The sequence below is a fragment of the Comamonas sp. MYb396 genome (genome assembly GCF_037479555.1).
Lineage (GTDB): Bacteria > Pseudomonadota > Gammaproteobacteria > Burkholderiales > Burkholderiaceae_C > Comamonas.
Genome location: NZ_JBBGYU010000007.1, coordinates 257,512 through 299,370, shown reverse-complemented (window position 1 = coordinate 299,370; position 41,859 = coordinate 257,512). Strand labels below are relative to the sequence as shown.

The window sequence follows — 41,859 nt, the reverse complement described above, 5'->3', positions numbered from 1 at the left end:
GCGCTTGGCTCTTTAAGCATTCCCCCATTATGAAGAAAACCCGCCGTTTTTATGGGCGGGTTTGTCAGCAGTCTGAGCGGTGCCTGGGCACCGCTTTGTCATTCAAGCCCTGCAGGCTGTCAGCGCACGCTGGGCAGCAGCGACATCGAGCGCAGGGTGCCGACCGCGCCCGCGCCGACCGAGGCACCAAAACGCTTGGCAAAGCGCTCGGCCACGTTGTCGCGGCGGGTGTAATCCACCACCTCTTCGGCACCCACGACATCGCGGGCCACCTGGTCGAGGCTGCCCAGGCCATCGGCCAGGCCCAGCTTTACGGCTTCCTGGCCCGTCCAGAACAAGCCGCTGAACGTGTCCTCGGTTTCCTTCAAGCGGTCACCCCGGCCCTGGCGCACCACCTGGATGAACTGCTGGTGGATCTGGCTCAGCATCTGCTGCGCATAGGCCTTTTGCTTGTCGTTCATGGGGCTGAATGGATCGAGCATGCCCTTGTTGGCGCCAGCGGTGAGCAAGCGGCGCTCCACACCCAGCTTATCCATCGTACCGGTAAAACCAAAGCCATCCATCAGCACGCCAATGCTGCCCACGATGCTGGCCTTGTCGACATAGATGCTGTCAGCCGCAGAGGCAATGTAATACGCGGCAGAGGCGCAGGACTCCTCGACCACCGCATACATCGGCTTCTTGTACTGGGCCTTGAGGCGCACGATCTCGTCATTGATCATGCCCGCCTGCACGGGGCTGCCGCCGGGCGAGTTGATCAGCAGCACCACGGCCTTGGCGCCGTCATCTTCAAAAGCGGTGCGCAGGGCTGCAATCACAAATTCGGCACTGGCGTCCGCGCCGGAGGCGATCTCCCCCTTGAGCTCGACAACAGCCGTGTGCTCGGTCGAGGTCTTGGCGGCCGATCCGTCCGAACCAAACAGGTAGCTAACAAACGCAACCACCAGACCCAGCCAGACCAGGCGAAAGAAAATCTTCCAGCGGCGCGCTGCGCGCTGCTCCTTGAGCGTGTCAAAGGCCAGGCGCTCCAGCACCGAGCGCTCCCAGCCCGGGCTGGGTGCTGCGGCAGCGGCAGGCGCCGCAGCGGCCGTCTGCCCCCACAGGTCGGGCGCCGGCGGCGGATTGTGCTGAGGGTTGTTGTCCATGGGGTTCATCTTAAAAATCAAGAGGTTGGAGACGGTTATCCGTGTGCCAATAGACCACGCCATCACTCTCACTCAGCGCAACCTTGACCAAACCGCCACGACAGGGACCGCCGGCACAGGCTCCAGTATCGGGCACATAGGCGGCGCCGTGGGTGGCGCAGAGCAACCAATTACCTGTGTCGTCGAAAAAACGCCCCGGCTGGTAGTCCATCTCCATCGCCACATGGGTGCAGCGGTTCAGATAGGCGTGGACTCCCGCGTGGTAGCGGATGGCAAAGGCCTGGCAGGTCTGCCCGGCATAGACCACATCAAAGGCCACAGCGCGCCCACCGTGCAGCAGCGCATCGCTCTGGCACAAGGCAATCATCTGCGCCGGTACTTCCGCCATCACCGCACCTGTTCACCGAGGTTCATCTGACTGTACATACAGACAGTAATTGCACCATAGCTAGGCATGATCCGCCATCCACTGTTGCAGTTCAGCAACGGTATGGGCCACATACAAGGGCTTGAAGGCCTCAAAACCCGCATGGTGGTGGGCGCCATAGCTCACCCCCACGCTGGCGCAGCCGGCATTGACGGCCATTTGCAGGTCATGCGTGGTGTCACCCACCATCAATACGCGTTCGGGGGCCACATCCAGCTCGGCCATCAGCTCCTGCAGCATCAGCGGATGGGGCTTGCCAGCCGTCTCGTCGGAGGTGCGCGTCGCATGGAAGCGCCCCTTGAGCAAGGTCGTATCCAGCACCCGGTCCAGTCCCCGGCGGTTCTTGCCGGTGGCAATGGCCAGCAGGTGGCCGCTGGCGGTCAGCTGGTCCAGCAGCTCCAGCACGCCGTCAAACAAGGTCACCTGCTCCTGGCGCTTGAGGAAGTGCAGGCGGTAGCGGTTGGTCAGCGCCACCATCTGGTCTTCCGGCACATCGGGCGCGGCATGGCGCAGCGCGCTTTGCAGACTCATGCCGATCACATACTTGGCATCCGCCAGGCTGGGCACCGTGCCACCCACATCCCGCACCGCATCCTGGATCGACAGCGCAATGGCCGCGGTCGAGTCAAACAAGGTGCCATCCCAGTCAAAGGCAATCAGGTCAAATTGGCGGGCCATCGGGTGCTCTTTCTCTAGCTGTCACAAAATTCATCAATCGGCCGCCGAGGCCGCCGCCACAAAGTCCGCCAGCTCCGGCGGCAGCTCGGCGCCCAGTTGCACGCGCTCTGCCGTCTGCGGGTGGTTGAACTGCAGGCGCCAGGCGTGCAGGAACATGCGCTTGAGGCCGTGCTTGGCCAGGCGCTTGTTCAGATCGAAGTCGCCATATTTCTCATCGCCGGCAATCGCATGGCCGCTGCTGGCCAGGTGCACGCGGATCTGGTGGGTGCGGCCGGTCTTGATCGTCACCTCCAGCAGGCTCATCGCTGGCACGCCCAGCAGGTGCCGGGCCGCAAACACCTGTTGCACCTTGACCAGCGAGACCGAGCGCATGCCCTCGGGGTCGTCGGCCGTCGTGGCGCGCACGCGGCGCTCGCCATCGGGCAGCAGGTATTTGCGCAGGGGGGTGTCGATCACCTTCTTGTTGGCCGGCCATTCGCCGATGACCAGCGCCAGATAGGTCTTGCCCGTCTCCCGCTCGCGGAACTGGTCCTGCAGATGGGTCAGCGCCGAGCGCTTCTTGGCCACCAGCAAGATGCCCGAGGTTTCGCGGTCGAGCCGGTGCACCAGCTCCAGAAAGCGGGCATCGGGGTGGGCGCGGCGCAGCTGCTCGATCACGCCAAAGCTGACGCCCGAGCCGCCATGCACGGCCACGCCAGCGGGTTTGTTGATCGCCAACATGACATCGTCATCGAGCAACAAGGGAAACTCCCTAGCTGGCACCGCGCGCTCGGCTTCTTCAGGTTTTGCTGCGACGCGCACCGGCGGAATCCGCACCACATCGCCGGGCTGGACGCGAGTGTCCGCTGTCGCGCGGCCCTTGTTGATACGGACTTCACCCTGGCGGATGATGCGGTAGACATGGGTCTTGGGTACGCCCTTGAGATGGCGCATCAGAAAATTGTCCAGGCGCTGGCCTGCGTCGTCGGGATGGACCTCGACCAGCCTTACAGCCACTGGGGGTGCTTGTGGACTACGGGGCTCGCCCGGTTTGCCCCCTATAATATGTTTCACCTGCGCGATAGAGTTATTGGTTTACCGGTGAGCAGTTTAATTCACCCACCAGTACCCGCACAGGCCGGTCGATGTCTGGCTGATCGCCTTGCCGCCCCACCTGCATACCAAAAGATTGCGCAGGGGACGCCAAGTGAATCAGGCGGACAGACACATTGAAACAACGAAAAACAGATTTTTGGCGACAGCTGTCGCAAAGGCCTGCAACCAGGCCCCGCCCAGCTGATCGTCTTCACACCAAACATGTTGATTTTGTGGGCTTGGATGGCAACTCTCTGGCACAGCAGCAGCTGTGCGCCAGTGCGTCTTGCTGTGCCCGCTGTGCGCATGTTCTCAGGGCAAATATCCCAGCCGGAGGCAGCCCAGCGCTGGCTGGCTGCTTATTTACATGCCCTCTCCCGCGTGCCTAGATCCCCTGTGCTGACATAAGTATTACCAGCAAACATGACACGCTCTGTGAATTCTTTCGTTTCTCTGCGTCTGTCCCGGCATCTGTGGCTCCAGTAAGAGCCTGTTTATTGTTGGGATTGGAGACAGGTGCCTGACTGACAAAGGCAGCCTGTCCCGCATTACGAAGGACGCGCATCATGAAACGGATGCTGATCAACGCCACGCAAGCTGAAGAGCGCCGCCTCGCCATTGTTGATGGCCAAAAGCTGCTGGACTACGAAATTGAAATCGAAGGCCGCGAACAACGCAAAGGCAATATCTACAAAGCCGTTGTTACCCGGGTCGAGCCCTCGCTGGAAGCCTGTTTTGTCGACTACGGCGAAGACCGCCACGGCTTTCTGCCCTTCAAGGAAATCTCCAAACAGTATTTCGCCGAAGGCGTCTCCCCCAGCCAGGCCCGCATCAATGATGTGATCAAGGAAGGCCAGGAGCTGATCGTCCAGGTCGAGAAGGAAGAGCGTGGCAACAAGGGCGCGGCCCTGACCACCTTCATCTCGCTGGCAGGCCGCTATGTGGTGCTGATGCCCAACAACCCCCGGGGTGGTGGTGTCTCGCGCCGCATCGAAGGCGACGAGCGCGCCGAGCTCAAGGAGGCCATGGACCAGCTCGAGTACCCCAAGGGCATGTCCATCATCGCGCGCACGGCCGGCATTGGCCGCAGCGCGCCTGAGCTGCAATGGGACCTGAACTACCTGCTCAAGCTCTGGGGCGCCATCGACGGCGCTGCCAAGTCGGGCAAGGGCGCCTTCCTGATCTACCAGGAATCGAGCCTGGTGATCCGCGCGATCCGCGACTATTTCCACAATGACATCGGCGACATCCTGATCGACACCGATGACATTTATGAACAAGCCCAGCAGTTCATGGCCCATGTGATGCCTGAGCATGCTGCCCGCGTCAAGCGCTACCGCGATGATGCGCCGCTGTTCAGCCGCTTCCAGATCGAGCACCAGATCGAGTCGGCCTACTCGCGCACCGTGACGCTGCCATCGGGCGGCGCCATCGTGATCGACCACACCGAAGCGCTGGTCTCCATCGACGTGAACTCGGCCCGTGCCATCAAGGGCGGCGACATCGAGGAAACCGCCACCCGCACCAACCTGGAAGCCGCTGACGAAGTGGCCCGCCAGATGCGCCTGCGCGACCTGGGCGGCCTGATCGTGATCGACTTCATCGACATGGAAGAGTCGAAGAACCGCCGCGATGTGGAAAGCCGCCTGCGTGACGCGCTGCGCCAGGACCGCGCCCGCGTGCAGTTCGGCACCATCAGCAAGTTCGGCCTGATGGAGATGAGCCGCCAGCGCCTCAAGCCGGCGCTGAGCGAGGGCGCCCACATCAACTGCCCACGCTGCGGCGGCTCCGGCCACATCCGCGATGCGGAAAGCTCGGCGCTGCAGATCCTGCGCATCATCCAGGAAGAGTCGATGAAGGACAACACGGCAGCGGTGAACTGCCAGGTGCCTGTCGAAGTTGCCTCCTTCCTGCTCAACGAAAAGCGCACCGAAATCCAGAAGATCGAGCTCAAGCAGCGCGTGTCTGTCACCATGGTGCCCAACAAGGCGCTGGAGACCCCGCACTACAAGCTCGAGCGCATGAAGCACGACGACCCGCGTCTGGACTCGATGGAGGCGAGCTACAAGCTGGCCGACCCCGAAGAGGAAAGCCTGGGCTTTACCCGCCGCTCGCAAGAGCCGACCAACAAGCAGACCCCCGTCATCAAGGGCGTGCTGCCCGATGCACCGGCACCGATTGCCGAGCCACGCCCAGCGCCCGCTGCCCGTACGGCCAGCCCGCACAACGGCAAGCCCGCTGGCACCCCCGCCGCAGCGCCTGCTGCCGCACCGGTGGCTGCCCCGCAAAAGGGCTTCTTCGCCTGGCTCAAGCGCTTCTTCGGCATGGCCCCTGAACCCGCACCAGCGCCCGTGCCTGCACCTGCAGCAGCACCTGCTGGCGAGGCCCGCCGTGAAAACCGCGATGGCCGCAACGCCAACAACCGTGGCGGCCGAGGTGACCGTGCAGAGCGCGGCGACCGGGGTGAGCGCAAGGATGGCAACCGCCCAGCCCGTGGCGAGCGCGCCGAAGGCGAACGCGCTGAGCGCAATGGCCGTGGCAACAACGGCGCAGCCGACGGCAGCCGCAGCCCCCGTGGTGGCGACCAGGAAGGCCGCAACCGCCGTGGTGAGCGCGGTGACCGCCAGGAGCGCAACCGCCGTGACGACGCCCCGCTGAACCCGCAAGCCGGCGACAACGCCGCCGCCAATGGCGAGCGCCAGGAACGCGCCCCCCGCCCCGAGCGCGCCCCCCGCGAGCCGCGTGAAGGCCGCCGTGACCGTGGTGCTGAACGTGGTGAGCGCCAGGACCGCCGCAACATCGGTGACGAGGCGGCCCAGCCCCTCAACGCCGTGGCACCGGCACCGATCAACGCCGATGCGGTGATCGCCTCCCTGCCATCGCTGGACCTGGAGACCGGCAACCAGCCTGCCCCAGCCGCTGATGCAGACGGTGCAACGCCTGAGCGCCGTGAGCGCCGCTCGCGTGACCGCTATGGCCGTGACCGCCGCAACCGTGGTGAGCGCGAGCGCAATGGCCGTGACGAGCAAGCCGAAGGCGACAACGCCGCCGCTGACTCGGGCTTTGGCGCCGATGCCGCCCCTGCCGCCTCCACCGTGCCGCAAGATGGCGACGAGGCACCCCGCCGCAGCTACTTCAACGCAGCGCCTGCTGCCGCACCCGTAGAAGCCGCAGCGCCCGCCGTGGCTGATGTGGCCGATGCTGCAGCAGCTCCCGCCCCAGTGGCGCAAGCCGAGGCAGCGTTTGCCGCGCCGGAAGCAGCACCCGTGGCCGTTGTCGCCGCTGTGGCCCCTGTCGTGCCTGCAGCGCCTGTCGCAGCAGCACCGGTGGTTGCCGCCCCTGCGCCTGTCGCTGCCGAGCCTGCCAAGGCCGGCCTGCCAGCGATCGCCAGCTACGCGCTGCCACTGGATGCCCTGCACCAGATCGCCAGTACCGCAGGTCTGCAATGGATCAACTCCGATGCCGACAAGATCGCAGCAGTGCAAGCGGCCATTGCCGCCGAGCCCAAGCCCGTGCATGTGCCGCGTGAGCGCCAGCCCGTGGTGCAGATCGACCAGGGCCCGCTGATCCTTGTCGAAACGCGCAAGGATCTGACCGACCTGGTGCTGCCTTTTGAGCGCGAATCCGCTTAAAAACTGCTGACCCCGCAACCCTCAGGCCGGAGCGATCCGGCCTGTTTCATTGATGGAGCCCCTGATGCTGTTTCTGCTCTCGCCTGCCAAGTCCCTGGACTATGAAACCCCGCTGCCCGCCGGCCTGGCCAGCACACAGCCCCAGTTCATTCCCCAGTCCAAGGCCTTGATTGCAGTGCTGCGCACGCAGTCGCCCCAGCAGATCGCCAGCCTGATGGACATCAGCGACAAGCTCGCTGCGCTGAATGTGGCCCGCTATGAGGCCTGGTCGCCCAAATTCAGCAGCAAGAACGCGCGCCAGGCCATCATGGCCTTCAACGGCGATGTCTACGACGGCCTGCAGGCCCCCACCTTGAACCCCAAGCAGTTGGACTGGGCGCAGTCCCACCTGTGCATGCTCAGCGGCCTCTACGGCGTGCTGCGCCCGCTCGATCTGATGCAGCCCTACCGGCTGGAGATGGGCACGCGCCTGGCAACCGACCAGGGCAGCAACCTCTACCACTTCTGGGGCACGCAGATCGCCGACTACCTCAATGCGCAGCAGGCGAGCGAAGACAAGCCCGTCGTCGTCAACCTGGCCTCGCAGGAGTACTTCAAATCGGTCGACCGCAAGGTGCTGCGCGCCCGCGTCATCGACTGCAGCTTTGAAGACTACAAGAACGGCCAGTACAAGATCATCAGCTTCTTTGCCAAGAAGGCACGCGGCCTGATGGCGCGCTACGCGATTGAGCACCAGACCAAGACGCCGGCGGCCTTGAAGAAGTTCAGCACCGCGGGCTACGCCTTCACGCCCGAGGCATCGAGCGAAGACCATTTCGTTTTCAGGCGCAAAGTCGATTGATGCGACTTTGATGCACAATGGGCCGCGAAAGGAATCTGATGACAGCCTCGCAACCCCTCACCCCGGAACTGCGCGCCTGGATCATTGATCAGGCCAGCGCCGGCGTCAGCGCCGACCGCGTCTTCAAAGCGATGTGCGATGCCGGCTGGAACGCCGATGTCGCCGAGTCCGCGATGGAGTCGGTGCTGACCGAGCACCTCGCGCAGTTGCAGGCGAGCCAGGGGACCGCTGCTGCGGCCTCCCAGCCAGCTGCCCTATCCCGTCCCCTGCCCGAGCCCAGCCTGGGCCAATCGCCCTCCAGCATCGATGTCGGTGACCGCGAGGTCAGCGTGCTGCTGGCCCTGCAGCACCCGCGCGTCGTCGTGTTCGGCAATCTGCTGTCCGACGAGGAGTGCGACGCCATCATCGCTGCGGCCGAGCCGCGCATGCAGCGCTCGCTGACCGTCGAGACCAAGACTGGCGGCGAAGAAGTCAATGCCGACCGCACCAGCGACGGCATGTTCTTCCAGCGCGAGGAAACGCCCGCCGTCGCCGCGCTGGAGCGCCGCATCGCCAAGCTGGTCAACTGGCCGGAAAACCATGGCGAAGGCCTGCAGGTGCTGCACTACCGGCCTGGCGCCGAGTACAAGCCGCACTACGACTATTTCGACCCGACCCAGCCGGGCACACCGACGATTTTGAAGCGTGGCGGCCAGCGCCTGGCCACCTTGGTGATCTACCTGAACAACCCGCAAGCTGGCGGCGGCACCAGCTTCCCCGATGTGGGGCTGGAAGTCGCGCCACGCCGTGGCAATGCGGTGTTCTTCAGCTACCCCGCGCCCGACCCCGCAACCAAAAGCCTGCATGGCGGCTCACCGGTGATTGCCGGCGAGAAATGGATCGCCACCAAGTGGTTGCGCGAGGGCGAATTCAAGTAAACCGCAGCCGCCGCCGGGCCCCCGCGCCGGCAGCGGCCGCTTTTTGTTCCACAGCATGACCGTCTCCCCTTCGCCCGAGCAATCGCCCCTGGGCCAGCGCTCCGCGTACATCGACCAGTACGACCCCACCCTGCTCTTTCCACTGCCGCGCCAGGCCAAGCGCGACGAGATTGGCCTGCAGCCCGACAAGCTGCCCTTTTTTGGCGCCGACCTGTGGACGGCCTATGAGGTCTCCTGGCTCAACCTGCGCGGCAAGCCCCAGGTGGCGCTGGTGAGCTTCACCATCCCTTGCGAGACGCCCAACATCGTCGAGAGCAAGTCCTTCAAGCTCTACCTCAACAGCTTCAACAACAGCCGCTTTGGCTCGGTCGATGAGGTACGCGCCAAGCTGCTCGCCGATATCAGCGAAGCCGTATGGCGCGGCGCGCCCTACCAGGCCTCGGTGGGCGTGCAGATGATCGACCCCGAGGTATTCGACACCCTGCCACTGCAAGAGCTCGACGGCCTGAACCTGGACCGGCTGGACATCGACTGCGAGCACTACCAGCCCCAACCCCAGCTGCTGCGCGCCGCTTTTGACGAGGCGCCCGTCACCGAGACGCTCAGCAGCCGCCTGCTCAAGAGCAACTGCCTGGTCACCGGCCAGCCCGACTGGGGCAGCGTGCGCATCAGCTACACCGGCCCGGCGATCGACCAGGAGCGCCTGCTGCAGTACATCGTGAGCTTTCGCAACCACAACGAATTCCATGAGCAGTGTGTCGAGCGCATGTTTGTCGATATCTGGCAGCACTGCAAGCCGATCCGCCTGACGGTCTATGCCCGCTACACGCGCCGGGGGGGCCTGGACATCAACCCGCTGCGCACCAGCCAGCCGATGGCCCTGCCGGCCAATATCCGCACCGCACGCCAGTAATCAGTCCAGATCGCCGAACAGCGGCAAGGTGTAGGGGTTGGCCTTGTGCTCGGCAATGGCCGGGCGGCTTTGCGCCTGGCGCAGTGCCTGGCGCATGGCCTGCCAGTCGCCCACCAGGCCTTGCGCCAAGGCCTGCTCCAAAGGCAGCAGCCCACCCACCCGCACCCCCAAAAGCCGCAGGCGCTGGTCCAAAGGCGCGCGCTTCAAGCACTGGCCGGCCGCATGCCGGATGGCGGCGGCATCCTGGGTGTAGAGCGGCAGGCTGTGGTCGCGCGTGGCGATGCGAAAGTCCGGGTAGCGCAGCTTGATGCCAATCGTGCGTCCCACATAGCCCTTGCGCTGCAAATCGGCCGCCACCATCTGGCACAGCTCGGTAAAGATCGCGCCCAGCTCGGCCTTGTCGCGCACCGCATGCAGGTCGCGGTCAAACGTGGTCTCGCGGCTCATCGATACCGGCTCGCTCTCGGTCACCACGGGCCGGTTGTCCCGCCCCCAGCTCGATGCATGCAGCCAGGCGCCGTAGCTGCGGCCAAAGTGTTCCACCAACCAGGGCAGGTCCTTGGCGGCCAGATCGCCCAAGGTGCTGATTCCCAGCGCCTGCAGCTTGGCATCGGCCTTGGGGCCCACGCCATTGATCTTGCGGCAGGCCAGCGGCCAGATCATCGTTTGCAGATCGCTCTCGAGCACGATGGACACGCCATTGGGCTTGTTGAACTCGCTGGCCATCTTGGCCAGCTGCTTGTTGGGAGCCACCCCGACCGAGCAGGTCAGCCCCGTCGCCGCATGGATGGCCTGCTGCATCCGCAGCGCCAGGCTGCGGCCATGGTCTTCCTGGCCGCCTTCGACATGGGTAAAATCGATATAGACCTCGTCCACACCCCGGTCCTCCATCTGCGGCGCCATCGCGGTGATGATGGCCTTGAACTGGCGCGAGAAATGCCGGTAGCGTGCAAAGTCCACCGGCAGCAGAATGGCCTGCGGGCAGAGCTTGGCCGCCTTCATCATGCCCATGGCCGAGCCCACGCCAAAGGCGCGCGCCGGGTAGGTGGCCGTCGTGATCACGCCCCGGCCCACATAGTCCTTGAGCTGAGGAAAGGCCTCGGGCGGGATCTCGTCCAGGCGATCGCCATAACGGGCTTTGAGCGCCTCATCTTCTGCCCGGCGGCCCCCGCCAATGATGACGGGCAGCCCCTTGAGCTGCGGGTAGCGCAGCAGCTCGGCCGAGGCATAGAAGGCATCCATGTCCAGATGCGCAATGCGGCGGCGCGGAGGCAGAACAACAGGCGATGGCGAGGGGGCGGAGCACACCCGGCTATTGTCCCCCAGCGCGGCGCGGTTTGCAGCCGCCAGCCGCGCAAAACCGGCGGCGGAGGCTGCCGAGCCGGCTGCTGCGGGCGGTCAGTGGTCGTGGTGCAGATAGGCGGCCTGCTTGGGCAGGCGCAGGCTGAACAAAAAGGCAATCACCATCATCACCGACACATACCAGAAGAAGGCGTTTTCATGGCCGGCATTCTTCAGCGCCAGCGCCACAAACTCTGCCGAGCCGCCAAAAATCGCATTGGCCACCGCATAGGCCAGGCCCACGCCCAAGGCACGCACTTCGGGCGGGAACATCTCCGCTTTGACGATGCCCGAGATCGAGGTGTAGAAGCTCACAATCGCCAGTGCGACCAGGATCAGCAGGCCGGCCGTGACCGGCGACGAGGCCTGGTGCATGGTCGTCAGAATCGGCACCGTGCCCAGCGCGCCCAGCGCACCAAACAGCATCATGCTGGTGCGCCGGCCAATGCGGTCGGACAGCGCGCCAAACAGCGGCTGCATGCACATGTACACAAAGAGGCACACGGTCATCACGTAACTGGCCGTCTTGATCGGCAAGCCCACGCTGTTGACCAGGTACTTCTGCATATAGGTGGTGAAGGTGTAGAAGATCAGCGAGCCGCCGGCCGTATAGCCCAGCACGGTGACAAAGGCGCGCCAGTGGTGCTTGAACAGGTTGGCCAGGGTGCCGGTGTCCTTGTTCTGCATCGCCTCGGTGGACTGGGTCTCATGCAGGGTGCGGCGCAGCAGCATGGCCACAACAGCGGCCGCAGCGCCCACGACAAACGGAATGCGCCAGCCCCAGGCACGCAGCTCGGCGTCCGTCAGCACCGCTTCCAGAATCACAATCAGCAGCACGGCCAGCAGCTGGCCGCCGATCAGGGTCACATACTGGAACGAAGAGAAAAAGCCGCGCTGGCCCTTGAGGGCCACTTCGCTCATATAGGTGGCCGTGGTGCCATATTCACCGCCCACCGACAGGCCCTGGAACAAGCGGCACATCAGCAGCAAAAACGGCGCCCAGGCCCCAATCTGCGCATAGGTGGGCAGGCAGGCAATCACCAAGGAGCCAGCGCACATCATCGTCACCGAGATCAGCATCGACTTCTTGCGGCCGTACTTGTCGGCAATGCGGCCAAACAGCCAGCCGCCGATGGGACGCATCAAAAAGCCGGCGGCAAACACCCCGGCGGTGTTGAGCAGCTGTACGGTGGGATCACCCTTGGGGAAAAAGGCGGCGGCAAAGTAGATGGCCGAGAAGGCATAGACATAGAAGTCAAACCATTCGACCAGGTTGCCCGACGAGGCCGCCATGATGGAGAAGATGCGGTGGCGCTTTTCTTCAGGGCTGTAATGGGGAGGGGTGTTGGCCGAAGTCTGGGCGGCCGATGGCCCAGATCCTGGCACGGAGGGTGTTGTCATTGGAGTGGTCCCGTGTAGCAATGCAGACCATGATGCGCCGCCTGCGAGACCCTCTGATGTCAGACGGGCGCTGAATTTCCACCGCCCGCGCCCACCCCATGGGCTAGAGCTGGGTGCAGATCACCACAATGCCGACCAGCATCAGCGCAATGCCCCATTTCTCGTTGCGGCGCAACTGCTCCTTGAGCAGCCGGCGCGAGACCAGGTAGCTGAACACCACCTCGACCATGCCCAGGGTACGCACCGATGCGGCGCTTTGCAACGCATAGGCGCTGAACCAGGCGAGCGATGCTGCACTGCCCATGCAGCCCGCCAGCAGCGACACGCGCCAGGCCTTGGCAATGCGCAGCAGCACGCTGCGGTCACGCCAGAGGAACCAGGCCCCCATCGCCAAGGTCTGCATGCACTGCGCAATGAACACGCCCCAGGCGCCCGACAGCAGCGCGCTCGGCGCATTGAGCGCCAGCGCCGCACCGCGAAAGCCCACCGTCGCAATCGCAAAGCAGGCGCCGCAAATGAGGCCATACATCGCAGCCTTGCTGCGCCAGTCGAGCTTGGCGCCGATCTGGCGTGGTGGCAAGGACAGCAGCGCCACGCCAATGGTGGCAATGGCCATCGCCGCCAGCGCCCAGTAGGTGGGCAGCTCGCCCAAGAAGACCGCACCAAACAGCGCCACCTGCAGCACCTCGGTTTTGGACAGGGTCACCGCCACGGCAAAATTGCGCTGCTGCATGGCCAGCAGCAAGGCGCCAGTCGCTGCGATCTGGAAGAACGCGCCCAGCGCCAGCCAGCCAAAATAGGCGCCCGTCCAATGCGCTATCTCAGGCGCCTTGGCGGGCAAGGTGTAGAGCAGCACCAGCGCCAGCCCAGCCAGCGGCAGGCCATAGAGAAAGCGCACCAAGGTGGCGGGCCAGGTGCCCAGGTCGCGGGTCAGCGAGCGCTGCGCCGCATTGCGCGCCGTCTGCGCGATGGCGGCAAACACCACCAGCCCCATCCACCAACCACCCCATTGCATTCCCGCTCCATCAGCCATTAGCGCATCCACTTCATCACCAGGGCCCCGATGGTAGGCGATCACGGCCCCTTGTGTGCCTGCATTTGGCGATGCGAGCCTGCGGCATCAAGAGGGGCCAGCACGCGGCCTGCCCCCTTGCTCCGCTCAATAAGGCTGGGGATAGGTGCCGGGCACCAGAATGCGCTGGTCCACGTTGTTGATGTTGGTGTGGCCGCAGAAGGCCATCGACACATCCAGCTCCTTGTGGATGATCTGCAGCGCGCGCGTCACGCCCTCCTGGCCATAGGCACCCAGGCCGTACAGAAAGCTGCGGCCGATCAAGGTGCCCTGGGCGCCCAGTGCGCGGGCCTTGAGGACATCCTGGCCACTGCGGATGCCACTGTCCAGCCAGACCTCGATGTCCTTGCCAGCAGCCTGCACGATGGACGGCAGCGCATCGATGGTCGCCGGTGCGCCATCGAGCTGGCGGCCGCCGTGGTTGCTGACGATCAGCGCGTCCGCACCCGTCTCCGCCGCCAGCCGCGCATCCTCGGCCTCCATGATGCCCTTGAGGATCAGCTTGCCACCCCAGCGCTTCTTGATCCATTCCACATCACCCCAGTTCAGGCAGGGGTCGAACTGGTCGGCCGTCCACGACGACAGCGAGCTCACATCGGCGACGCCATCGACATGGCCGACGATATTGCCAAAGGTGCGGCGCTTGGTACCCAGCATGCCCATGCACCAGCGCGGCTTGGTCGCCAGGTTGATGAGGTTCTTGATCGTCGGCTTGGGCGGTGTGGACAGGCCGTTCTTGATGTCCTTGTGGCGCTGGCCCAGGATCTGCAGATCCAGCGTGAGCTGCAGCGCCGAGCAGTTGGCCGCCTTGGCCCGGTCGATCAGTCGCTCCATAAAGCCCCGGTCACGCATCACATAGAGCTGGAACCAGAAGGGGTGGCGGTCCGTGTGCTCGGCCACATCCTCGAGCGAGCAGATGCTCATCGTCGAGAGTGTGAACGGGATGCCAAAGGCCTTGGCCGCGCGGGCCGCCAGGATTTCGCCATCGGCATGCTGCATGCCCGTGAGGCCCGTGGGCGCAATGGCGACGGGCATGCTGACCTCTTGCCCCACCATCGTGCTGCGCGTGCTGCGCCCTTCCATATTGACCGCCACACGCTGGCGCAACTTGATCTTGTGGAAGGCCGCTTCGTTGTCGCGGTAGGTGCCCTGGGTGTAGGAGCCCGAGTCCGCATAGTCGTAAAACATCCGAGGCACGCGCTTTTCGGCCAGGACGCGCAAATCTTCAATACATGTGATCTTGGATAAATCAGCCACAAATCTTCCTTGTTATCAAGCCACTGCAGCGGCGCTGGTGGCCAGGCCCTCTGTGTAACCCGCTGTGCTCAGCGTCCTTGTCACGCAGGCGGCAAACCCCACAGCTTCGTTACAAGAGCTAGGGGTTTTACAGGACTGCAGGCAGCCAGTTAGGCCGACATTATGTCGATGTTCTATCCATCCAGGTGTTTTTGGCATAACAGCAGTGCATAGCCATCCTGGTGGTGCATGGCCTCCGGCCGCGCGCTTGCGCTGCGCTACAACGAGGAGTCAGGCATGGTTTGGCAACAGATCTACAACCCAGTGGGCAATATGGTGCTCTCCACCCTGCTGGCGGCGCTGCCGGTGGTCGTCATGCTCGTCGGGCTGGGTTTTCTCCACCTCAAGGCCCATATTGCGGCCGGCGCCGGCCTGGTCTGCGCCCTGCTCATCGCGATCGTGGTCTATGGCATGCCGGCCGATATGGCGGGCCGCGCAGCGGTCTTCGGGGGGCTCACGGGCCTGCTGCCCATTGGCTGGATCGTGCTGAACATCATCTTTTTGCACCAGCTCACAGAGCACAACGGCAGCTTCAAGATCCTGCAGGACTCGATTGCCGGCATCACCGAGGACCGGCGCATCCAGCTGCTGCTGATCGCCTTTGCCTTTGGCGCCTTTTTTGAAGGGGCGGCGGGCTTTGGCACGCCGGTGGCGGTCACGGCGGCGATCCTGATCGGCCTGGGATTCTCACCTTTGGCTGCCTCGGGCCTGTCGCTGATTGCCAATACCGCGCCCGTCGCCTTTGGCGCGCTGGGCACGCCGGTGATCACCCTGGCCAAGGTCCATGGCTATGACGTGATGGAGGTCACCGCAATGGTGGGCCGCCAGCTGCCCTTCTTCTCGGTACTGGTTCCGTTCTGGCTGATCTGGGCCTTTGCCGGCCGCAAGGCGATGGTGGAGATCTGGCCGGCCATCCTGGTCACCGGCCTGTCTTTTGCGATCCCACAGTACCTGGTGTCCAACTTCATCGGCCCGGAGCTGGTCGACATCATTGCCGCCATCGTCTCCATGGGCTGCCTGATCGGCTTTCTGCGCGTGTGGCAGCCCAAGACCATCTGGCGCAGCACCTCGCTCAAGGGCCGCGACACCAGCGAAGACACCACGGCCAAGCCCCGCGCCGTGGTGGCCCATGCCCGCGCTGATGTGATCCGCGCCTGGACGCCTTGGGCCATCCTGACCGTGTTTGTGTTCATCTGGGGCCTGCCTTCGGTCAAGGCCGCGCTCAACGGCCTGTTTGCGCCGTCCTTCCCGATGACGGGGCTGCACAACATGATCGAGAAGGTGCCGCCCGTGGTGCCCCAGCCCACCAAGGAGGGTGCGGTCTATGTGCTCAACCTGCTGTCGGCCACCGGCACCGGCATTCTGCTGTCGGCCATCGTCGGCGGCCTGGTGATGAAGTACAGCCCACTGGCCCTCATCAAGCAGTTCTTCAAGACGATCTGGCTGGTGCGTTTTTCACTGCTGACCATTGTGCTGATGCTGGCGCTGGGCACCCTCACCCGCTACTCTGGCACCGACACTACCTTGGGCCTGGCCTTCGCCAACACCGGCGTGTTCTACCCCTTCTTTGGCACGATGATGGGCTGGCTGGGCGTGGCCTTGACGGGCTCGGACACGGCATCCAACGTGCTGTTTGGCGGCATGCAAAAGGTCGCTGCCGAGCAGCTGGGCCTGTCACCCAACCTGATGGGCGCGGCCAACAGCTCGGGCGGCGTGATGGGCAAGATGATCGATGCCCAGTCCATCGTCGTGGCCTCTACCGCCACGCGCTGGTTCAACCATGAGGGCGACATCCTGCGCTATGTGTTCTTCCACTCGGTGGCGCTCGCCACCTTGGTGGGTATCTTTGTCACCTTGCAGGCCTATGTCTACCCCTTCACCTTGATGGTGGTGAAGTAAGCACCACGGGGCTCCCTGAGGAGCCCCGTTCATCGCATCCCTGTTGTTAAACAGCAGGGACCGCAGGGTTCAGGCTGTACAAGCCGGTGATACTGGCCTGGCCCAGCACCGGGGCCTGGGCCAGCGCGGCGCGCACATTGGCACCCGTCAGTGCACCGTCGACTGACAAGCCGGGCGTGGCCAGTGCATAGACCGTGAACACATAGTGGTGCACCAGGCTGTCGTTCCAGGGTGGGCAGGGGCCGTCGTAGCCGTAGTACTCGCCTTGCATCTGCGCATCGGCGGCAAACCAGCCGGTGTAGTCGTTGATGCCATGGCGCAGGCCCTGGGGCGCAGCCGGGCCGGGCTTGCCATGGGCGGTGATGCCATCGCACTGTGCACCGGCGGCGATCTCGGTGGTGCCCACTGGAATGTCCAGCAGCAGCCAGTGGTAGAAATCGACCCGGGGCAGATCAGCTGGCACCGTGCGGCCTTCCTGGTTCACATCATCGCCCCGGCTGGGCACATCCGGGTCATGGCAGACGATGACAAAGGACTGGGTGCCCGCGGGCACATCGCGCCAGGCCAGGTGCGGATTGCGGTTGGACGACAGCAAGACATGGGCTGCCGCATCGGGCACGGCAAAAGCGAACTCGCCAGGAATGGCCTGGCCGTCTTGAAAGCTGTGGCTGCTGAGCTGCATCTGATAAATCCTTTGCGGGTATGAAAAAAGCCAAAGGGCCTCGACCGGGGTCAGGGCACTTTGGCAAATTCTAGGGGTCTGCTGCGCAGCTGTCAGTCAGGTAGCATCCGACAGGCGAGGTTCAATGCCCGCCGATATAGGCGAACTTGAACAGGAACAGCGCCGCAATGATCCAGACCATCCAATGCACATCGCGGGCGCGGCCGGTGAACAGCTTGATGGCCGCGTAGGAGATAAAGCCAAAGGCCAGGCCGTTGGCGATCGAGTAGGTAAAGGGCATCATCACGGCAGTGATGGCGGCGGGAATGGCCTCGGTGGTATCGGCCCAGTCCACCTCAGTCAGCTCCTTGAGCATCAGGCAGGCGACAAACAGCAGCGCGGGTGCAGTGGCATAAGCGGGCACCGAGCCAGCCAAAGGCGCAATGAACAAGCAGGCCAGGAACAGCACCGCCACCGTGACAGCCGTCAGGCCCGTGCGGCCACCGGCCTGCACGCCCGAGGCGCTCTCGACATAGGCCGTCGCGCTGGAGGTACCCAGCAGCGAGCCGGCAAAGATCGCGCCGCTGTCGGCCAGCAGCGAGCGGTGAAAGCGCTCCATCTTGCCGGGCACCAGAAGGCCGGCACGCTTGGCCACGCCCATCAGAGTACCGGTGGCATCAAACAGCTCGACCAGAAAGAACACCAGCACCACATTCAGAAAACCACTGGACAGCGCGGTCTTGATATCGAGCTGCAGGAAGGTCGGCGCAATCGACGGCGGCGCCGAGAACACACCCTGGAATTGGTTGCCGCCAAAGATGAAGGAGGCCACGGTGACGGCCAGAATGCCGATCAGGATGGCGCCGGGCACCCGCAGGCGGTCGAGCACCACGATCAGGAAAAAGCCCAGCGTGAACAGGATCACCGATGGCGAATGCAGATCACCCAAGGTTACCAAGGTGGCCTTGGATTCGACCACCACGCCGGCACTCTTGAGCGCAATCAGCGCCAGAAAGAGCCCGATACCGACGGTGATGGCCACGCGGATCGAAGCCGGTATGCCATTGATGATCTGGTCGCGTATGCGGAAGATGGTCACCAGCAAGAACAGGCACCCCGAGACAAAGACCGCCCCCAGCGCCGCCTGCCAGGTGTAGCCCATGCCCAGCACCACCACATAGGCAAAGTAGGCGTTCAGCCCCATGCCCGGCGCAATCGCAATCGGGTAGTTCGCATACAGGCCCATCAGCACCGAGCCCAGCGCCGCAATCAGGCAGGTGGCGACAAACACCGAGCCCTTGGGCATGCCCGCATCCCCCAGGATGGAGGGGTTGACGAACATGATGTAGGCCATCGTCAAAAAGGTGGTGATCCCCGCCAGCACCTCGGTCCGCACCGTTGTGCCGTGCTCTCCCAGCTTGAAATATTTGTCCAGCGCGCTCATGGCTGCTCCTCGTGGTTATGCATCGTTAATGGGAAGCTGATTTCTATCGAAGGCGGCGAGTATCGCAGCTGCCCGCGCAGGCTGCCGGCTCGCAGCGTCAAAGCCCTGTCTGCACGGCCGCGATGGCGTCGAGCACCGCCTCGGCCGTGGCCGGTGCCCGCAGCGGCGGGCAGCAACCGGGCTCGCCGGTGGCGGCCACCGCATCGCGTATCGCAAACAGCACCGAGAACGGCAGCAGCAGCGGCGGCTCGCCCACCGCCTTGCTGCGGTGGATGGTCTCGTGCGGGTTGGCGCCGTCAAACAGCTGCACATTCAGCACGGGCGGGCAGTCGTTGGCGGTCGGGATCTTGTAGGTGCTGGGGGCATGGGTCATCAAGGCGCCGGTCTTGGGGTGCCAGACCAGCTGCTCCATCGTGAGCCAGCCCATGCCCTGGATGAACGCGCCCTCGACCTGGCCAATGTCCACGGCCGGGTTCAGCGACTGGCCCACATCATGGATCACATCGGCGCGCAGCAGCTTGCTCTCGCCGGTCAAGGTGTCCACCACCACCTCGCTGACGGCCGCGCCGTAGGCAAAGTAGAAGAAGGGCCGGCCGCGCATCGCTGCCGCATCCCAGGACAGGCCAGGCGTCGCATAAAAGCCATCGGACCACAGCTGCACCCGCTCCAGATAGGCCTGTTTGACCAGGGCCTCAAAACGCAGGCTCTGGCCCGCGCAGTGCACCTCGTCATTGACAAAGCGCACCGATGCCGGATCGGCCCCATGCTGGGCTGCCAGGCAGGCGGCCAGGCGCTCGCGGATCTGGCGCGCCGCATCCTGCGCGGCCTTGCCGTTCAGGTCGGTGCCGGTCGATGCCGCTGTCGCCGAGGTGTTGGCCACCTTGGTCGTGTCAGTGGCCGTCACCCGCACGCGCTCAAAGGCCACGCCCAGCTCATGCGCCACCACCTGGGCCACCTTGGTGTTCAGACCCTGGCCCATCTCGGTGCCACCGTGGTTGACGAGGATCGAGCCATCGTTGTAGACATGGACCAGTGCACCCGCCTGGTTGAAGTGCTTGACGTTGAAGGAGATGCCGAACTTGACCGGGGTCAGCGCCAGGCCGCGTTTGAGCACGGGGCTCGTGGCATTGAAGGCATCGACCTGCGCGCGCCGCGCCCGGTAGTCGCTGCGCGCCTCCAGCTGCGCCACCAGTTCGTCGATGATGTTATCGTCCACCTCCTGGCCATAGGGCGTGCACTGCCCACTGTCCTTGGCATAGAAGTTGGCGCGGCGCACATCGAGCGCATCCTTGCCCAGCTGCCGCGCGATCGAGTCCATGATGTTCTCCATCACGATCGCGCCCTGCGGCCCGCCAAAGCCGCGAAACGCGGTATTGCTCTGCGTGTTGGTCTTGCCCATGAAGCCGCGCATGCGCACATTGGGCAGCCAGTAGGCATTGTCGAAATGGCAGAGCGCACGGGTCATCACCGGCGCCGACAGATCGGCCGAATGCCCGGCGCGCGAGACCATGGTCACCTCGGCGCCCAGAATGCGGCCGGCATCGTCATAGCCAATGTCGTACTCGTACCAGAAGCAATGGCGCCGGCCGGTGATCATGAAGTCATCGTCGCGGTCCAGCCGCAGCTTGACGGGCCGGCCCAGCTTGCGCGCCGCCACCGCTGCCACGCAGGCAAACAGCGCCGATTGCGATTCCTTGCCACCAAAGCCGCCACCCATGCGCCGGCATTCCACATGCACCGCATGCGACTGCACGCCCAGCGCATGCGCGACCAGGTGCTGCATCTCGCTGGGGTGCTGGGTCGAGCAGAACACATGCATCGCGCCACCCTCCTTGGGGATGGCGTAGCTGATCTGGCCTTCGAGGTAGAACTGCTCCTGGCCGCCCACTTCCCAGCTGCCCTGCAGGCGGTGCGGGGCCTGGGCAATGGCCTGGGGGGCGCCGCCGGCATCGGTCTCGCGCACCAGTTGCATCGGCGGCATCACATACTGGCCCAGCGCATGGGCCTGCTGCGGCGTCAGCACTGGCTCGGCCTCCTCCACCGTGACCAGCTTGCGCGCCATGGCCGCCACGCGCCGCGCGGTTTGCCGGTCGCGGGCCAGCACCGCAAACATCGGCTGGCCCAGGTAGCGGATCTCGCCATCACAGAGGATGGGGTCGTCATGGATGATGGAGCCGCAGTCATTGACACCGGGAATATCGGCCGCCGTCAGCACCGCCACCACACCGGGCTGGGCGCGCAGCGCGTCCACATCCATGGACAGCAGGCGACCATGGGCCACCGGCGACAGGCCCAGCGCGCAATGCAGGCTTCCGGCCAGCTCGGGCATATCGTCGATATAGGCGGCCTCACCGGCCACATGCCAGGCGGCAGACTCGTGGCTGCGGCTGATGCCAACCTGGTGGCCCTGCTGGCGAGCCCGCGCTTCCTGCGCCACATCGATGCGCGCCTTCTGGTTGTCACGGTAATCGGCAAAGGCTTCGGCGCCTGCCAACACATGCTTGGGGATCGAGGTGTTCATATCAGGCTCCGGTGGCTGCGGCCTGCGGGGCCTGGGCGCTGCTGATTAAATGCGGCATCGCGGCCCAGACGGTGGTGGCATCGGCTGGCAAGGGGGCATCGGCCCGGGTCTCCAGCCACAGGCGCTGCAGCAGGTTCTGCGCCACCTTGAGGCGGTAGGCGGCGCTCGCCCGCATATCGGTCATTGGTTGAAAATCCTCGGCCAGCGCGGCCTGGGCGCGCTGCACGGCCTGGGCCGTCCAGGCCTGGCCCAGCAGCGCAGCTTCTGCCTTGGCGGCGCGCCGCACCGTGGCCGCCATGCCGCCAAAGGCCAGGCGCACGGTCTCCACCTGGCCCTGGGCATCCAGCTGCAGCGAAAAGCCCGCGCACAGCGCCGAGATGTCGCAGTCAAAGCGCTTGCTGATCTTGTAGGCCCGCACCTGGCGCGCCTGCACCGCCAGCGGCAGGCGCAGGCCCTGCACCCACTCGCCGGGCTCCAGCTGGTTCTTCATGTAGTCCACATAAAAATCGGTCAGCGGCATGCGGCGCAGGCGCTCGCCCAGGCGCAGCTCGATCTCGGCATCCAGTGCCATCAGCACCGGCGGGGCATCGCCAATCGGCGAGCCATTGGCCACATTGCCGCCCATGGTGCCGGCATGGCGCACGGGCGGCGATGCAAAGCGCAGCCAGACCTCGGTGAGCGTCGGAAAGCGCTGGGCCAGCGCGGCCCAGGCAGATTCGAGCGAAGCACCTGCACCAATGCAAAGCATGCCATCGCACTCTTCGATGCGGCGCAGCTCCGCCACGCGCCCCACGGCAATCAAATCGCCCAGCGGCCGGAACTGCTTGTTGATCCACAAGGCCACATCGGTGGTGCCGCCGATCAGGCGGGCATCGGGCAGCGCGGCGCGCAGCTGGGCCAGGCTCTCAACGCTGGCCGGCGCGTGGAAATGCTGGGGCTGGCCGCCACTGGGGCGGTAGGCATAGCTCCAGTCGGCATCGCTGCGCAGCGCCTGCAGGGCCGTCACCACGGGCGCCGCATCCAGCTGGCGGGCGGGCAGGTCCAGCATCTGCTGGCCGGCATCCAGAATCGGCCGGTAGCCGGTGCAGCGGCAGAGGTTGCCAGAGAGCGCATCGGCCAGCTGCTGGCGCGTGGGCGCCGCGCCTTGCTGCGCCTGCTGCCGCTCATACACGGACCACAGCGACATGACAAAACCGGGCGTGCAAAAGCCGCATTGCGAGCCATGGCAGTCCACCATGGCCTGCTGCACCGGGTGCAGTCCGCTGCAAGCCTCGCCAGCCTCCTTGGGGCGGCAGCTGGTCTTCATGTCTTCCACCGTAAAGAGCGCCTTGCCATGCAGGCTGGGCAGCAGCTGGATGCAGGCATTGACGGTCTGCAGCTTGAGGCCTTGCACGGCCTGCGGATCACCCGGCTCGGCCAGCTCAGCGAGCATCACCGTGCAGGCGCCGCAATCGCCTTCGTTGCAGCCCTCCTTGGTGCCGGTGCAGCGCGCGTCCTCGCGCAGCCAGTCCAGCACACTGCGCGTGGGGGCCAGGCCTTCAACTTCGGTGATACGGCCTTGGTGGTAGAAACGGATGGCTTGTGGGGCGGTCATGGGGCTCATGGTGGGGCTCGGTCGCGCATTGCCGCGCCGGTCTGCAAAACTGTGTACAAGCGTAGTGTGCCGCGCGGCGCCAGCCATAACAAGCCAGCGATAGGCGCTATGGTGCAGCGCATATATTTTTGGGTTAACCCGCATCTTTCTGGCCCGCAAAAACGTAAGCAATGGTCGCGCCTTGCGGGTTTACCAGGGCTGCGGCCATGGCAAGCAGGTATATTGCCTGGATGATGTTCCGCCGCCCCCACCCTGCGATGCACCAGCTCGCCACCGCCGTCAGCCTGGGCCTTGCCGCCTGCGCCGTATTTGCCCAGACCAGCGCACCGCAAGAGCCGCCGAATCTGAGCCAGGCCGAGTTCCAGTCCTGTTTGAGCGAGCTGCGCAGCAGCAAGGCCTTTGCCGCGATCACGCCGGCCACCTTCAGCCAGTACACCGCCCAGCTCCAGCCCGATGCCACGGTGCTGCCGCTCCTCAACCGCCAGCCCGAGTTCACGATGCCCGTCTGGGACTACATCGCCGTGCTGGTCGACGAGCAGCGCGTGGCCGAGGGCCGCGCCGCCTATGCCAAGTGGAAGGACACCCTGGACAAGATCGAACAGAGCACGGGCGTTGCCCCGCAGATCGTCATCGGCGTCTGGGGCGTGGAGAGCAACTTCGGCCAGAACCTGGGCGGGCGCTCGCTGGTGCAGTCGCTGGGCACCCTGTCCTGCTTTGGCCGCCGCCAGGCCTATTTCCGGGGCGAGTTCGCCAGCGCGCTGCGCATTCTGCAAGAAGGCCATATTGCCGAGTCCAAGCTGGTAGGCTCCTGGGCGGGCGCCTTTGGCCAGACCCAGTTCATGCCCTCGACCTTTTTCCGCAGCGCCGTGGACTTTGACGGCGATGGCCGCCGCGACATCGTCGACAGCGTGCCCGATGCGCTGGCCTCCACCGCCATGTTCCTGAAGAACGCCGGCTACCGCCCGGGCCAACCCTGGGGCTTTGAGGTCAAGCTGCCCAGCGGTTTCAGCACCGCCGATGCCGGCCGCAAGAACAAGAAGCCGCTGGATTTCTGGCGTTCGGCCGGCGTCACCCTGGCCAATGGCGATCCGCTGCCCGATTCGCTGCCATCGGCCGGCCTGATGATTCCCGCCGCCGGCGGCCCCGCCTTTCTGGTAGGACGCAATTTTGATGCGCTCTACAGCTACAACGCCTCGGAAAACTATGGCCTGGCCATTGCGCAGCTGTCCAACTTGGTGGCCGACAGCCAGCAGAGCCAGATCAGCTTTGTCACCCCCTGGCCCACCGACGACCTGGGCCTGTCGCGCGCGCAGAACAAGGAGCTGCAGCAGGCGCTGCTGACCCGGGGCTATGCGATTGGCGAGCCCGATGGAATGATTGGCGCCAAGACGCGCGAAGCCATCAAGGCCGAGCAAAACCGCCTGGGCATGAAGGCCGATGGCCGCGCCGGCCAAAAGCTGCTGCGTGCGCTCGCCAACTGATACCGCTGGAGCCACACCATGATTGTCACCACCACCCCCAGCATTGAAGGCAAGCGCATCAGCCGCTACTGCGGCATCGTCAACGGCGAGGCCATTTTGGGCGCCAACTTTTTCAAGGACTGGTTTGCCGGCATACGCGACATTGTTGGCGGCCGCTCGGGCACCTACGAGAAAGAGCTGCAAAAGGCCAGAGACATTGCACTCAATGAGCTGCAGGAGCGCGCCAAGGCGCTGGGCGCCAATGCCGTCGTCGGCATCGATCTGGACTATGAAGTGCTGGGCAAGGACAACGGCATGCTGATGGTGTCGGCCAGCGGCACGGCCGTCGTCGTCGACTAAGCACCTCAGTCCGTGTTGCGGCAGTCCGCTTGCGCGGGCTGCCGCATCTTTTAGCGCTTGGCCTGTTTGACGCCTGCGCCGCGCACTTCCAGGCGGATGCTGTCCAGCACTTTGCCCTGCGCATTGACCAGCTCCACCTGGTGGCGGCCCGGCCAGGGCAGCCAGGCCCAGCGCGCGCCGCGCGCAACATCCTTGCCATCGATGCGCCAGCGCGCAGCGGCCGAATCGGCGACAAACTGCAGGCGCTGTCGCTCGGGTGGAATGTCCGGGTCCACCGCGACAATCGTGCCGTTGGCCGGGGCCAGAATGCGCACCGCAGGCGGTGCTGCCGAGCCAGTGCCGTCGGCCGATCGCCCGGCAAAGCTGCGGCCGCCCACCATCTCATCGACCCCGGTCGCCTGGCCATCGAGCGCAAAGCGCGGCTGCGCGGTGCCGGCCAGGAACCACTCCTCACGCCGCGCCTCCAGCGCAAAGCCGGCACCCGATTGCCCAGCAGGCGCCGGGCCAAAATCCACCCATTGCGCCTGCAAACCGGCCGGCGGCTTGGGCGCACGGCTGGGCTGGCCCTGGTGCAAAAAGCCCATGATGCTGGCCCAGACGGGTGCCGCGCCGCTGGTGCCGCTGACCGAATGCATGGCCTCGCCGCTGGCATTGCCGACCCAGACGCCCACCGTGTAGCGGTCTGACCAGCCGACGGCCCAGTTGTCGCGCATGTCCTTGCTGGTGCCGGTTTTCACCGCCGCCCAGCTGCGCGTGCCCAGCACGCTATCGAGGCCAAAGGTGCGCACGCGGGCATTGCCATCGGCCAGCATATCGCCCACCACATAGGCGGCACCCGCATCCATGGCCTGGCGGAACTGCGGCTTGCCGCCGCGCGCATAGGCCACCGGGCTGTAGCGCCCGCCATTGGCCAGTGCGCGGTAGGCATTGGTCAGCTGCACCAGCGGAATATCAGGGCTGCCCAGCGCCAGGCTGTAGCCAAAATAGCTGCCGCTCTCGCGCATCGGCATGCCTAGGCGCACCAGCTGGTCAAAGAAATCGTCCACGCCCACCATCACCAGGGTGCGCACCGCTGGCACATTGAGCGAGGCGCCCAGCGCCGTGCGCACCGACACCCAGCCTTTGAAGCTGCGGTCGTAGTTCTGCGGAATATAGAGGCCGCTGGCCGTCGGAATGCGCGCGGGCGAATCCTCGATCAAGGACGCAGCCGTCAGCTTGTGCTCGGCAATTGCCTGGCCATAGAGAAAGGGCTTCAAGGTCGAGCCCGGCTGGCGCGGCGCCAGCACCGCATCGACCGCATGTGCCTGGCTCAGTGCGCCGGAGGACCCCACCCAGGCCAGCACCTCGCCGCTGGCGTTGTCCAGCACCAGCACCGCGCCGTCCTGCACATTGCTGCCCTGCAAGGCCTGCAGGTGCTGGCCCAGCATATCGACCGCATAGCGCTGCAGCGGCGCGCTCAAGGTGGTGCGCAGGCTGGCCATGGCCGCCTGCTGGGTTTTGCCATCCGCGCCTTGCCGTGCCTCGCGCAGCGCAATGCGGCTGAAGTGCGGCGCAATGCCTTCGCTGGCATCAAAGGCGCGCTTTTTCAGCGCGATCTCGGTGAAGAACACAATCGCTTCGCAGTCCAGCTTGGGATCGCGCCGCATCTCCTTGAGCACACCGCAGGCGCGCTGGCCCACCTGGCCGGGCCGCGCATTGGGCGCGCGCACCAGCGCAGCGGCTACGGCGGCCTCGCGGTCGTCAAGGCCATGGGGGGCCTTGTCAAACAGGGTGCGCGACAGCGCATCAATGCCCACCAGCTCGCCCCGGAATGGCACCAGGTTCAGGTAGGCCTCCAGGATCTGGGTCTTCTGCCAGCGCCTATCCAGCACCTGGGCGGCCACCGTCTGGCCCACCTTTTGCACCACCGAGCGGCCACCATTGCTGCGCCGCCAGTCGCCGTCAAGCAGGCCGGCCAGCTGCATGCTGATGGTGCTGGCCCCGCGTGTGCGCTGGTTCCAGAGGTTGCCCCAGGCAGCCGATGTGACGGCCGCCCAGTCCACGCCACTGTGCTCGTAAAAGCGCTTGTCCTCGCTCAGCAGCATGGCGGTGCGCAGCGCGGCCGATACATCGCCCAGCGCCACCCAGTCACCCCGGCGCACCGTGCTGTCGGTGCGCACCCGCTGCAGCAGCTCGCCTTCGCGCGACAGCACCCGCGTCTCCGACGAGCTGAAGTCCTGCCGCACCTCGCCAAAGCTGGGCACGGCCTGGGCCAGCGGCGCCTGCAGCAGGCAGGCCAGGGCCAGCAGCCGCCAGCAGGTTATAGCGCGCAGCCTCATGGCGCCACGGGCACAACCGTCACCTTGGGGTTGGGTGCCATGCCGAACATCTCGGGCGCATACAGCGCTTCGACGCGGGTCGATGGCAGCGCAAACTCACCGGTGTTGTTGACGCGGTAGCTGTACTGCAGGCTGAGCTTGCCCTGTGGCAGGTAGCCGTAGTAGGCGCGGTAGCTTTCGAAGGAGCGCTCCTCGAACGCCTTCCAGCCCCAGCCGGTCGATTTCTCGCCGGCGGTGGACAGCGCCGAGTCCCGGCCCAGGCCGCTGCCCAGGATGGTGGCGCCGCCCGGGATCGGATCGGTGATCGCCACCCAGGTCATGTTGGCGCTGGCATTCACCTCCAGGGTCACGCGCAGCACATCGCCCCGGGTGTACTGGCCGGCGGGCAGGTTCTTGTTGGCCTGCTCCACCGCCACCACGGTCTTGCTGATGGTGTAGCCGGCCGACAGCGGCTGCTTGAGCGGCACGGCCGCCTGCGACTGCACCGTCAGCCAGGGCTTGCCGCTGCCCTTTTGCTGCACCTTGAGGCTCTGGTTGCCAGCGGCCCAAGGCAGGTCAATGGTGTTGTTCAGCCACTGCGCGACCTGCTCGGTCGGGCCAGGCGTGCGCTTGCCGCCTTGCGCCAGCAGCTCGATCGCATCCTGCGCCTTGGTCACGCGGCTCCAGTCCACGGTGCCGGACTTGCCGGCCATGCTGGCCTCGGTGGTGCCGGTCACCGGGGTCGACTCATAGGTGCGCGAGAAGCGCTCCAGCGCCAGCGCGCCCCAGAGGTTGGCCGTGGTCGTCGTCCAGGCACCGCTCTTCTGGCGGCTGATGAAGCTACTGGCCAGGCGCGGCATGTCGTCCTTCCAGGCCGGGTCGTCCATCACCACCAGCAGGAAACGCGCCAAGGTGGTGTCGCCGTTTTGCATCAGCCACCACCAGTAGTCGTTGTTCTCGTTGGCGAACAGCACCTTGGTGCCCTGGTAACTCAGGCGTGCGCGCAGGATCTGGTTGGCCTCTTCGAGCAGCTTGCTGCGGTTGGGCACATCCTTCATGTGGCCCAGGATGGACAGCCAGTCCACCACGGTCTGGGTGGGCCAGTCATTGGGCGCAATCTGGATGCTGGTCAGCATGCGCGGCTGCGCCTTGCCATACAGCGCCAAGGCGTTGATAGCGGCGAGCTTGCGCACTTCCAGGTCGGAGCGTGGGCTCCAGAACTTGCGCTCGATGCGGCCATCGATGAAGCGCGCCAGCGCGTCCTGCATGCGGCCCAGCGGCGCAGGGGGAATAGCAAAGGCCGGGTCGATGCGCTTCATCTCGAAAGCGGCCTGCAGCAGGTGGGCGGTCAGCGCATCGCTGCCGGTGTTGCTGCTTCCCGCTTGCGGCGGGAAGTAGTTGGCCAGGCCATCGCCATCCAGGTAGGTGGGCAGGCGCTCCATCGTGCTCTTCCACAGCGCTGCATCCTGCATGCCGATGGATTTGCTCGTGGTCTGCTCCAGGCAGGCGTAAGGGTAGGCACGCCACCAGTCACGCACACCGGGCAGGCCTTCTGCCAGGCGCGGCACCAGCGACAGCTTCAGGCCACCACGGCCGGGCAAGGCATCGGCCGGTGCGCTCACCGGCATATCCAGGCTGCCATCGAGCTGCACCAGGGTGGCCTGCAGGGTCTCCACCGCAACAGCAGGCACCACACGCTGGCTGACCTTGAGCGCATCGGCGGCATCGCCCTGCTTGTCTTTGGCGCTGATCTCCCAGAGCAGCTCGCCCTGGCGGCTTTGCGACATGTCGGCAGGCGCCGTCACGCTCCAGCTCACAGTGCGGGCCTCGTTCGCGGCCACTTCCACCGTCTGCGGCTCGAGCTGCAGCAAGGTCGCCTTGGGGGTCACCAGCACCTGCATGGGCTTGCTGGTGGTGTTGCGCAGGGTGACCTGGGCGTCATAGCGGTCGCCATCGCGCACCAGCGGCGGCAGGCCGCTGATGATCTGCAGCTCCTGCGTGGTGCGGATCTGCGTCGTGCCGGTGCCAAACAGCTCCAGCCCGCTCTCGGCCACGGCCACGATCTTGAAGCTGGTCAGCGCATCGTTGAGCGGCACATCGACCTCGGCGCGGCCGTTCGCATCCAGCACCACATTGGGCTGCCATAGCAGCAGGGTGTCGAGCAGCTCGCGGGTCTGGCCATTGCCACCACCACCGCCTGCCGCCACGGCCTTGCGGCCGTAGTGGCGCCGGCCAATGATTTCCATCTGGGCGGTGGAGGTCTCCACGCCCCAGGAACGCTTTTGGTACATGGCTTCGAGCAGTGCCCAGGTGTCATTGCTCTTGAGCTCCAGCAAGGCCTGGTCCACGGCCGCCACCGACACGGCCGCGCCCGCAGCCGGCTTGCCATTGGGCAGCTTGGCTTCGATGGTCACCTTGGCGGTATTGCGAATGCGGTAGCTTTCCTTGTCACTCTTGACGGTCACGGCCAGCTGGCGGTCGGCAATGCCGACGCGTATCTCGGCCGCGCCCAGGCGGTAGGCGGGCTTGGACAGGTCCACCAGCGCGGTGGGCGCCACATACTCTTTGCCCTCGTACCAGAACGAGGTCCACCACTCACGCGGCGACTTGAAGCCCCAGGTGAAGAAGCTGTACCAGGGCACTTCGCGCAGGCGACCGCGCAGCGCCATCACGCTGACATAGACATTCGGGCCCCAGCCCTCTTGCACCTTCAGGTGGACCGTGGGGTCATCGCCGCGCAGGGTGATCACCTGGCTGGAGAGCACGCCTTCGCGCTCCACCGTCACCAGCGCCGTCGCCTCGCGGAACGGCATGCGCACCTGGAAGCGCGCGGTGTCGCCCACCTTGTAGGATTTCTTCTCCGGCAGCAGGTCCATGCGGTCGGTGTCTTCACCGCCAAACCAGAGCTCGCCCTGCTTGGTCACCCAGACCGAGGTCGCAGCCTTGGAGCTGCGGCTCTTGTCATCCGTCGCCTCGGCGATCAGCTCGGTCTCGCCGCCTTCGCTCAGCTGGGTGCTGCAATCGAGCAGGCCCTTGGCATCGCTCTTGCCGCTGCAGACCACGCCCAGGTCCTTGTAGCTCTCATGGTTCTCGTAGCTGTAGAAGCCGCCCACCATGCGCTTGCGCGTGGAGGTGACCACACGCGCCACCGCGCGCACCTGCAGCTTGACGCCGGAGACGGGCTTGCCCGACGGCGTCAGCGACAGCGCCTGGAAGCTCAGCTTCTTGTCGGTGGAGGCCCAGTTCTCGGCCTTGATGCCGGCGACCACCGAGGCGGGCCAGATCACGCTGTGGTGGCTGATGGTCTGCACCTCACCATTCGGATCGGAAAAACTCGCCTCCAGCAGCAGATCCTGCGGCGCCACGGAGCTGGGCACCTGCTCGATCTCGGCCTTGCCCACGCCATTGGCATCCAGGGTCAGCGCCAGCTTGTCGGCAATCACGCGGCGGTCGTTGCTGTAGTCCTCGCCATCGTTGCCCGCGCCGGGCAGCTTGCGGCTCAGATAGGGCCGGCCAAACGAGAAGCTGTCGTAGTCCTCAAAGCTCACCGCATGCGACTGGATCGCGGCTGAGACCTTGACGGCCTCCTTGGCCGCTGCGCCGCCCGAGAGGTAGGACAACTGCACCTGGGCGCCCAGCTTGCCCGGCTGCACGATGGGCGCAGGCTGGTCCGGCGTCACGCTGCCCTTGAACACCGGCAGGCGGTACTCTTCCACCCGGAACGAGCCGGTCTGCATCTCCATCGAGCCCCATTTGCCCTTGCCGCCCTTGAGCGTGATGCGGTAGGTGCCCAGCTTGGCGGCTTTGGGAATCTTGAACTCGGACACGGCCGACAGGCCCTGGCCCGGGCGCTCCCAGCTGATGGGCAGCTCAAACTCGTCATTGCTGCCCACATGGGTGATGACCACCTGGTTGGGCAACTGCTCCTTGCCGGGCAGGCCCAGGCCGCCCATGGTCTGGCTGCGGATCAGGTGCTTCATCGACACCGTCTCGCCAGCGCGCAGCAGGCTGCGGTCCAGCACCGTGTGGGCGACCACATCCTGCACGGGGCTGCTGTCGGTCTCGAGGTTGAAGCGCCAGCTCTCGATGCCGCGCTGCCAGTCGCTCCAGACAAAGGCCATGTCCTGCTTGCCGTCCACCGTGGCGCGCGCGCTCACAAAGTAGGCAGCGCTGGTGTCGCTGTTGGCGCCCGCCTCGCAGCGCACCTGCGCCTGGGTGTCGAGCTTGTCAAAACGGGCCACGCCGTCCTTGTCGGTCGTGCCCTGCACCAGCGTCTTGCCGTCGCAGGTAGAGATGCGTACCTGGGCATTGGCCACCGGCTTACCCTTGTCCAGGCTGGTCACCCAGGCCATCGCGTTTTCACGCCCCAGCTTGAAGTGCACGCCCAGGTTGGTCACCAGCGCCGAGCTGCGCACAAACATCACGCGGCGGGCGCTGTCGTAGTCGGTGTTGAGCAGTGCGTCGCCCAGCATCGGCGAGGCGATTTCGACCACATGGAAACCGGTCTCCAGCGGAATGCCCACCACCTCGAAGGGGCGCGGGTCCTTGCTGTCGGTCTTGGGCAGCGCCAGCTTCTTGCTGGTCGCCTGGCCTTCGAGCAGCGAGAGCATGCGGGTCTCGACATAGTTCTTGTCGCCATCGGGCAGCACATTGGGCAGCGGGATCTTGCTGTCCTGCGCCGCCTGCTTGCGGCTGACCTGCCAGTTGTCATAGCGCTGGAGCTTGCGGTACCAGCGGATGATGTCGGCATCGCTTTGCAGCTGCAGGGTCGAGACAGTGCCCTTGTCCTCGATCGACAAGCCCTGGATCTGCAGGTCCTGCTCGACATTGCGCAGGGTCACCGGGAACATCGCCGGGCCCTTGTCGCCTTCGGCAAAGCGCTCGACCACGCCAAACGGCGAGGCGGCAAACTTGGCCAGCGGCGGCATCAGGCCGCTTTGTACCTGCAGCGGGAACAGATTGGCATTGGCCAGCGGCCGGTCCGATTCGTCCTTGAAGCCCTGGGGCAGCACGATGCGCATCGTCTCCTTCTCACCAAAAGGCGGCGCAAACTGCAGGCGGTTGACCTCGCCCTCTTCGCCGTCATCGGGGAAGCTGGCCTTGACCTTACCCTTGGAGGTCTCCAGGAAGATGCCTTCTGCGAGCTTGCGGTCCACCGAAGCGCTAAAGAGCAGGTTGAGCGGGCGGATCGGCAGGCAGCCGGCCTGCGCATTGGCGCGCTCGCAGCTGAACTCGGCCGTGAACGGCGGGCGTACCTGGTAGTCAAAGCGGCGTTCGCGGCTCTGCTTGACGCCGTTGTCGGTGCTCACCCCCGCGCCCACCACCAGGCTCATCTGCGCACCCTCGGGCAAGGCGCGCTGGCATTGCAAGGCCACATGGCGGCGCGGCCGCTGCTGCAAGCTATCGCGGCCAAACTGGCTTTGCATGAAGTCATCGGACTCCGAGGCGGAGAGGATGCGCACTGGAATGCGCTCCCCAATGCCCTTGACCGTGCACCAGGTGCTGTCCTGCACCGAGCTGGTCACGACATCGGCATTGAACTGCAGGCCAAAGAACTGGCGGCTGTCGAGCGGCTGGTAGCTGCTGGGCACCACGCGCGTCACCGACGGCCCTCCGGTGGCAAAGCGGTACTGGGCCGCGCCCTTGACCGGCTCGCCAGCGGCATCCTTGAGGTTGGCGACCTTTTCGACCGTGCAGCGCACACCGGGCGGCAGGTCATCGGCCAGGTCAAACACCCATTCCCGGGGGCCCGTCCAGCGTCCCGTCCCCTGGCTCTGGGCCTGTTTGTTGTCGCAGTCCAGCTTGACGGGCGCTGTTGCACGCAGATCGCCCATCGGCACCACGGCCGCATCGAACTTGACGACTATTTGCCGGACCCGGGCCACCTCGCCCTGCGGTGACACCGATGTGATGCTTGTGGCATGGGCCGACAGGCCCAGCGCGGCCCAGCCGGCGCCCGCCAGCCAGCGTTGTAATGTTGTATTCACGGAGCTCTCCCCTAGGATGGTGAGAGCGTACCAAAATTAGCCTGCGCCAGTGTTGGCTGGCCGCCCAGGGCAGCCAGGTGTTTCATTTGGCAACAAGATGAGCCTATTTATTGGGCTTGTGGCTTGCCAGGGCTCTGCCGATGCATGCCCTGCTGCCCAACAGCGCCAGTCCAGCTCACTGGGGCTGGAAGCCGCTGTCGCGGATGATGCGGGTCCAGACGGCCGAATAGGCGCGCTCGCGGGCCAGTAGCTGCTCGGGCGTCATATAGCCCACGCTCAGCCCCATGCCCACCAGCTGCTCATGCACATCGGGGGCGGCCACGGCCTTGGCAACCGCCTGCGATACGGCCTGCACCATCTCGGGGGGCGTGCCAGCGGCGGCATAGATGCCGTAGTAGGGCATGTCTTCCAGGCCCGACAGACCCAGTTCGCTCAAGGTGGGCACATCGGGCAAGGCCTGCTGGCGCTTGCCGCCCAGTACGGCCAGCACGCGGATCTTGCCGGCCTTGTGGCTTTCAATGAAATCCTGCACCGAGCCAATGCCGGCTGGGATCTGGTTGCCCATCATGTCGGCCAGCATGGGCGCGCTGCCCCGGTACGGCACGGACACCAGGTCGGTCTTGAAGCGCTGGTTCAGCACCCGCACCAAAAATTCCGGCGTTGATGCCGGCGCCGGAATGCCCACCGCACTCTTGCCGCCCTGCTTTTTGAGCCACTGCAAATAGGCATCGAACGTGCGCAGGCCCAGGCCGTCGGAGACCGCAATCGCATTGACAAAGCTGGCAAAACCGGCCACCGGCACAAAGTCCGCATGCGGGTCAAACCCTGGGTTCTTGACGACCTGGGGCAGGATGGAGATCGTGTGGTCGTGGGTGACGAAGAAGGTCGCGCCATCGGCTGGCGAGGCCTTGAGGATCTGGGCCGCAATCTGGCCGCCCGCGCCGGGCTTGTTCTCGACCACGACCGAGGTGCCCAGGCTGTCCTTCATCTTCTCGGCCAGCAGGCGCGCGATCACATCGGTGCCGCCGCCCGGTGGAAAGCCCACCAGCAGGCGCACCGGCTTGCCCTTGTTGTAGCCCGCCGCCCAGCTGGGAGCAGCCAGCCACCCGGCCGCAGCAGCGGCCAGCAGTTGTTGGGAGAAATGGCGGCGGCGCAAGGACATGCTGAGCTTTCAGGAAAAAGGACAGGCTATACAAGCACGACTTATGCCAGGCGCGTGCGGTGCTTGGCCAGCTGGGCACGCACCTGCACGGGCGCCGTGCCACCCAAGGTGTTGCGCGCATTCAGCGAGCCTTTGAGGCTCAGCGCTTCGAACACGTCGGCTTCGATGTTGGGGTTGAAGGCCTGCAGCTCGGCCAGCGGCAGCTCAGTCAGGTCCACACCCTTTTGCGAGGCCAGCTTGACGGCATGGGCCACGGTCTCGTGGGCATCGCGGAAAGGCAGGCCCTTCTTGACCAGGTAGTCGGCCAGGTCGGTGGCGGTGGCATAGCCCTTGAGCGCTGCGGCACGCATGTTGTCGGCGTTGACGGTGATGCCGCCTTCCTTGGCGCCGGTCGCAGGGTTGACCTGGCCGCCGATCATCTCGGCGAAGATGCGCAAGGTGTCCTTCAAGGTGTCGACGGTGTCGAACAGCGGCTCCTTGTCTTCCTGGTTGTCCTTGTTGTAGGCCAGGGGCTGGCCCTTCATCAAGGTGATCAGGCCCATCAGGTGGCCGACCACGCGGCCGGTCTTGCCGCGCGCCAGCTCGGGCACATCGGGGTTCTTCTTTTGCGGCATGATCGACGAGCCGGTGGTGAAGCGGTCGGCAATGCGCACAAAGCCAAAGTTCTGGCTCATCCAGATGATCAGCTCTTCCGACAGGCGGCTGATGTGCACCATGCACAGCGAGGCCGCTGCGCTGAACTCAATCGCGAAATCGCGGTCGCTGACGCCGTCCAGCGAGTTCTGGGACACGCCTTCCATGCCCAGGGTCTGGGCCACACGCTCGCGGTCCAGCGGGTAGGTGGTGCCGGCCAGTGCGGCGCTGCCCAGCGGCAGCACATTGACGCGCTTGCGCACATCCAGCATGCGCTCGGCATCACGCTTGAACATTTCCACATAGGCCAGCAGGTGGTGCGCAAAGCTCACCGGCTGGGCCACCTGCAGGTGGGTAAAGCCCGGCAGGATCACGTCGACATTCTTCTCGGCCACTTCCACCAGCGACAGCTGCAGCTCACCCAGCAGGCCTTCGATCAGGTCGATCTCACCGCGCAGCCACAGGCGCACATCGGTGGCGACCTGGTCATTGCGGCTGCGGCCGGTGTGCAGGCGCTTGCCGGCATCGCCCACCAGCTGGGTCAGGCGCGCTTCGATGTTCAGGTGCACGTCTTCCAGGTCCAGCTTCCACTCAAAGCTGCCCGCTTCGATCTCCGAGGTGATCTGCGCCATGCCTTGCTCGATGGAGGCCAGGTCCTGCTCGCCGATGATCTTCTGTGCGCAGAGCATCTGCGCGTGGGCCAGGCTGCCCTGGATGTCTGCCTGCCACAGGCGCTTGTCGAAAAACACACTGGAGGTGTAGCGCTTGACCAGATCGCTCATGGGTTCGGAGAACAGCGCCGACCAGGCTTCGGACTTGGAATCGAGCTGGTTGTGCGAAGGAGACGAAGCTTGTGGTGTAGACATGAAGGTCGCAATATTCGGGTTAAGCTGCCAGTTGCGCTGCGGAAACACAGCCTCCGGTGCTGTGCCTGAGGCCCGCCAAAGCCCTGGGCGAAAAACCAGGATTTTATCGACCCTGCACGACCATGCCAGCAACATCAACTAATCCAGCACCACGCGAAGCCATCGTCGGCACCGCCTATGTGTTTGATGCCTGCACCGCCAGCGTGATCGGCCGCACCGTGGCCCTGGTCGAGACTGTGGTGGCCATTGCCGCCGCCTTTGGTGCCAGCGGCCTGGCCGACTGGTTCTTTCAGCTGGCGCTGCTCACCGCCGTGGTGCTGCCCGCCAGCCTGCTGTGGCTGGTGCTGGCCTGCCAGCAAAAAAAGCTGCTGCAGCGCTGCAGCACGCAGCGGCAGTACCTGGCCGGGGCCGCGCTGGGCGTGGTCTGCGGGCTCTTGGCAGCCATGCTCTACCAGTGGGCCACCCTGTCGGCGCAAACGGCCTGGCTGGCCAGCGCAGCGGCCGGGGGCTTTTTGGCGGCGATGGTGGTGGTGGGCCTGCAGTGGCGCGCCCAGGCCCGCACGCCGGCGGCCACCACCGCGCGCCTGGCCGAGCTGCAGGCGCGCATCCGGCCGCACTTCCTCTTCAATGCGCTCAACAGCGCCATTGCGCTGGTGCAGGACCACCCGCAAAAAGCCGAGGCCATGCTCGAAGACCTGAGCGACCTGTTCCGCCATGCGCTGACCGAAAAGCGCGAGGCCTCGACCCTGGCCGAGGAGGTGATGCTGGCGCGCCGCTACCTGTCGATCGAGCAGATCCGCTTTGACGACCGCATGGCCGTGCGCTGGAACCTGGACTCGCGCGCCGATGCCGCCACCGTGCCGCCGCTGTTTTTGCAGCCGCTGGTGGAGAACGCCGTCAAGCACGGCATCGAGCCCAGCCATGGCCATGGACGCATCAGCATTGCCACGCGCCGGCGGGGCAATATGGTGCAGATCCAGATCATCAACACCACGCCGCGCCCCTTTAGCGCCCCCCAGCCCGAGCGGCGTGCCGGCACCGGCACAGCCATCCTGAATGTGAAAAAACGCCTGCGCCTGCTCTACGACCTCGAATACGACTTCAAGGCCACCAGCAAGGATGGCATCTACATGGTGCGCATCAGCATCCCTGCTTGAGCGGGTGCAACGACACGACGGCCGGTGTTGGCAGGCGGCACCGGGCTCCGCTAGCATAGCGGCCATGCGAGTATTGATTGTGGATGATGAAGCGCTGGCCCGAAGCCGGCTGCGGCGCCTGCTGGTCGAGATAACACCAGCGCCCAGCGCCGTGCACGAGGCCGCCAATGCCCCCGAGGCACTGCAGGCGCTGGCCAGCGCCGCAGCGCGGAGCGAGCCCTTTGATGTGCTGCTGCTGGACATCCATATGCCGGGGCACAGCGGCATGGAGCTGGCGCGCCAGCTGCAGCAGCAGCCCGCAGCCCCCGCCGTGGTCTTTGTCACCGCCCACCCCGAGCATGCGCTGAGCGCCTTCGAAGTCAATGCCGCCGACTACCTGACCAAGCCGGTGCGGCGCGAGCGCCTGGCCGCTGCGCTGCACAAGGTGGCCCTGGTCGCCCAGGCCCATGCGCTGCGCCAGGCGCCAGTCCAGACCGAGCCGGATGCCGAGACCGACAGCTTGCTGATCACCGACCGGGGCCGCACCGAGCGCGTGCGCCTGGCCGATGTGCTGTATTTCAAATCCGAGCTGAAGTATGTGACCGTGCGCACCGCCACCCATGCCTACCTGTGGTCGGGCAGCCTCAACGATCTGGAGACGCGCTTTGCCAAGCGCTATTTGCGCGTGCACCGCAATGCGCTGGTGGCGCCGTCTGCGATACGCTGCCTGGAAAAGGCCTGGGGCGGGGACGACAGCGACGGCTGGCAGCTGCGCCTGTTTGGCATCGAGGATGTGCTGCTGGTCTCGCGGCGCCAGCTGCCGGTGGTGCGGGCCTTGCTGGCCAACAAGGGCAGTGGCCTGCGCGCAGGCTGACCCCTACCCTTTCGCTTCTTCTATCTCAGTGCTTGTGCCCGTCGTGGTCGCCATGCGCATCCTGCGCGCCATGGGCCTCATGCTGCTCGGCCGGGCCGTGCGCATGGCCATGGTGGTCATGGTCGCCATGCGCCCAGGTGCTGACCGCGCTCACCACCACCATGCCGATGGCCAGCCAGACCACCTGCTGCACCGTCTGCTTGGCCGACAGCTGGCGCTGCAGCTGCGGGATCAGATCGGCCAGCGCCACATAGATAAAGCTGCTCGACGCAATGGCCAGGAAGTACGGCAGAAAATCCGCCAGTGAGCTGACCAGGAAATAGCCAACCACGCCGCCCAGCGCCGTCACCGCGCCGGCGAGCGACAGCTTGAGCAAGGCTACCTTGCTCTGGCTGCGGCTGCCATTGCCCGACAGCACCACCAGGTCACCCATGTGGTGGGGCACCTCATGGGCCAGCACCGAGATGGCCGCCACAATGCCCAGCCACATATCGGCCATGAAGGCCGACGCAATCAGGATGCCGTCGCCAAAGCAGTGCACGCTGTCGCCGGTCAGCAGCGACCAGCCGCCCGCGCTGTTGTTGTGCGTGTGGCCGTGGTGGTGGTGGGCATGGCCATGCGGGCCATCGGCGTGCTCGCCGTCCGCATGCTCGCCATGGGCATGGCCGCGCTCTTCGGGCAGCGCATGGCGGTGCTCATGGCCGTGGTGCCAGAGCTCCGCCTTGTCCAGCAAAAAGAAAAACACCAGCCCCAGCAGCAGCACCACAAACAGCGCCTTGGGGTTGATCTGGCTCTCGAAAGCCTCGGGCAGCAAATGCACAAAGGCGGTAGCGAGCAAGGCGCCTGCGGCCAGGCTCAGCAGGTGCTGGGCACCAAAGCGGCTGCCCTGGCTGCCAATGCCCGTGCGCATCAGCGCTGCGGCCACCCACACACTGCCCAAACCGGCAGCAAGGGTCGCCAGCACGATTGCGATCAAAGTCATGAAACCATCCTTCAGCGGGGCCGGGCTTGGCAAAAACGCCGCCAACCCGGGCCGGCCCATCGCTCATCCGCGCAGCCCCCGGGCACCCGTGCCCCCTCCAACATGCCGCGCATGGTAGCACTTTGTTGCAACGCAGTTGCATTAACCACCCCAAATCCTGTGCAGGTGACAGGACTTGGGGCGGCCCGAGTGGAACCTCTGCGACTGCGAGCACCACCCAGGATTGTGGACACCGGCGTCAGTGCGCCTTTTCCCAGTTCGGGCCAAAGCCGATCTCGGCGATCAACGGCACCTTCAGGTCGGCCACGCTGGCCATGATGGCCGGGATCTCCGTGCGCAGCCATTCCTGCTCGGCAGCGGGCAGCTCGAACACCAGTTCATCGTGCACCTGCATGATGACCAGCACCTCGGGCTTGTCTGCATCGAGCTTGGCCTGCACAGCGACCATGGCCTTCTTGATCAAATCGGCCGCCGTGCCCTGCATGGGGGCATTGATCGCAGCGCGCTCGGCCGCTTTCTTGCGCGGGCCATTGCCGCCATTGATCTCGGGTAGCACCAGGCGCCGGCCGAACACGGTCTCGACATAGCCCTGCGCATGGGCCAGCTCCACGGTCTGGTCCATATAGCGCTTGACGCCGGGGTAGCGCTGGAAGTACTTGTCGATATAGGCGGCAGCGGCCTTGGTCTCGATGCCCAGGTTCTTGGCCAGGCCAAAGCTGCTCATGCCATAGATCAGGCCAAAGTTGATGACCTTGGCATAGCGGCGCTGCTCGCTGCTGACCTGGTCCAGCGCCACGCCAAACACCTCGGCGGCGGTGGCGCGGTGCACATCCAGCCCATCGCGGAAGGCGTTGAGCAGCGCCTCGTCGCCCGACAGATGCGCCATGATGCGCAGCTCGATCTGCGAGTAGTCGGCACTGGCAATCAGCTTGCCCTCGGGCGCAACAAAGGCCTCGCGGATGCGGCGGCCTTCGGCGGTGCGCACAGGAATGTTCTGCAGGTTGGGGTCGTTGCTGGACAAGCGGCCCGTCACGGCCACCGCCTGCGCATAGTGGGTGTGCACGCGGCCATCGCTGGGCAAAGCCATCTGCGCGAGTTTGTCGGTATAGGTGCCCTTGAGCTTGGACAGCGAGCGGTGCTCCAGAATCTTGGCCGGCAGCGGGTAGTCCTCGGCCAGCTTCTCCAGCACTTCCTCGTCGGTGCTGCGCGCGCCGGTGGCGGTTTTCTTCACCACGGGCAGGCCGAGCTTGTCAAAAAAGATCTCGCCGAGCTGCTTGGGGCTGCTCAGGTTGAACTGCTGGCCGGCGATCTCATAGGCCTCGGCCTCCAGCGCCAGAATGCGGCGGCCCAGGTCATTGCTCTGGCGCGCCAGCTCGGGCGCATCGATGCGCACGCCATTGCGCTCGATGCGGAACAGCGCCTCGCTGGTCTGCATCTCCAGCGCATAGATATGCGCCAGGCCCGCATTGGCTTCGATGCGCGGCCACAGCACGCGGTGCACATCCAGGGTCTGGTCCGAGTCTTCGCAGCTGTAGGCCGCTGCCTTGTCCACCGGCACCTGGGCAAACGGGATCTGGCCCTTGCCCTTGCCGCAGAGGTCTTCGTAGCTGATGCCGGTGCGGCCGGTGTGGCGCAGCGCCAGGCTGCCCAGGTTGTGGGGGCGGTCGGCTTCGAGCACATAGGACTGCAGCATGGTGTCATGCGCATAGCCCTGCACGCGGATGCCATGGTTGGCCAGCACATGCTGGTCGTATTTGACATGCTGGCCCAGCTTCTTTTTGCTGGCGTCTTCCAGCCAGGGCTTGAGCTTGGCCAGCACCAGGTCGATGGGCAACTGCTCGGGCACATCCAGGCCTTCATGGCGCAGCGGCACGTAGGCCGCCTCACCCACCTGCACGCTGAACGAGATGCCGACGATGCGGGCCTGCATTTCGTCGAGCGAATCGGTTTCGGTGTCCAGCGCCGTCAGCTCGGCCGCCTGCAGTTTCAGCAGCCAGGCGTCCAGATCGGCCTCGGTCAGGATGGTGTGGTAGACCACATCGCGCTGCTGGGCCTCGATGGCCACCTCGGTCACGGCGGCATCGGCGCTGTCAAACAGGCCCGCCTGGCCGGACGCGCTGTCGCCCGTCGCCTTGGCGGACGCGGGGGTAGCGGCAGAGCCCAGCGCGCGCGCCAGGCCCTTGAAGCCATATTGCTCGTAGAACGGCACCAAGGCCACGGCATCGGGCTCGCCCAGGGTAATGCCATCGAAGGCAGGCAGGCCCTGGATATAGTCGTCCAGCGCGCAATCGGTCTTCATCGTCACCAACTGGCGGCTGAGCGCCAGCTGGCCGCTGGCGATCGCATCGCGCAGGTTCTGGCCAGCAACGCCCTTGATCGTGTCGGCCTTGGCAATCAGCTGGTCGAGCGAGCCGTGCTCCTCCAGCCACTTGGCGGCGGTCTTGGGGCCCACCTTGCTGACGCCGGGCACATTGTCCACCGTATCGCCCACCAGGGCCTGGTACTCCACCATCTGCGAGGGTGGCACGCCAAACTCGGCAGTGACGCCGGCGACATCGCGGCGCTTGCCGTTCATCGTGTCGATGATGGTCACATGCTCGTTGACCAGCTGGCTCAAGTCCTTGTCGCCGCTGGAGACGATGACCTGGATGCCCTGCTGCGAGGCCATCTGGGCCAGGGTGGCAATGACATCGTCGGCCTCGACGCCGGGCACGGCCAGGATCTTCCAGCCCAGCAGCTGCACCACCTCGTGGATCGGGGCGATCTGCGAGCGCAGGTCGTCGGGCATCGGCGAGCGCGTGGCCTTGTACTCAGTGTAGAGATCGTCGCGGAAGGTCGGGCCGCTGGCATCGAAAACACAGACGGCGTAGTCGGCCTGTATGTCTTTACGCAACGCCTGCATCATATTGACCATGCCGCGGATGGCGCCGGTGGCCGGGCTGGCAGAGTCGCCGGGAACCGCACGAAGGTCGGGCATGGCATGGTAGGCACGGTACAGATAGCTGGAACCGTCCACCAGCACTAAAGTAGGAGGATTACGCATATTGACATTGTGCCCGGTACGCAAACACCGGGCGACAACTTACAATTGGGCCATGCGCGCAATTACCACTTCTTTCATCGCCCAGGCCCTGGCACTGGTGCTGGCAGCCCCTGCGCTGGCCCAGCAACCCGCAGTTCCTGCCGAGCCGCCTGCGGCGCAACCCGCTGCACAGCCAGCGGCACCTGCCGACGCAGCGCCCGCGA

At 65.3% G+C, this 41,859-nt stretch carries 28 protein-coding genes (1 of these 28 only partly in view); 10 read left to right on the top strand and 18 right to left on the bottom strand.

The features are described 5' to 3' along the window. Positions 1-119: 119 nt before the first annotated feature. The 4 genes from WH265_RS17610 to WH265_RS17595 are packed head-to-tail and all read right to left on the bottom strand — an operon-like array spanning position 120 to position 3,303. Complete coding sequence (locus tag WH265_RS17610; RefSeq protein WP_052330112.1) at positions 120-1,154, bottom strand: S49 family peptidase; 1,035 nt, start codon at positions 1,152-1,154, stop codon at positions 120-122. A gap of 1 nt (position 1,155) precedes the next feature. Next, a complete protein-coding gene (locus WH265_RS17605; protein ID WP_021027944.1) occupies positions 1,156-1,533 on the bottom strand; it encodes a Rieske (2Fe-2S) protein in 378 nt (125 codons plus the stop codon). Positions 1,534-1,593: 60 nt separating this feature from the next. Continuing rightward, on the bottom strand, positions 1,594-2,250 hold the full coding sequence (locus WH265_RS17600; RefSeq protein WP_021027943.1) for an HAD-IA family hydrolase: 657 nt from the start codon (positions 2,248-2,250) through the stop codon (positions 1,594-1,596). 33 nt (positions 2,251-2,283) lie between these two features. Continuing rightward, positions 2,284-3,303 (bottom strand): RluA family pseudouridine synthase, encoded by a 1,020-nt coding sequence (locus tag WH265_RS17595; protein ID WP_339559116.1) that lies wholly within the window; start codon positions 3,301-3,303, stop codon positions 2,284-2,286. Positions 3,304-3,890: 587 nt separating this feature from the next. Here WH265_RS17595 and WH265_RS17590 point away from each other — a divergent pair. The 4 genes from WH265_RS17590 to queF all read left to right on the top strand — a co-directional run bounded on the left by WH265_RS17590 (position 3,891) and on the right by queF (position 9,627). After that, a complete protein-coding gene (locus WH265_RS17590) occupies positions 3,891-6,956 on the top strand; it encodes an Rne/Rng family ribonuclease (protein ID WP_339559115.1) in 3,066 nt (1,021 codons plus the stop codon). Between the two features lie 64 nt (positions 6,957-7,020). Then, positions 7,021-7,797 (top strand): peroxide stress protein YaaA, encoded by a 777-nt coding sequence (yaaA, locus tag WH265_RS17585; protein WP_339533750.1) that lies wholly within the window; start codon positions 7,021-7,023, stop codon positions 7,795-7,797. Positions 7,798-7,835: 38 nt separating this feature from the next. Beyond that, entirely contained in the window at positions 7,836-8,714 is an 879-nt protein-coding gene (locus WH265_RS17580) for a 2-oxoglutarate-dependent dioxygenase (protein ID WP_021027588.1), read from the top strand. Positions 8,715-8,769: 55 nt separating this feature from the next. Then, entirely contained in the window at positions 8,770-9,627 is an 858-nt protein-coding gene (gene queF, locus WH265_RS17575) for an NADPH-dependent 7-cyano-7-deazaguanine reductase QueF (protein ID WP_339533752.1), read from the top strand. Here queF and WH265_RS17570 read toward each other — a convergent pair whose 3' ends face one another. The 4 genes from WH265_RS17570 to WH265_RS17555 form a co-directional block, all read right to left on the bottom strand. Further along, positions 9,628-10,869, bottom strand: a complete 1,242-nt coding sequence (locus WH265_RS17570) for a Y-family DNA polymerase (RefSeq protein WP_339559114.1) — start codon at positions 10,867-10,869, stop codon at positions 9,628-9,630. A 156-nt stretch (positions 10,870-11,025) separates the two neighbouring features. Continuing rightward, positions 11,026-12,369: an MFS family transporter gene (locus WH265_RS17565; RefSeq protein ID WP_043340784.1), complete on the bottom strand. Its 1,344-nt coding sequence runs from the start codon at positions 12,367-12,369 to the stop codon at positions 11,026-11,028. Between the two features lie 103 nt (positions 12,370-12,472). Next, positions 12,473-13,384: a DMT family transporter gene (locus WH265_RS17560; protein WP_339559113.1), complete on the bottom strand. Its 912-nt coding sequence runs from the start codon at positions 13,382-13,384 to the stop codon at positions 12,473-12,475. 144 nt (positions 13,385-13,528) lie between these two features. Continuing rightward, entirely contained in the window at positions 13,529-14,698 is a 1,170-nt protein-coding gene (locus WH265_RS17555; protein ID WP_312988779.1) for an alpha-hydroxy acid oxidase, read from the bottom strand. A 276-nt stretch (positions 14,699-14,974) separates the two neighbouring features. Between WH265_RS17555 and WH265_RS17550 the strand changes: the two genes are divergently transcribed. Next, positions 14,975-16,636 (top strand): L-lactate permease, encoded by a 1,662-nt coding sequence (locus tag WH265_RS17550; protein WP_339559112.1) that lies wholly within the window; start codon positions 14,975-14,977, stop codon positions 16,634-16,636. A 46-nt stretch (positions 16,637-16,682) separates the two neighbouring features. Here WH265_RS17550 and WH265_RS17545 read toward each other — a convergent pair whose 3' ends face one another. The 4 genes from WH265_RS17545 to xdhA all read right to left on the bottom strand — a co-directional run bounded on the left by WH265_RS17545 (position 16,683) and on the right by xdhA (position 22,865). Then, a complete protein-coding gene (locus tag WH265_RS17545) occupies positions 16,683-17,318 on the bottom strand; it encodes a YbhB/YbcL family Raf kinase inhibitor-like protein (RefSeq protein WP_339559111.1) in 636 nt (211 codons plus the stop codon). Positions 17,319-17,439: 121 nt separating this feature from the next. Next, entirely contained in the window at positions 17,440-18,741 is a 1,302-nt protein-coding gene (locus WH265_RS17540) for an NCS2 family permease (RefSeq protein WP_339559110.1), read from the bottom strand. A 97-nt stretch (positions 18,742-18,838) separates the two neighbouring features. Next, entirely contained in the window at positions 18,839-21,262 is a 2,424-nt protein-coding gene (gene xdhB / locus WH265_RS17535; RefSeq protein WP_339559109.1) for a xanthine dehydrogenase molybdopterin binding subunit, read from the bottom strand. 1 nt (position 21,263) lies between these two features. Next, on the bottom strand, positions 21,264-22,865 hold the full coding sequence (xdhA, locus tag WH265_RS17530) for a xanthine dehydrogenase small subunit (protein WP_339559108.1): 1,602 nt from the start codon (positions 22,863-22,865) through the stop codon (positions 21,264-21,266). Positions 22,866-23,113: 248 nt separating this feature from the next. Here xdhA and WH265_RS17525 point away from each other — a divergent pair, with 248 nt between their 5' ends. Beyond that, the gene (locus WH265_RS17525) at positions 23,114-24,337 is read left to right on the top strand and encodes a lytic murein transglycosylase (protein ID WP_445228548.1); all 1,224 of its coding nucleotides are present in this window, start codon (positions 23,114-23,116) and stop codon (positions 24,335-24,337) included. A gap of 18 nt (positions 24,338-24,355) precedes the next feature. Continuing rightward, positions 24,356-24,676, top strand: a complete 321-nt coding sequence (locus tag WH265_RS17520; protein ID WP_182343220.1) for a heavy metal-binding domain-containing protein — start codon at positions 24,356-24,358, stop codon at positions 24,674-24,676. Positions 24,677-24,726: 50 nt separating this feature from the next. Here the strand turns inward: WH265_RS17520 and pbpC are convergent, their stop codons facing one another. From pbpC to argH, 4 genes are all read right to left on the bottom strand, one after another. Then, positions 24,727-26,994, bottom strand: coding sequence for a penicillin-binding protein 1C (pbpC, locus tag WH265_RS17515; RefSeq protein ID WP_339559106.1), 2,268 nt, complete (start codon positions 26,992-26,994; stop codon positions 24,727-24,729). Then, complete coding sequence (locus WH265_RS17510) at positions 26,991-32,960, bottom strand: alpha-2-macroglobulin family protein (protein WP_339559105.1); 5,970 nt, start codon at positions 32,958-32,960, stop codon at positions 26,991-26,993. The genes pbpC and WH265_RS17510 overlap by 4 nt, the downstream gene beginning before the upstream one ends. A gap of 175 nt (positions 32,961-33,135) precedes the next feature. After that, positions 33,136-34,122, bottom strand: a complete 987-nt coding sequence (locus WH265_RS17505) for a Bug family tripartite tricarboxylate transporter substrate binding protein (RefSeq protein ID WP_339559104.1) — start codon at positions 34,120-34,122, stop codon at positions 33,136-33,138. A 41-nt stretch (positions 34,123-34,163) separates the two neighbouring features. After that, positions 34,164-35,621, bottom strand: a complete 1,458-nt coding sequence (gene argH / locus WH265_RS17500; protein WP_339559103.1) for an argininosuccinate lyase — start codon at positions 35,619-35,621, stop codon at positions 34,164-34,166. 122 nt (positions 35,622-35,743) lie between these two features. Here argH and WH265_RS17495 point away from each other — a divergent pair, with 122 nt between their 5' ends. Both WH265_RS17495 and WH265_RS17490 read left to right on the top strand, forming a co-directional pair. Then, the gene (locus tag WH265_RS17495) at positions 35,744-36,778 is read left to right on the top strand and encodes a sensor histidine kinase (RefSeq protein ID WP_021027571.1); all 1,035 of its coding nucleotides are present in this window, start codon (positions 35,744-35,746) and stop codon (positions 36,776-36,778) included. Positions 36,779-36,842: 64 nt separating this feature from the next. Beyond that, on the top strand, positions 36,843-37,631 hold the full coding sequence (locus WH265_RS17490; protein WP_339559102.1) for a LytR/AlgR family response regulator transcription factor: 789 nt from the start codon (positions 36,843-36,845) through the stop codon (positions 37,629-37,631). A gap of 25 nt (positions 37,632-37,656) precedes the next feature. On the opposite strand, the gene WH265_RS17485 is transcribed toward WH265_RS17490, so the two are convergent. Continuing rightward, positions 37,657-38,613: a ZIP family metal transporter gene (locus tag WH265_RS17485; RefSeq protein WP_339559101.1), complete on the bottom strand. Its 957-nt coding sequence runs from the start codon at positions 38,611-38,613 to the stop codon at positions 37,657-37,659. A gap of 238 nt (positions 38,614-38,851) precedes the next feature. Next, positions 38,852-41,656, bottom strand: a complete 2,805-nt coding sequence (gene polA, locus WH265_RS17480) for a DNA polymerase I (RefSeq protein WP_339559100.1) — start codon at positions 41,654-41,656, stop codon at positions 38,852-38,854. A gap of 52 nt (positions 41,657-41,708) precedes the next feature. Here polA and WH265_RS17475 point away from each other — a divergent pair, with 52 nt between their 5' ends. Continuing rightward, positions 41,709-41,859, top strand: partial view of a hypothetical protein gene (locus WH265_RS17475; RefSeq protein WP_021027568.1) — the start only. 224 nt of this gene lie beyond the right edge of the window; 151 of the gene's 375 nt are visible here — the first part of the coding sequence; the start codon lies at positions 41,709-41,711; its stop codon lies beyond the right edge, outside the window.

Excerpts from the sequence above, each read along its gene's own strand:
- WH265_RS17610 (WP_052330112.1), bottom strand. The coding sequence starts at position 1,154 with ATGAACCCCATGGACAACAACCCTCAGCACAATCCGCCGCCGGCGCCC.
- WH265_RS17605 (WP_021027944.1), bottom strand. The coding sequence starts at position 1,533 with ATGGCGGAAGTACCGGCGCAGATGATTGCCTTGTGCCAGAGCGATGCG.
- WH265_RS17600 (WP_021027943.1), bottom strand. The coding sequence starts at position 2,250 with ATGGCCCGCCAATTTGACCTGATTGCCTTTGACTGGGATGGCACCTTG.
- WH265_RS17590 (WP_339559115.1), top strand. The coding sequence starts at position 3,891 with ATGAAACGGATGCTGATCAACGCCACGCAAGCTGAAGAGCGCCGCCTC.
- yaaA (WP_339533750.1), top strand. The coding sequence starts at position 7,021 with ATGCTGTTTCTGCTCTCGCCTGCCAAGTCCCTGGACTATGAAACCCCG.
- WH265_RS17580 (WP_021027588.1), top strand. The coding sequence starts at position 7,836 with ATGACAGCCTCGCAACCCCTCACCCCGGAACTGCGCGCCTGGATCATT.
- queF (WP_339533752.1), top strand. The coding sequence starts at position 8,770 with ATGACCGTCTCCCCTTCGCCCGAGCAATCGCCCCTGGGCCAGCGCTCC.
- WH265_RS17570 (WP_339559114.1), bottom strand. The coding sequence starts at position 10,869 with ATGGATGCCTTCTATGCCTCGGCCGAGCTGCTGCGCTACCCGCAGCTC.
- WH265_RS17565 (WP_043340784.1), bottom strand. The coding sequence starts at position 12,369 with ATGACAACACCCTCCGTGCCAGGATCTGGGCCATCGGCCGCCCAGACT.
- WH265_RS17560 (WP_339559113.1), bottom strand. The coding sequence starts at position 13,384 with ATGCAATGGGGTGGTTGGTGGATGGGGCTGGTGGTGTTTGCCGCCATC.
- WH265_RS17550 (WP_339559112.1), top strand. The coding sequence starts at position 14,975 with ATGGTTTGGCAACAGATCTACAACCCAGTGGGCAATATGGTGCTCTCC.
- WH265_RS17545 (WP_339559111.1), bottom strand. The coding sequence starts at position 17,318 with ATGCAGCTCAGCAGCCACAGCTTTCAAGACGGCCAGGCCATTCCTGGC.
- WH265_RS17540 (WP_339559110.1), bottom strand. The coding sequence starts at position 18,741 with ATGAGCGCGCTGGACAAATATTTCAAGCTGGGAGAGCACGGCACAACG.
- xdhB (WP_339559109.1), bottom strand. The coding sequence starts at position 21,262 with ATGAACACCTCGATCCCCAAGCATGTGTTGGCAGGCGCCGAAGCCTTT.
- xdhA (WP_339559108.1), bottom strand. The coding sequence starts at position 22,865 with ATGAGCCCCATGACCGCCCCACAAGCCATCCGTTTCTACCACCAAGGC.
- WH265_RS17525 (WP_445228548.1), top strand. The coding sequence starts at position 23,114 with ATGCACCAGCTCGCCACCGCCGTCAGCCTGGGCCTTGCCGCCTGCGCC.
- WH265_RS17520 (WP_182343220.1), top strand. The coding sequence starts at position 24,356 with ATGATTGTCACCACCACCCCCAGCATTGAAGGCAAGCGCATCAGCCGC.
- pbpC (WP_339559106.1), bottom strand. The coding sequence starts at position 26,994 with ATGAGGCTGCGCGCTATAACCTGCTGGCGGCTGCTGGCCCTGGCCTGC.
- WH265_RS17505 (WP_339559104.1), bottom strand. The coding sequence starts at position 34,122 with ATGTCCTTGCGCCGCCGCCATTTCTCCCAACAACTGCTGGCCGCTGCT.
- argH (WP_339559103.1), bottom strand. The coding sequence starts at position 35,621 with ATGTCTACACCACAAGCTTCGTCTCCTTCGCACAACCAGCTCGATTCC.
- WH265_RS17495 (WP_021027571.1), top strand. The coding sequence starts at position 35,744 with ATGCCAGCAACATCAACTAATCCAGCACCACGCGAAGCCATCGTCGGC.
- WH265_RS17490 (WP_339559102.1), top strand. The coding sequence starts at position 36,843 with ATGCGAGTATTGATTGTGGATGATGAAGCGCTGGCCCGAAGCCGGCTG.
- WH265_RS17485 (WP_339559101.1), bottom strand. The coding sequence starts at position 38,613 with ATGACTTTGATCGCAATCGTGCTGGCGACCCTTGCTGCCGGTTTGGGC.
- polA (WP_339559100.1), bottom strand. The coding sequence starts at position 41,656 with ATGCGTAATCCTCCTACTTTAGTGCTGGTGGACGGTTCCAGCTATCTG.